The sequence below is a fragment of the Paenibacillus sp. FSL R5-0475 genome, from assembly GCF_038004585.1.
Taxonomy (GTDB): Bacteria; Bacillota; Bacilli; order Paenibacillales; family Paenibacillaceae; genus Paenibacillus_AQ.
In genome coordinates this window covers 2766376-2824046 of the sequence record NZ_JBBORK010000001.1, presented here as the reverse complement: position 1 = coordinate 2824046, position 57671 = coordinate 2766376, and the positions used below count along the sequence as shown (strand labels likewise).

45 protein-coding genes and 1 other annotated feature (2 of these 46 only partly in view) are annotated in these 57671 nt (G+C 42.3%); of the genes, 33 read left to right on the top strand and 12 right to left on the bottom strand.

The window, feature by feature from the left end; genetic code table 11:
- The 12 genes from MKX41_RS12630 to MKX41_RS12575 all read left to right on the top strand — a co-directional run.
- On the top strand, nucleotides 1-16 hold the 3' portion of the coding sequence (locus MKX41_RS12630; protein ID WP_019910496.1) for a stage V sporulation protein S. Its footprint begins 245 nt before the window's first position; the window shows 16 of its 261 coding nt (coding positions 246-261); its start codon lies off the left edge, out of view; it ends in the stop codon at nucleotides 14-16.
- A 148-nt stretch (nucleotides 17-164) separates the two neighbouring features.
- The gene (locus MKX41_RS12625; protein ID WP_340970849.1) at nucleotides 165-1130 is read left to right on the top strand and encodes a dipeptidase; all 966 of its coding nucleotides are present in this window, start codon (nucleotides 165-167) and stop codon (nucleotides 1128-1130) included.
- A 138-nt stretch (nucleotides 1131-1268) separates the two neighbouring features.
- Nucleotides 1269-1841, top strand: a complete 573-nt coding sequence (gene pduL / locus MKX41_RS12620) for a phosphate propanoyltransferase (RefSeq protein ID WP_042128797.1) — start codon at nucleotides 1269-1271, stop codon at nucleotides 1839-1841.
- A gap of 333 nt (nucleotides 1842-2174) precedes the next feature.
- Nucleotides 2175-3530, top strand: coding sequence for a DEAD/DEAH box helicase (locus MKX41_RS12615; RefSeq protein ID WP_076285444.1), 1356 nt, complete (start codon nucleotides 2175-2177; stop codon nucleotides 3528-3530).
- A gap of 608 nt (nucleotides 3531-4138) precedes the next feature.
- On the top strand, nucleotides 4139-4486 hold the full coding sequence (locus MKX41_RS12610; RefSeq protein ID WP_076299224.1) for a hypothetical protein: 348 nt from the start codon (nucleotides 4139-4141) through the stop codon (nucleotides 4484-4486).
- A gap of 152 nt (nucleotides 4487-4638) precedes the next feature.
- Nucleotides 4639-4914, top strand: a complete 276-nt coding sequence (locus MKX41_RS12605; protein ID WP_339242067.1) for a hypothetical protein — start codon at nucleotides 4639-4641, stop codon at nucleotides 4912-4914.
- Nucleotides 4915-5841: 927 nt separating this feature from the next.
- A complete protein-coding gene (locus MKX41_RS12600; RefSeq protein ID WP_042189378.1) occupies nucleotides 5842-6351 on the top strand; it encodes an endonuclease V in 510 nt (169 codons plus the stop codon).
- 19 nt (nucleotides 6352-6370) lie between these two features.
- Nucleotides 6371-7699 carry an SMI1/KNR4 family protein gene (locus MKX41_RS12595; protein WP_339796738.1) on the top strand — a complete coding sequence of 443 codons (1329 nt, stop codon included), beginning with the start codon at nucleotides 6371-6373 and terminating at the stop codon, nucleotides 7697-7699.
- A 732-nt stretch (nucleotides 7700-8431) separates the two neighbouring features.
- Complete coding sequence (locus MKX41_RS12590; protein WP_340970837.1) at nucleotides 8432-8989, top strand: hypothetical protein; 558 nt, start codon at nucleotides 8432-8434, stop codon at nucleotides 8987-8989.
- Between the two features lie 413 nt (nucleotides 8990-9402).
- On the top strand, nucleotides 9403-10041 hold the full coding sequence (locus MKX41_RS12585; RefSeq protein ID WP_340970833.1) for a hypothetical protein: 639 nt from the start codon (nucleotides 9403-9405) through the stop codon (nucleotides 10039-10041).
- A gap of 410 nt (nucleotides 10042-10451) precedes the next feature.
- Nucleotides 10452-11366, top strand: a complete 915-nt coding sequence (locus tag MKX41_RS12580; RefSeq protein ID WP_340970831.1) for a phosphotransferase — start codon at nucleotides 10452-10454, stop codon at nucleotides 11364-11366.
- Nucleotides 11367-11717: 351 nt separating this feature from the next.
- Complete coding sequence (locus tag MKX41_RS12575; RefSeq protein WP_340970828.1) at nucleotides 11718-12134, top strand: CDI toxin immunity protein; 417 nt, start codon at nucleotides 11718-11720, stop codon at nucleotides 12132-12134.
- Between the two features lie 417 nt (nucleotides 12135-12551).
- On the opposite strand, the gene dapA is transcribed toward MKX41_RS12575, so the two are convergent.
- The gene (dapA, locus tag MKX41_RS12570) at nucleotides 12552-13448 is read right to left on the bottom strand and encodes a 4-hydroxy-tetrahydrodipicolinate synthase (RefSeq protein ID WP_340970825.1); all 897 of its coding nucleotides are present in this window, start codon (nucleotides 13446-13448) and stop codon (nucleotides 12552-12554) included.
- A 121-nt stretch (nucleotides 13449-13569) separates the two neighbouring features.
- On the opposite strand from dapA, the gene MKX41_RS12565 reads away from it, so the two are divergent.
- Complete coding sequence (locus MKX41_RS12565) at nucleotides 13570-14445, top strand: LysR family transcriptional regulator (protein ID WP_042189369.1); 876 nt, start codon at nucleotides 13570-13572, stop codon at nucleotides 14443-14445.
- Here the strand turns inward: MKX41_RS12565 and MKX41_RS12560 are convergent.
- Entirely contained in the window at nucleotides 14428-14838 is a 411-nt protein-coding gene (locus tag MKX41_RS12560; protein ID WP_340970819.1) for a VOC family protein, read from the bottom strand. The genes MKX41_RS12565 and MKX41_RS12560 overlap by 18 nt on opposite strands.
- A 283-nt stretch (nucleotides 14839-15121) precedes the next feature.
- Here MKX41_RS12560 and htpG point away from each other — a divergent pair, with 283 nt between their 5' ends.
- Nucleotides 15122-17002: a molecular chaperone HtpG gene (gene htpG, locus MKX41_RS12555; protein WP_340970816.1), complete on the top strand. Its 1881-nt coding sequence runs from the start codon at nucleotides 15122-15124 to the stop codon at nucleotides 17000-17002.
- Nucleotides 17003-17063: 61 nt separating this feature from the next.
- On the opposite strand, the gene MKX41_RS12550 is transcribed toward htpG, so the two are convergent.
- Entirely contained in the window at nucleotides 17064-17528 is a 465-nt protein-coding gene (locus tag MKX41_RS12550) for a DUF4362 domain-containing protein (protein ID WP_076279623.1), read from the bottom strand.
- Between the two features lie 125 nt (nucleotides 17529-17653).
- Nucleotides 17654-17915 (top strand) — a binding site (T-box leader).
- Nucleotides 17916-17959: 44 nt separating this feature from the next.
- Here MKX41_RS12550 and metG point away from each other — a divergent pair.
- Entirely contained in the window at nucleotides 17960-19606 is a 1647-nt protein-coding gene (gene metG / locus MKX41_RS12545; RefSeq protein WP_340970812.1) for a methionine--tRNA ligase, read from the top strand.
- Nucleotides 19607-19856: 250 nt separating this feature from the next.
- On the opposite strand, the gene MKX41_RS12540 is transcribed toward metG, so the two are convergent.
- Nucleotides 19857-22304, bottom strand: a complete 2448-nt coding sequence (locus tag MKX41_RS12540; RefSeq protein ID WP_340970809.1) for a glycoside hydrolase family 38 N-terminal domain-containing protein — start codon at nucleotides 22302-22304, stop codon at nucleotides 19857-19859.
- A 28-nt stretch (nucleotides 22305-22332) separates the two neighbouring features.
- A complete protein-coding gene (locus MKX41_RS12535) occupies nucleotides 22333-24456 on the bottom strand; it encodes a DUF5054 domain-containing protein (protein WP_340970806.1) in 2124 nt (707 codons plus the stop codon).
- A gap of 155 nt (nucleotides 24457-24611) precedes the next feature.
- Between MKX41_RS12535 and MKX41_RS12530 the strand changes: the two genes are divergently transcribed.
- The 6 genes from MKX41_RS12530 (at nucleotide 24612) to MKX41_RS12505 (ending at nucleotide 29943) form a co-directional block, all read left to right on the top strand.
- Complete coding sequence (locus MKX41_RS12530) at nucleotides 24612-25496, top strand: AraC family transcriptional regulator (protein WP_076300565.1); 885 nt, start codon at nucleotides 24612-24614, stop codon at nucleotides 25494-25496.
- Nucleotides 25497-25586: 90 nt separating this feature from the next.
- On the top strand, nucleotides 25587-26261 hold the full coding sequence (locus tag MKX41_RS12525) for a GntR family transcriptional regulator (protein WP_076286268.1): 675 nt from the start codon (nucleotides 25587-25589) through the stop codon (nucleotides 26259-26261).
- 130 nt (nucleotides 26262-26391) lie between these two features.
- Complete coding sequence (locus tag MKX41_RS12520; protein WP_339796693.1) at nucleotides 26392-27468, top strand: mannonate dehydratase; 1077 nt, start codon at nucleotides 26392-26394, stop codon at nucleotides 27466-27468.
- A 33-nt stretch (nucleotides 27469-27501) separates the two neighbouring features.
- A complete protein-coding gene (locus MKX41_RS12515) occupies nucleotides 27502-28158 on the top strand; it encodes an RraA family protein (protein ID WP_179086738.1) in 657 nt (218 codons plus the stop codon).
- Nucleotide 28159: 1 nt separating this feature from the next.
- Nucleotides 28160-29155: a DUF4432 family protein gene (locus MKX41_RS12510; protein ID WP_340970803.1), complete on the top strand. Its 996-nt coding sequence runs from the start codon at nucleotides 28160-28162 to the stop codon at nucleotides 29153-29155.
- A gap of 17 nt (nucleotides 29156-29172) precedes the next feature.
- Nucleotides 29173-29943: a glucose 1-dehydrogenase gene (locus MKX41_RS12505; protein WP_076286264.1), complete on the top strand. Its 771-nt coding sequence runs from the start codon at nucleotides 29173-29175 to the stop codon at nucleotides 29941-29943.
- 322 nt (nucleotides 29944-30265) lie between these two features.
- On the opposite strand, the gene MKX41_RS12500 is transcribed toward MKX41_RS12505, so the two are convergent.
- The 6 genes from MKX41_RS12500 to MKX41_RS12475 all read right to left on the bottom strand — a co-directional run bounded on the left by MKX41_RS12500 (nucleotide 30266) and on the right by MKX41_RS12475 (nucleotide 37855).
- Nucleotides 30266-31726 (bottom strand): ABC transporter substrate-binding protein, encoded by a 1461-nt coding sequence (locus MKX41_RS12500; protein ID WP_340970801.1) that lies wholly within the window; start codon nucleotides 31724-31726, stop codon nucleotides 30266-30268.
- A 51-nt stretch (nucleotides 31727-31777) separates the two neighbouring features.
- Entirely contained in the window at nucleotides 31778-32530 is a 753-nt protein-coding gene (locus MKX41_RS12495; RefSeq protein ID WP_076286262.1) for a response regulator transcription factor, read from the bottom strand.
- Entirely contained in the window at nucleotides 32508-34259 is a 1752-nt protein-coding gene (locus MKX41_RS12490; RefSeq protein WP_340970797.1) for a sensor histidine kinase, read from the bottom strand. The genes MKX41_RS12495 and MKX41_RS12490 overlap by 23 nt, the downstream gene beginning before the upstream one ends.
- A gap of 138 nt (nucleotides 34260-34397) precedes the next feature.
- The gene (locus MKX41_RS12485) at nucleotides 34398-35897 is read right to left on the bottom strand and encodes an ABC transporter substrate-binding protein (protein WP_340970795.1); all 1500 of its coding nucleotides are present in this window, start codon (nucleotides 35895-35897) and stop codon (nucleotides 34398-34400) included.
- Nucleotides 35898-35966: 69 nt separating this feature from the next.
- Nucleotides 35967-36893, bottom strand: coding sequence for a carbohydrate ABC transporter permease (locus MKX41_RS12480; RefSeq protein WP_340970792.1), 927 nt, complete (start codon nucleotides 36891-36893; stop codon nucleotides 35967-35969).
- 11 nt (nucleotides 36894-36904) lie between these two features.
- The gene (locus MKX41_RS12475; protein ID WP_076286258.1) at nucleotides 36905-37855 is read right to left on the bottom strand and encodes an ABC transporter permease; all 951 of its coding nucleotides are present in this window, start codon (nucleotides 37853-37855) and stop codon (nucleotides 36905-36907) included.
- Nucleotides 37856-38358: 503 nt separating this feature from the next.
- Between MKX41_RS12475 and MKX41_RS12470 the strand changes: the two genes are divergently transcribed.
- The 3 genes from MKX41_RS12470 to MKX41_RS12460 are packed head-to-tail and all read left to right on the top strand — an operon-like array spanning nucleotide 38359 to nucleotide 41880.
- On the top strand, nucleotides 38359-39306 hold the full coding sequence (locus tag MKX41_RS12470; RefSeq protein ID WP_340974902.1) for an ABC transporter permease: 948 nt from the start codon (nucleotides 38359-38361) through the stop codon (nucleotides 39304-39306).
- A gap of 16 nt (nucleotides 39307-39322) precedes the next feature.
- A complete protein-coding gene (locus tag MKX41_RS12465; protein WP_076286257.1) occupies nucleotides 39323-40231 on the top strand; it encodes a carbohydrate ABC transporter permease in 909 nt (302 codons plus the stop codon).
- A gap of 35 nt (nucleotides 40232-40266) precedes the next feature.
- Entirely contained in the window at nucleotides 40267-41880 is a 1614-nt protein-coding gene (locus tag MKX41_RS12460) for an extracellular solute-binding protein (protein WP_076286256.1), read from the top strand.
- A gap of 93 nt (nucleotides 41881-41973) precedes the next feature.
- Here MKX41_RS12460 and MKX41_RS12455 read toward each other — a convergent pair whose 3' ends face one another.
- Nucleotides 41974-44235 carry a helix-turn-helix domain-containing protein gene (locus tag MKX41_RS12455; RefSeq protein WP_340970785.1) on the bottom strand — a complete coding sequence of 754 codons (2262 nt, stop codon included), beginning with the start codon at nucleotides 44233-44235 and terminating at the stop codon, nucleotides 41974-41976.
- A gap of 216 nt (nucleotides 44236-44451) precedes the next feature.
- Between MKX41_RS12455 and MKX41_RS12450 the strand changes: the two genes are divergently transcribed.
- The 9 genes from MKX41_RS12450 to MKX41_RS12410 all read left to right on the top strand — a co-directional run.
- Entirely contained in the window at nucleotides 44452-45840 is a 1389-nt protein-coding gene (locus MKX41_RS12450; RefSeq protein WP_340970783.1) for an alpha-L-fucosidase, read from the top strand.
- Between the two features lie 27 nt (nucleotides 45841-45867).
- On the top strand, nucleotides 45868-47154 hold the full coding sequence (locus tag MKX41_RS12445; RefSeq protein ID WP_340970781.1) for an alpha-L-fucosidase: 1287 nt from the start codon (nucleotides 45868-45870) through the stop codon (nucleotides 47152-47154).
- A 29-nt stretch (nucleotides 47155-47183) separates the two neighbouring features.
- The gene (locus MKX41_RS12440) at nucleotides 47184-48209 is read left to right on the top strand and encodes a carbohydrate-binding family 9-like protein (RefSeq protein WP_076300649.1); all 1026 of its coding nucleotides are present in this window, start codon (nucleotides 47184-47186) and stop codon (nucleotides 48207-48209) included.
- Nucleotides 48210-48215: 6 nt separating this feature from the next.
- Nucleotides 48216-50831, top strand: coding sequence for a transglutaminase domain-containing protein (locus MKX41_RS12435; RefSeq protein ID WP_340970780.1), 2616 nt, complete (start codon nucleotides 48216-48218; stop codon nucleotides 50829-50831).
- Between the two features lie 4 nt (nucleotides 50832-50835).
- Entirely contained in the window at nucleotides 50836-51873 is a 1038-nt protein-coding gene (locus MKX41_RS12430) for a glycoside hydrolase family 18 protein (protein WP_340970777.1), read from the top strand.
- A 179-nt stretch (nucleotides 51874-52052) separates the two neighbouring features.
- On the top strand, nucleotides 52053-53039 hold the full coding sequence (locus tag MKX41_RS12425) for a glycoside hydrolase family 130 protein (RefSeq protein WP_340970775.1): 987 nt from the start codon (nucleotides 52053-52055) through the stop codon (nucleotides 53037-53039).
- A gap of 50 nt (nucleotides 53040-53089) precedes the next feature.
- The gene (locus MKX41_RS12420) at nucleotides 53090-54409 is read left to right on the top strand and encodes a glycoside hydrolase family 125 protein (protein WP_076286250.1); all 1320 of its coding nucleotides are present in this window, start codon (nucleotides 53090-53092) and stop codon (nucleotides 54407-54409) included.
- A 19-nt stretch (nucleotides 54410-54428) separates the two neighbouring features.
- On the top strand, nucleotides 54429-57167 hold the full coding sequence (locus tag MKX41_RS12415; protein WP_340970773.1) for an alpha-mannosidase: 2739 nt from the start codon (nucleotides 54429-54431) through the stop codon (nucleotides 57165-57167).
- Nucleotides 57168-57191: 24 nt separating this feature from the next.
- Nucleotides 57192-57671, top strand: partial view of a glycoside hydrolase family 38 N-terminal domain-containing protein gene (locus tag MKX41_RS12410; RefSeq protein ID WP_339265537.1) — the beginning only. 1965 nt of this gene lie beyond the right edge of the window; only the first 480 of its 2445 coding nucleotides appear in the window; its start codon is at nucleotides 57192-57194; the stop codon falls past the right edge of the window.

Below are 57671 nucleotides of genomic sequence, written 5' to 3'. Positions count from 1 at the left end.
TGTTGAACCCAGATAATAGACCTATAGAATGATTGAACCTGTTTACTTTTGTAAACAGGTTTTTTGCTTTTGATTTATAGTCTGGCGTTTTTTTGCATAGTATCTGAAATAGGCATTTGGAAATGAAATGAACGGCTGGGACAGTGAGAAAGTGGGGTTGTAAAATGAGGGCTGATAAGTTTAAAGTAGCGGATTTCCATTGTGATGTGCTAAGCAAAATGCAAGCCTCCCCGGATATAAATTTTGACAATGATCCTCGATTAGATGTTACTGCGGAGCGGCTGGCTTCTGGCGGAGTGGAGTTGCAATGTTTTGCAATATATCTTTCAACTAACAGAGGAAAACCAAGCTTTGAACATGTTCTAGGGCAAATTGATCTCTTTAGGCAAAAGATAGTGAACACAGATGGGCTTCAGTGGTTACAGTGGAAGGAGCAAGTAGGGAATCGATTAGTAGGCGCACCTCCACAAGCAATGCTCTCTCTGGAGGGCGTAGACGGCTTAGAAGGGAACTTGTTCTATGCTCAGCTCTGTTTCGAACTTGGAGTACGGTTTCTTGGTGTGACTTGGAATTATGCGAACTGGGCAGCAGATGGTGTGCTAGAGAAGCGTAATGGTGGATTTACGGAAAAAGGGAGAAAGCTGATAGAATGGTGCAACGAAAGTGGAATGCTGCTTGATGTGTCGCATTTGTCGCAAGCGGGGTTCTGGGAGTTGGCCGATTTAAGCAATCGTCCGTTTATTGCCTCCCATTCGAATGCTGCAGCTATATGTGGGCATGCTAGAAATTTAAATGATGAACAGATTAAAGCATTGATTGCAATGGATGGAAGAATGGGCCTGACCTTTTATCCGTGGTTTGTACGTGATGATGGGAAGGCTCGCATGGATGATCTGCTAAAGCACATTGAACATGTATGTAGTCTCGGCGGAGAGAAGCATTTGATGTTTGGCTCGGATTTTGACGGCATTGATACTTGGGTAGAGAAGTTGGAACATCCGGGAAAATACCCTGATCTTATAGAGCAGCTTCTTCGTTATTATTCAGAGGATACTGTGAAAGGCTGGATGTATGAGAATGCGACCTCTTTTTTAAGCGCAAACTTACCCTCTCAGGTGTCTAAACCATGACAATCTTGTGCAAAAAACATAAATTGTCGAAAAAAGGGGCTTCGTTATGATGCAGCCCTTTTTATTTTTGGGTAAGAAGATGTATAATGGTTAATGGCTTGTACAGATACTAGAGAAAATACAAGGAGTGACTTTACAATGAGTAAGACTGTACCCGTAGGTGTGTCGGCTAGACATATTCACCTTACGCAAGAGCACGTGGAGGCTCTGTTTGGCCCAGGATATCAATTAACTGAGTTCAAACCACTTTCCCAACCAGGACAATTTGCAGCAAATGAACAAGTAGCAGTTATCGGTAGCAAAGGTAAATTTGACAAGGTAAGAATTTTGGGACCTGCTCGTCCGGCTTCCCAATTAGAAATTTCCCGTACTGACTCCTTCGCACTTGGCGTGAAAGCTCCAGTTCGCGAATCTGGAAATATTGAAGGAACACCTGGCATTACGCTCAAAGGACCTGCTGGTGAAGTTGAATTAGAACAAGGCGTTATCATCGCTGCTCGTCACATTCACTTCCACACTTCTGAAGCTGAAGCTTGGGGCATTGCGGATAAGCAATTGCTTAAAGTCCGTCTCGGTGGCGACCGCGGTCTCGTATTGGAGAACGTAATTGCTCGTGTATCCGACAGCTTCAAACTTGATATGCATATTGATACTGACGAAGCTAATGCTGCTGGTGCCAACAATGGCGACACTGCTGAAATCGTAGACTAGTCTTCATACGAATGATAAGAAGCGGGGGAGAAATCCTTCGCTTTTTTTGTTGTGTGTTGGGAAACGTTATTTGGCTGATACGCATACTTAAACATTTTTCGAACTGTATAGCAGCTATTTCGGTATTTTGATGTGTTTTGCTAAGGTATCGGACTGCATAGTTCTTATTAGCTATTAATTGTACTGGTATCCTGAAATGGATTTTTAATGAAAATTGGTGTGATGATAAAGAATATCTATTATTATGTGACTAATTGTGTTATGATTATTGTTTATGACGTGACAAATGGATTTAATGTTAAGAATATATGTATTAGAAATTAAGGAGACCCAATGACATTTAACGAACTGAATATTATGCCTGCGATTTTAAAGGCTTTAACCAAAGAAAACTATACATCACCTACACCTATACAGGAGCAATCGATCCCAGCTGTATTAGCAGGTAGAGATTTACTTGGATGTGCTCAAACGGGAACAGGAAAGACAGCTGCATTTTCTGTACCTATTATTCAATTATTAAGCGAACAAACAAGTCCCAATAAATCAAGCAATGTGCGACGCATTCGCTCGCTGATCTTAACACCGACAAGAGAACTTGCGATTCAAATTGCTGATAACATAAAAGCGTATAGCCAATACACAGATATCCGCTCTGCTGCCATCGTTGGCGGTGTATCACAGAAAGTACAAGAGCGTGCCCTGAATCAAGGTGCTGATATCTTAATTGCTACACCAGGAAGACTTATCGACCTGATCAATCAAAAACGTGTGGATTTACAGTATGTCCAAATTCTTGTCTTGGATGAGGCTGACCGCATGCTAGATATGGGTTTCATCCATGATGTGAAGCGAATTATCGCCAAAATGCCAACGAAGAAACAAACACTGTTCTTCTCGGCAACGATGCCTACTGAGATCTCCAAATTGATCAAAACCTTGCTTGTGAATCCAGTAAAAGTAGAAATCACACCCGTGTCATCTACTGCGGATAGAATCGATCAATCGATCTATTTATTAGAGAATGGAAATAAGCAGAATCAATTGAATCTTTTGTTACAGGATAAATCAATCATTTCTGCTCTGGTGTTTACTCGTACAAAACGTGGTGCGGACCGTGTTACACGCGATCTAGCGAAAGTGAACATTTCTGCACAAGCCATTCACGGCAATAAATCGCAGAATGATCGTCAGAATGCATTGCGGAATTTTAAAAGTGGTGCAACCCGCGTTCTTGTAGCTACGGATATCGCCGCGCGAGGAATTGATATTGATGAGCTGTCTCATGTAATCAACTTCAACTTGCCGAATATTCCAGAAACCTATGTGCACCGGATCGGTCGTACGGGTAGAGCTGGGTTAAGCGGAACGGCAATATCTTTTTGCGAATCTGAAGAGCTTCCGTTCCTTAGGGATATTGAAAAATTGATCGGAAAATCGATTCCAGAAGTGAAGGATCATCCGTATCCGATGTCTCGTAAAACGCAAATGAAGACAGAACGATCTTCGAAACCGTCAGGTTCGAGATCTGCATCTTCTAAACCATCGACTTCCAGACCATCAACAGCTAAACCAGCGGGGGCAAAACCAGCGGCATCAAAACCTGCCAAAGCAAAACCTAAGTCTAACCCTCCATTAAAGCCAAAGTCCGAGTGGTTCACTAAAGGAAGACAAACGAGCAGCAGATAAGTTACTTTGAACGCTGTACGTTTTTTATAGTAAGACCTCAAAACCGTCAGAGAAATCTGATGGTTTTTTTGTTAGTTGATGATAAGGGGAATTCAAGATGGGTATAGTTTTTGTAATATTAGGGTGGGGTGGAAGTTATGAAGAAGATATTTAAGGCACCTAATTCGATCGTATGCGAAGAAATCATTCCGAGTATTTTTAACTCATGGGACAAGGATGCTTGTTACTTCGAGTAAATAATGGGAGTGGAAAGTTAATAACTAAATTTGGGGTGGATAACTCTGGTGAGCGATTGATGAAGTTAAAGATTCACAAGAGGTAGGGAATGACCTTAGTACTGCATTTGAAAAGGTTAAACCTCTACTGAGTATTCTAGAAAATGGTTATTACCTGATGTCTTATATAGAAATGATACCAACTAACGGAGAAGGAGAGTTTTTTTGGAACTTATTTACTAAGAGGAGAACGTATAATGCGTCAGCTGATGTTTTTTACAAGTACCATTCAAGCACGGTGATTCCAAAATTCCTTTTAGCTTCTCAACGAATCGATTGTTTAAACATTGAAAGAGTTATGAATATAGGGAGCAAATTAAAAATGGGGAGATCATGACTGGGCTCGCATATTTTTATGAAGGTTTTATGAGTACATTAATTGACGGACATCATAGGTCCACTGCTGCATACATAGAAAATAAAACTTTAGAATATCTAACTATACTTAAAGTTTCGGGTTATGGAATTGATAGTCATGAGCCAAAACATTTTTATGTTAGTAGTATGGGATATGAGTTCAAATTGCTCAAAAATAATAAGAAAGTCTACAACAATTTAAAAAAGGATTTTTCTTCGAAAAAAGCTAAGCTTACAGCGGAAGAGATTCAGTTCATTATTGAAGACTGCGAGAAAATTAAATGTGAGAGAGAAGTGTCAAATGAAAATAGAGTTCTAGACTGAAAAATAAAGTGTTAGACTCGGCAAATAAAGTATTAGACTGACACTGCGTTATTAAGCTAACGGGCAGGTTAGTTCAATAGGACACGACATCAATTTGTTTAACCAGACATCTTCATTTAGAATAAAAGAAGAGATAGAAGGGAGTGTCGCAAATGGAATACCTATCAATTACGATATCACTTGTGTCCTTAGTTGTATGTTTAACTGTGTATAACAAAGTAAGTGCCATGGAAGCTCGTATCAAAACAATGCACGTAAACGTTGACCAAATTGCCAAGTCTGAAGGTCTGCCCCCACATCTTGTTCAAAATGAGGTTCTCCAGCTCGTACGTAACGGCAAGGAAGTAGCAGCTGTTAAAAAAGCGAGAGAAGTGCTTGGTTTGTCACTATTAGAAGCGAAGCAATATGTGGATGCCCTAAAGGAATAGCTGCAACAATGCGTCCATTCAAAAATAGCCCAAAAAAGACTATCGACAAGTCCATTCGATAGTCTTTTTTATGATATATTATCAAAAATTAAACAGGAGTAGTAATATTGCTGTCGATGGTACCTTTGCGGTAATGGCTTTAAGCTAATGGGCAGGTTAGTTAAAAGGGCGTTTTATTGAAATTAACCGAAGTAAAGGAATAGTGAAATGTTTACGATTCTTCTTGAACTAACGGGACACGTTAGTCTAGAGATCCTGGGAGCAGTTTGCCACCGCGGCAGCTGCTCCTTTCTTCGTTAAGTTAACGGAGGATAGTTTGTAAATGCTGATATAAGGATGTACATATTTGCTTGTGTAAGAATGTTCTAAAATGATTGGTATAATCCTTAAAAACAGCTGCTAAGCGCTTTTCTAGGATTATATGCGTACAAGTGAGCTTCTTGTACATAGTTTTCTGTGAATATTACATGTATAGAAGTGAATGGTTTGTGAAACAAAACCATTCCAACTCTATATATGCCAACAACTGAAGCGAGAGCGGAAGGCGTTAGTTAGAGCCAAAGATTCTTAATTCTTTGTTATTATTCAAGCGTTTTGTACAATCTTATCCAAGCGAAACTGTACATTTAGATTCAATCATTTACACCCTATCCTATTCTTTGGAGGAGGCCGGGGGCAGGATAAAATCCTGTTCCCCGTTGTCGGCGGCGAAATGGCACGTCAAAAATCCAGCCTGTCAAGGGTTTTAGGGTGGAGATTTTTTCTGTGCTGCGCCTGCGGCAGAATAAATACTACCCGCCCCTTGATAGGTTAGATTGGTGGAGTGGTGGTATTGGGATAATCTATAGATCATCCTGCACGCCAAAATGTGATATATTGGCTATAATCTATAGCTTAAAATGAGCTTAAAGGAAGGAATCGCTATCAATGATCATCGCTGTCGATGTGTATTATGAGGAAAATAAAGCGAAATCAGTGGGGGTTATTTTTCAATGTTGGGAAGATTCTAAACCACTCGAAGTCATCATGTCTTATACGGAAAACCCTCACAAATACGAAACGGGTTTTTTCTATAAACGAGAGCTCCCTTGCATACAGGAACTGTTGAAACTTACTGACATAAATCAAATACATACCATTGTTGTGGATGGCTATGTGTACTTAAACAATGAGAAAAAGCCCGGGCTCGGACATTATGTTTACACAAATTTTTCAGGGGAAATTCCAGTGATCGGTGTTGCAAAAAATGCCTTTCACGACAACGAAGCCTTTGTCAAAAAGCTTTACCGAGGCAACAGCTCCAAGCCTTTGTATATAACCTCTGTCGGCATGGAGCTAGCAGTCGCTGCCGAGCACATACAGAGTATGTACGGAGAATACCGATTTCCGCATCTGCTGAAATTGCTGGATAAGCAAACGAAGGAAGCCCGGCTATAATCAACAGGGGGGATTCAATATGTTGTTTTGGAAGAAAGAAACACAACTTGATCGAATAAAAAACAAACTCGAAAAGGCCATGCGCAAAGATACGGCTTTTTTGGTGTTTGGAGCATCTTCACATAAATACAAGGTTTATGAAGTGCTTACAGCAAAAGAGCTTGCGGACTGGCAAGCAAAGAATCAAGTCACACTTCCGGAGCCTTATGCCCAGTTTTTAACGAAAGTCGGAAATGGAGGTGCCGGGCCTTATTACGGGATTTATTCGATTGAAAAAGCAACTTCCTATACCGAAAGAAATGCATTCACTACAAAATGCGTTCTACACCCGAGAATGACAAAAGAAAAATGGAACCATCTGATCGAGCCACTGATCAGTGATGAAGACATCTCCGACCCGGAATACGACGCCGCCCGTGATAGGGTGATGGGCGGCATGTTGTGCATTGGCACACAAGGCTGTGAATACGATATGTATCTCGTACTTGAAGGGAAACACAGGGGGAAAATCATTTACACTGCAGTTTTTTATCCTGATCATCCCTTTTTCTTTGTCTATGAAGACAACTTTCTGGACTGGTATGAGCGCTGGCTGGACGAAATTATTCTGGATTATGATATCGCATGGTTTGGCAGTAGAATGCCGGGCGATGAAAATGCGTTGATACAGGTTTATCAAAACGCCCCAAACGAAGAAATCAAATCAAAAGCGCTTGATGGAATGTTCAAGTTTAAGAAAATCTCGCAGCCAACCATTGATTTTTTAAGGAGCGTTGCTGAGCAAAGACAAAATGATCGCACCACAGCCATTCAGCTAATCTGCAAAACCTCTTTTGATGCGGGAAGAGACTATCTTCTGGAGCTGTTGTATTCTGAAAGAAATGAAGATTTTTTACAAGCTTTAATGATTCTGAATTGGTACGGTAAATCTTTTGATTTAGCGGAATTTATAAAAGTGATATTGCAAAGTCTTGACAGGGTTCACGATTCGGAAACGTTACGTCATGTGGGGTATGTTTTGGAATCTTCCGGCGCGATTACACTTCAGAACTTTGCGTCCTTTTTGTGCCACACCGACTCGAATATTCAATCTGCCGCAATCTATGCCACACGCAATTGCAATGACAAATCGGAAAGTTGGGAAATCATTGAACAGATGTTAGTGGGTGGCGATAAGGAGGTTGTGAAAAACACTATTTTATTTTGGGGCGTTATCCCTCATGAGAAGTTATTGCGTCATTATAAGGTTGCATGGCCGGAATATAAAAGCAATATTAATTTCAGAGAAAAATTTACAGGTTGTTTGAAAAAATTAAATTTGCCAGATGATTATTTTGACAAAGAATAATTACTCATTATTCATACAATGCGGATGCATGACCATAAATCAAACTTTATCCTATAAATATTAGTGGGTCTAATATCTACAAGACCAACAACCAATTAGTTTTAGGCAGGTCACGGTTTACACCGTGGCCTTATTTTTCTGTCGAATGACAAGAATATAAGCCGATTAATTACCGCGTAAATCGTGGTTTTATTGTTTTATCGGTACATATTCTTGTCAATGTACAATGTCAAGAATATGTACCGATTGCCAAAGAGCTATTAAGTTTTCTCACGAAGGCTCATTTATTCGTGAAATTTGTCAGCTTGATAAGTGACGATAGATAACGCTCTACAGGAATGCTAACGGGAAACGATAGTTCAACCATGACAAGGCTGCCAGCACGATTGGCAGCCTTGCTGCGCTAACGGGCAGGATAGCTCAGTAATTTCGCGAATACTCAACATACGGAATTATTCACGAAGTTCGCGAATAAGACGTTGTCTGAAACCCCTGATTATATAAACACAGAAACAAGAACGCTAGTTTGCATTTCTGTTTTAGGATAGAATGAAAGTACACTAACGGGTACGTTAGTGGAATAGCGGTCGCTTCGGCAGCCGTTTTTTATTTATTCAACTAACGGGCAGCAGAGCGTAAGCATTTCGAAGAATACTTCATACATAAGAAAATTCACGAAGTTCGTAAATAGGGCGTTATATGAAACCGCGGTGCAAGGAAAGGATTGAAATCATGGATCCGATCAATGAAGAAATTATAGAATGGTTTCACTCAGTCTTGAGGAATAAACTTTCAACAAAGGAATTTGAACAGTGGCTTTATGACAAAGAAGAGATACTTGAAGAATCATTAGGTAAAGATGTCTATTTTAGATTGATTAATCTAAAATATAATTCTAAATATGTGATGGATGAATTAGAAGGGCAACTTACAAAAATTCTTAATTATAGGTCAGTTGAAGAGTTTAAGATCAGAGATCTATTAAATCGATTTGTTTATATTGAGGAGGAATTCATTAGTTCTTGTTCACACATTTACAGGGAGTATTGTAATGGATATTCCTTTTTTAGGATGATAGCCCTTAAATATATTGTATTTGATTACGATGATCAACTTGCAGACCCAGTTAAAAGGTCAGAGTTTTCCCCACAATATAAAGATGAATTGTTAAATGAAGGATTGAGATTGCTTAGTTTTTTTGATTCTAATGAAATAGAAATAATTAGTGAGAATGAGTACGTAGATAAGAGACATAAGGATCTGAAGATTGAAGAGCAATATTGGACGTAATTCAAGGCTTAAAAAAAGATGTTGTTATATTGCTTGAATCAATTGTTTTTTTGGCTATTGGCTTGTTTCTTACTGTAAATGTAGCAAGTAAAATTTATGAGAGTTTTGGAATTGAATTCTTTACTCAACTCTCAGCAGCCCCCTTTTAATGCTAGATTGATGACTTTCAAACTTCCAACAACATTGTACCATATATTGGGATTTTTATGTTATCGTGTCGTTAAGCTAACGAGGAACTAGAGTTCAATAATGAGGGCTGCCGAGAGGTAGCCCTTTGTTCAACTAACGGGCAGATTAGTGGAGTAAAGATATGGTAAAATAAATAACATGCCCCCTTGATGGTTAAGGAGACTGACTTGGAATATTCTTAAGTCAATCGATAGCAAATTATACAAGGATAAGGTGTGATGCGGATGACTGATTTTACAATGATTAAAAAGCTGTTTCATATTACGAAACGAAACGGGTTTAGTCATGACGAGATACAAACCATTAAAAATAATTTTGGTGAATTGCCCCAGGTGTTTATAGATTATTATTTGGAACTCGGTAAAGACGAGCGGCTGAACCATACGCAAGATAGTTTGATCAAGCCCGAGCAATTCCAATACTTCAAGCATAGCGAATATTTAATTTTTTATTGCGAGAATCAGCGTGCCTGTGTCTGGGGAATCCATAGGAACGATTTATCCAGGTCCAATCCCCCTGTCTATATGAGTTACGATGAAAAGGTATGGAAAATGGAATTTGAAACATTGACCGATTTTTTTCAGGCGATGGCCTATTTGCAAACCGTATTCGCTCTTGAATACGGCTGTGTATCGTTCTATTCCATTGAACAAACCGACTTGGATTTTATTCGTGAAAATTTTAAAAACAAAGGTATTTCCTTTCGGCATTGGATTGGCATCGAATTTTATGGGAATTACGATGACAGCATAATAACGGTGATGAATAATGACGATAGTTTTGATTTGATTTATGCTTCAAGCGACAAAGAACATTTTGATAAAATGGATCGGGTTCTCTCAAAACTAGGAGTAGTACTTTGAAATTTTCTGTTTCAAGAAGTCAACAAAATAGGGACTTCAGAATGTCATCAATAAGTTAAATAGCTTGGAATAGCCTTACAGAAGAAGTGCGAAAAATAGAGTTAAATCCAGTGGGGCAAGCATCTGTTGTACTGTTTGGAATTGAGGATGAACGAAATGCTAATTGGATAAAAAAATAATTGTTCAAATCAGATAAAAGATGAATTTGCTGCAGTTACCTTAAAAACTAAAGACGATGAAAGGCTTGGTCCAATTATTATATATATTGATGTCCTGAGAAAATAAAGTTGTAGACTGAGAAAAAAAGTATTAGACTAGCGGACGCTTCATTAAGCTAACGGGCAGTTATGAGTAACTTCCAGGGAATGTAAACGTCTAAATAAAGTAAGGAACGAGGAGGCAGACATTTCATGAGAGGTACGAATGTATGGGATGCGGAGTGGGAGGTTAACGAAGAGCAGGCGCGGACGCTGATCGGCAGACAATTCCCTCAGCTGTCATCGAAGCAAGTGAAACGATTGGGCTGGGGCTGGGACAATACGGTTTTTCTCATCGGTGACGAGTACGTGTTCCGGTTTCCAAGAAGAACGATTGCAGTTGGCTCGATTCGTATGGAAGGGAAGCTGCTGCCGAAGCTGGAGGCATATATGACCATCCCCTATCCGAAACCGTTGTTTTATGGCGAAGCAAGTGACGAATACCCGGCACCATTTCTTGGCTATGCCTACGTGCCAGGAGATTTCCCCATCGGTTTGACGGAAGAACGCCGGGCTTTATCGGCAGAGACGCTGGCGAAATTTTTGCGGAGATTGCATGAGTTTCCGGTGCAGGCGGCGCTGAACTGCGGAGTTCAGCAAGATCATCGAAGCTTGACGGACATAGCATCGCGCAAAGTGAAATTGGAGGGCTTTCTATTGAAGGTGGTTGAACACTTGTCGCCGGAGGAGTCCGGTGTGATCGAAGCGTATATTAGCAGGCTGCAAACGGACCATGTCGAGGCGGTGAATGCACTGCTACATGGCGATCTTCATTTCAAAAATATGCTTGTGAATGAGAACGGGATCGTTTCCGGCATCATTGATTGGGGCGATCTGAGCGTAGGCCATCCGGCTTGCGATTTGAGCGTTGCTTACAGCTTTTTACCACCTTACGCTCGCGGCGTGTTTTTCGAAACTTACGGAGGAGCGGACGAGGAAACGAAGCTGCTGGCGCGGCTGATCGCGGTATACATCCCCGTACTGATCTTGATGCAAGCGGTCGATGACGGGAATGAAGCGATTGCGGCAGAGGCGAAATCCAACATCATGCGAGCACTGTCGGATTAGGCTCATTATTTCGTTGCAGCTATGGGGCTAGGGCTATCGGCTCCATTTTGTCGTTTAAAGGCCGCGATAAGGTACGATTCGCCTTCTCTGATGCCGCTTTATGTTGAGGAACACGAAATTCAACAGAGTAAGTCGTTGCGCTAACTGGGAACGATAGTTGAATAATACAAATTGATTTGCAGGAGCTACGGTATCCTGCTTTTTTCATTGAACTAACGGGCAGTTTAGTTTAAGAATGTGGTACATTTTATAAATAGTCGGTTAGTAAAGGAGCATTATCCTGTGAATAGGGAAGAAAGAAAAAAGCGTTTAGAATATCTAGTTTAAGAAAGAAAGAAACATGAAGAAAAATTGGAAAAAGAGAAACGAATTTCAGAGATGTTAGAGCTGTTCCCAGAAAAGGACAAAGTGGATATATTAGATGAGAGCGAAAGTGATAAGATTGAAAGTAAAATGACAGATTGTTTTCCGATTGGATTTTGGGGAAGAATTGATTGGGAAAAGGTAAATAAAAAAATTATTCTTACTAAAGAAGACATATGGAATATCCCTACCGTCCTATCTAATCAATCTTTGGACACTTCAGTTCCTGTTTACCTTATTGTTGGGATATATAAATACCCATTGGTAAAGACCTCCTTATTTACAATACTAGAAAGCATTGAGGATATTATGGATATGGGACCAGACCAATGGATTTATAGTCCATCGTTAAGATATGTAATTGAATTTTGTCATGATGAGGTAATAACAATAGGCTGGATATGAGGTGCTTATTAAGCTAACGGGGAACGTTAGTTCAATAACAGCGTCAGTCTTAGACTTTATTTATCAAGTCTTGTTCTGCCGCTGCTTCTTTTAATGAATCAGTCTAAAACTAATTTTTTAAAAACTGAGTAATCTCCAATTCAAAACCCCCGTTAAATCAACAACTCCAGTCTAATACTTTATTTTCACCGAACAAGAAGATTTAAGTGAGATGTTCGGCAGGAAAAACTATCCTGATTATCTAGCCATCGCATTTGGAAATATGGCAGGAGATGTTTCTGAAGGGCGTATTAGTGAACTTATGATGAAGAGGGGTAAGAATAGATAATATCAGAACATTAGTTACAGAGAATTTAAATTTACAAAAAAATAGCCGCTAAGCAGTTCCTCACTGTATAACGGCTGTTATCTTTTCTCTTATGCAGTCGCTTCAATTGCATTGTCCTGAACATAAGAACTAAGCTCTTGCTGAAGCGCTGTGCTGATGGAAGTCATTGGGAGGCGAAGCGTATCCGAATTGATTAGGCCATTCTGGCTAAGCATCCATTTGATTGGAGCGGGGTTCGATTCCTTGAACAAGAGACGGATGATCGGCAGTAGTTGTTCAAAGTTTTCTTTTGCCAAGTCGAATTGACCCGATTTGAAGGCTTCGTATATACGGATACATTCTGCTGGATAAACGTTCGCAGTAGCAAGCATACCACCAGCTGCCCCGGAGTTAAGCATTTCATAAAAGAGTGAATCGTCGCCGCCAAGCACAGGTTTGCTACCTGTACGAACTAGCTCAGTAACCATTTTGGTGCTACCTGAGCAGTCTTTTAATCCGACAACATTATTCATTTCTAGGATTGTGCGTGCAGTGTCTAGGGTCATAGCAGTACCAGTACGACTTGGAATGTCATAAGCCATGATCGGAATACCTACTTCTGCTGCTTTGCGGAAATGGGCAATGATGCCCTCTTGCGATGGACGACTATAATAAGGGACGACTACTAGTGCGCAATCCGCACCAAGGTTAGCTGCGATCTCTGTGCGTGCTACCGTAGAAGCTGTGTCATTGGTTCCTGTACCGACTACTAAGGGGATAGATGTTGATTGTAAAAGCTCACGAGAAGTGTTTACTAGAAGCTGCATTTCATTTACGGTTACAGTTGGCGATTCACCGGTGGTTCCATTAACGACCAGACCTTGTATGCTGTTGTTAATAATGTTCTTTACATAACGCTGATACGAATCCAGATCGACTTCACCAGCAGCATTGAACGGGGTGACCACGGGGACATAAATTCCATAAATCTGTTGTTCTGTAAGCATAAATTATCGGCCTCCAAAATATTTTAATTCCTCTACATACACTTTACCATGGAATGTTGCATCGTCGTTAGCTATAATAAATGATGTGTATCATCAAAAATATTGATGTTAGGGTGAGGTTATGGATTTAACCTATTTACGAACATTCCGCGAGGTGGCTAAACGTCAGAGCTTTACACGGGCTGCTGAAGAGCTAGGTTACGCGCAGTCGAGTGTTACGATGCAAATACAGAAAATAGAGAAGGAATACGGAGTGCCATTGATAGAAAGGCATGGTCGACAGCTGCGTCTTACCCCGCCTGGAGAAGAGTTGTTGAAGCTATTCGTGGAGATTTTGGATCTGTATGATCGTTCTAAAGAAACCATCGCCCAGCAAATTGGAGGTACGCTAACGATTGGTACGATTGATTCATTAGCTGCTTTCTACTTGCCACCCTACTTACAGCAGTTGAGGACGAAATTTCCGAAACTTGATATCCATCTACAAACGATGCAGGAAGCTAACCTCTTGGCCAAAATAAAAGATGGGGAAGTAGACATCGGTTTGATGCTGGATCGTACCACTACGGATTCTTTACTTGATCGTACGATCATAAGAGATGAACCGCTCGTGTTGATAGCTCCCATTAACCATCCCCTTGCCCAGATGGATACAGTAACGTTACAGGATCTAAATAACTGCGAATTAATTGTTTCTGAAGAGAGCTGTATTTATCGGAGTCTGTTCGAGAATTTGTTAAAAGAGCACGGGATTATATTCCGCATTGGTTTTGAGCTTTCGAATCTAGAAGCGATCAAACGATGTGTTATGAATGGGTTAGGGATTGCATTATTACCTAAAATTGTTGCAGAGGAAGAAATTGAGCGGGGGAACTTGGCTGAGCTGCCATTCGCACATCAAGAAATTCATTTTGATCTGCAGCTTTTGATGCATCCTAAGAAGTGGAAGTCTCAGCCATTGCAATTTCTAACGCAAATGTTACTTGCAAATCATTAGTTTATTCCCATCAGGGTCTTTCACCACAAACCATTGTTGATCTTGAATTTCGGTTACTATCTCTACACCGAGCTCCTTCATATAGTTGAAAGAGGCTTGCAAATCATCGGTTATAAGCATAAGAGCAGGTGTTGTAATTGGAGGAGCCCCTTCAGACTCTAAACCTCCCCACATGGGCATGGTGTCCAGAATGATCCCAGTGCTTCCTTGCATAGTTAACGGGCATAAATGACCGTTCATAATCGGATGATTTGCTTCATGGAGTCCTAAGACTTGGCAATACCAGCTGCGGGCTTTTTCAATATCGTGTACGGGGATAAATACACTGCCAATCAAATTCTTAATGGGACTTGTTGCTGAAGAATTTACAATGGACTGCGTTTGTTTATTCATTCGAATTCCTCCTAGGTCTGATAATGATAACCATTTATTTGGAATTTATGCATCTAGTCTATTTAAAACATAGAATCAGCCTACGCGCAAGTGAATCATTAATGATCAATAAAATCTTAAATTTGTATACAAAAGATAGCATTCTTTAAAGAAAGTCGCTGTAAATATTGACATTCAAAATCAGTTTATGTTATATAAAAAGAAGAATTAGCACTCATCTAACAAGAGTGCTAATCACGAAATGTTGGACAAGATGTTATTTTGAAAGGAGATTTACTTATTCATGGCCAAAAAAGAGTTTAAAGCCGAATCGAAAAGATTGCTGGAAATGATGATTAACTCCATTTATACACAACGGGAAATTTTTCTGCGCGAGTTGATTTCCAATGCAAGTGATGCAATTGATAAGATCTATTACAAAGCATTAGCTGATGAAAGCCTGGTCTTCAATAAAGAAGATTATTATATTAAAGTGACCGCCGATAAGGCGAACAGAACCTTGACGATTTCCGATACAGGTATCGGGATGACACAAGAGGAGCTGGAGAATAACTTAGGTACAATCGCGAAGAGTGGATCTCTTGCTTTTAAGAAAGAGAACGAAGCTAAAGATGGCCACAACATCATCGGACAGTTTGGGGTGGGCTTCTACGCTGCGTTTATGGTGGCTGATGACGTTATAGTGATCAGTAAGGCATTAGGCAGTGACGAGGCCTTTAAATGGGAGTCTAAGGGCGCTGACGGCTATACCATCGAGACTGTCGAGAAGGATTCTGTCGGCACTGATGTGATTTTGAAGATTAAAGAGAATACGGAAGAAGATCAATATGATGAATATTTGGAAGAATACCGCCTGAAATCCATCATTAAAAAATACTCCGACTTCATCCGTTTCCCAATTAAAATGGACGTGAAGGAGCAAAAGCCAAAAGAAGGCACGGAGAACGAGTTCGAAGAAGTTATTCAAGAACAAACCGTGAACAGCATGGTGCCTATCTGGCGCAAGAACAAAAGCGAGCTGACTACAGAAGATTACGATAACTTCTATGCAGAGAAACGTTACGGCTTCGATAAGCCGCTTAAACATATTCATATCAGTGCCGATGGTGCTGTAGTGTATAATGCAATCCTGTTCATTCCAGAAAATACGCCGTTTGACTATTACACAAAGGAATATGAAAAAGGTCTTGAGCTCTATTCCAATGGTGTACTGATCATGAACAAATGTGCGGATCTGCTGCCTGATTACTTCAGCTTTGTAAAAGGTATGGTGGACTCAGAGGATCTTTCCTTGAATATTTCCAGAGAGATGCTCCAGCATGACCGTCAGCTGACTCTGATCGCTAAGAACATTAAGAACAAAGTGAAAAGCCAACTGCAAAGCCTGCTGAAGGATGAAAGAGAGAAATATGAGCAGTTCTATAATGCTTTTGGCAGACAGCTTAAGTTTGGTGTCTATAACGATTATGGGATGCACAAAGACACCCTTCAAGATTTGTTGATGTTCTACTCCTCTAAGGAGAAGAAGCTGGTTACGCTGGACGAATACGTCTCAAGAATGCCAGAAGATCAGAAATATATCTACTATGCTTCCGGAGAGTCGATCGACAGAATCGAGAAGCTCCCGCAAACCGAGCTTGTATCGGATAAAGGGTATGAAATTCTCTACTTCACTGATGATATTGATGAATTTGCGATCAAGATGATTCAGTCTTATAAGGAAAAAGAATTTAAATCCGTATCCAGCGGAGATCTGGGGATCGAAGCCGACGAAGCGGACAAGCCAACGGAAGCGGAAGAGAACGAAAACAAGGAGCTTTTTGAAGCGATGAAGGACATCCTGTCCGGCAAAGTGAAAAATGTTAAAGCTTCCAAACGTTTAAAGACTCATCCGGTATGTCTCTCTGCCGAAGGTGAACTGACAATCGAGATGGAAAAAATCCTGAAATCGATGCCGAATGGCCAAGAGGTGCAAGCGGATAAGGTACTCGAAATCAACATCCATCACGAAGTGTTCCAGTCCTTGAAGGCGGCAGCAGAGAACGACAAAGAAAAGCTCGGTTTATACACGAACCTGCTGTACAACCAAGCCCTGTTGATCGAAGGTCTACAGGTTAGTGATCCTGTTCAATTCACCAATGATATTTGCAAAATCATGAAATAATATGAAGTACAGAGACCATCCAATTGTATTATGATTGGGTGGTCTTTTTTATTTCAGTATTTCATTTTGTTGTGCGAAAAAGGTAGTAATCAATTTCAGAGGCATTATTTGTGCAACCGCTGATCGAATAGATAATTTCACCTTGTGTGCTTTTTTTACTCGTCACTTCGGAGCAGGTATCGGTTCTGACTCCTGTGTTGCTTCCACCGAATGCATCATTAGAAGTATCATAGCTGTAATTAATCACGTTACCGTCAAATTTTAAATCCTTAAATATGGGATCGCCTTCATCTGTGTAACTTGTAACGCGTATATTGTCTGCTTTTTTGCTGGAGAGATTAGTTATAAATTTCTCGAATTTATCGAGGTTGTACACTTTTTCAAAAGAAACAATATCCCCTCTACTGATGGCTTCTTTGGAAGTATAGGGTTCACTTTTGGGAACAGAATTAACTTTATTATCGGAACAACCCCATACTCCTGCTAGTAAAAGAACAGAGAGTGTAAGCAAATTTACTTTTTTCACTGAGGGACCTCCTTGTAACGTATTTATATAAAAGACGGAGATTAACTGGAAAAGTTACAGAGAGCTTGATGTTTCACATTGACAATAAACAACAAATTGAGTATTATTTTCTCTAACTTGAATATGTAAAAGCAAAGAAGAGAAAGAGTACCACGGCAATTCTTTCAACAGAGAGCTCCGGTCGCTGAAAAGGAGTAAAGAAAACCCTTGGGAATATGGTCTCAGAGCTGCGCATCGAAACCTTTTGGGTTGTAGGCTGCGCCGGAACCTGCATCCGTTAAAGTGCTAGGGTATAAACGTTTATTAACGTCGTACCTGAAGAGGTAAATGTCATGAGGCATTTATAAAATTAGGTGGTAACACGTGAGTAGAACTCTCGTCCTTTGTGGATGGGAGTTTTTTTGTTGTCTAAAAAAAGGAGGAGAAGGTTAATGAGTAATGTGTTTATTGGTGGTGCTTGGCCGTATGCGAATGGATCTTTACATCTTGGAAGATTATCAAGTGTGTTGCCTGGGGATGTGCTGGCACGCTATTTTCGCAGCAAGGGGGATAACGTTTTATATGTGTCAGGCAGCGATTGTCATGGCACACCTGTAGCGGTTCAGGCTGCTAATGAAGGGATCACACCTGAAGCTTTTGCCAGTCGATACCACGAAGAGTTTCTGCAGTGTTTTGAACAGCTGGGATTTAGTTATGATCTTTATACTCGAACGGATCAACAGCAGCATCATAAGGTTGTGCAAGAGTTGTTTGCGAAGCTACTAGAGAATGGTCATTTATATAGAAAAACCATTGCGCAATCTTACTGTGAGGTGGATCAGCGCTTTTTGCCAGACAGATACGTGGAAGGGACTTGTCCAGTATGTGGCCAGCGGGCGCGTGGAGATCAATGCGATTATTGTTCTACGATTCTAGACCCTGCCGATTTATTGGACAGAGTCTGTAAATTATGTGGGAATACACCGTCAGAACGACCGACAGAACATTTTTATCTTAGCTTATCTAAATTTCAATCTGAATTAACGGAATATGTAGAGGAAGCACAATTTTGGAGAGAAAACGCTATAAAACTGACCAAACGTTATTTAAAAGAAGAACTGCAGGACCGCGCGGTAACAAGAGACTTATCTTGGGGTGTAGATGTTCCTATAGCTGGATTTGAAGACAAGAAGATTTATGTTTGGATTGAGGCGGTAAGTGGTTATTTATCAGCCAGTAAGCAGTGGGCTGCACAGTCTGGGCGGAGCTGGGAGGATTTTTGGTCAGAGGAACAAGAGGACATCACCGCTTATTATGTCCATGGTAAAGATAATATTCCTTTTCACACTCTGATATGGCCAGCCGTCTTATTAGGAGCAAGAGAACTACATTTACCGGATCGGATTATATCCAGCGAATATTTAACCCTTGAAGGGCAGAAGTTCTCCACTAGCCGTAATTGGGCAGTCTGGGTACCTGATATTCTAGAGCGGTATCATCCTGACTCTATTCGTTATTTCTTAATTGCCAACGGGCCTGAGAAGCGGGATACGGATTTTTCCTGGAGAGAGTTTATTTATAGTCATAATGGTGAGCTGCTTGGAGCATTTGGTAACTTTGTGAATCGCTCATTGGCTTTTGTAGAGAAGTTTTATGAAGGGATCGTGCCAAGTGGAAAGTTAGATAAGGGCTGGAGCGACAACATTGACCTCTTGTATCTGGAGTCAGGACGCCTAATTGAAGCGGGAGATTTGAAGGATGCGCTCGAGTATATTTTCTTTTATGTACGTAAGGCAAATCAGTATTTTGATCGGCAAAAACCTTGGATTCAGGTAAAAGAAGATCAGGAGTCCTGTGGTTCTACAATATATACATGCGTGCAGATTATAGCTAATTTGGCGAATTTGCTGCATCCGTTTCTACCGTTTTCTTGTGAGAAGATCAGGGGATTCCTATCGCTTGAACTACCGAATTGGAAGCCCCGCTCGGTTCCCCCTTATCAACAGGTAACTGATTTGCAATTGTTGTTTGAACGAATTGATATAAGTCAAATTAAAGAAGAAGAGCAAAGATTAGAACAACAAAAAGTCAATAAATAGGAATGGTTAAGACAAGCTCCGGGCAGGATCCTTAACCCTTTAAAAACATCCCTGCTGATTAACCAATAAATTAAATCACAGCATAGCAAAAAGGACGCCTTTTTTTGTGGAATCATTTGTACCATCAAATGACTCTGTAACAGAAAGAGGCGACCTCATGTGAAAGTTTAAAATGCTTCCAAATCTTATTCAATCCGTACTTCTCGAGGAAGACTTTGTGATTCGTCTAACTGATAATATGATTATTCTCTTACTTACTTGTTCTCCATGCAAGGATACCCGCGTTCATACTCTTACAAGCCTCTAATGCTACTTCTGACGTATTAAGCTCATCCCCCCAAGCGATGTAGTAACGGAATTCATAGAATCCACCTAGTGTCGCCTTAAAGTTCGTTTCCCAATAATTATTCATGGGCCATGAATAGAGATGGGCTGGATCATGCGCGAGTCCAGGGTGTCCGCTCAATAGTCGATCCTCATAGTCTAAGGAGCCGAGTTGGATGAGAGGTGTATCTGGCATCGCAATGGCAACACCATGTGTGTCACGGACAAAAGCTACACCTTCATCGACACAATAGAAATCTGCTAAGGATCCAGGCAATTGATCAATTCGTGGACGTAAGGCTGCGCCTGTCTTTTCTATCCACAGCGCATCTTGCCCAGCAGCGGGAGCACTCCCAAACGGAAGTGAAATGTACACATTTTCTGGATCCCATACACTTTCCTTATGCATGCGTACAGCTACATCAGCACGTGCGCGATCACCGTATACGGTGACGAGTAAGGAATAGTGACTGCAACCATTCACGCGATAGGTCAATTGAACTTTTCCATAAAGGGCACCCTTTTCAATGATATTGACATAAACTAATGCTCCGACAGAGGTTATCGCATCAGCGCCTCTACGATTTCGTCCCATCTTACGACGTACATCATACATGCCAAATTCATTAGGTGCTTGTGTTACGTTGTAGACAGGGGAGAATGCATTGTGTTTCCGATCAGACCGTAGTAAATCTTGTTGACTGCTTTTGTCGAACCACTTCGTAATCCCTGCCCCAAGTTCCCATTCGATCCGAACGAAAGGTGACTCGATAAATTTAGGCGTCACATGTAGCTTCGGTGGAACCGGAGGAATAATATCCAGCATGCGATCGGATCCAACATAATCGGTTCGATATGCTGTTACGGGCGGATGCTCTTCGATTGCCTTAATCGTCAATTGTACCTTTTGATTAGGCTGCAAAGTTACTGGAATTGTAATGATGACCCCGCGGTGTCCCGTCACCATTTGAGCTTCGTAGACGGTTCCAGTCACTTCATCGATCACTTCAAAGCCATTTTTCAGCTCTGTAATGTACCAGCCCTCCATAATTAACTGGGCATAATCGGTTTGTATAAATTCACTTGGGTTATGCAATTCAAATTTCATAGGACGATCTGGTCCTAATAGTGCATCTCCTTGTGCCTCAAGGATATCGTATAATGCGGTATGGGCAAGTGAACTCGCATTTGCGGCATAAGCTTCTTTTCGACAGCCAAGCTCTTGTACGAACGGGTTCCAAGGTTCTGTCACAGAGGAATGGTATCCCCATGTATGTTCGGCGAATAAAGCCAACTCATATTCAATCGCTTCGAGCCGCTCTTGGTCAACAATCTCACGGGTAGGATCTAATTGCTTCACTTTCGTGTACACGCGTTGCGCCTCTCGGAAGATCTGAACATGCATCGGAGTAGTAGCTGAGCCATCTGTCCACCAATCCGGCCAATCTCCTCGAAAGGTCTCGATCTCATCCGGATGCTCGTTCGCATATGCTCTTAAATCTGTAAAGAAATCATCCAGTATCGCTGGTTGAATCAAGATCCGATCACCATGCAACGCATTCCAATGGTTTACAAAATCCATTAATGCGGCATTCGGTGAGCCATTATCTGTAGGGAGCCCAGATACCATGACAGGTACTAACGGGAAGGTATAGCCATCTTCAACTAATTGCTCTAAATATCGATCAAACCGCGCTTCAGCGACTTCCAAGGACACGCCTTTTCGCACGTCATGCTCATCACGAATCGTATAGGAACCTCCTATACCAGGAATCAAGCCGAGGTCATTTCCGAACATATAATGCTCGCCACTCCACGTTAGAATTCGATCACCTTTTGGTGTTTCCCACCAGAATGGAATTTGTTTCTTCCATAATGGAAACATAGAGTGATGTGTATGAATACAGGTTATTAAATTCTCGATACCAGCATCGGCCAAGACTTGACTATATCCCCAACCAAAGCCAGTGATGTCTGCAGTCATAGCAGAACGTACCGGGAATTGAATCGATTGACCATAGTCAGTAATCCGTTGAATCATGACGGAGAGCATCTCTTGATTTAATTGCTCGCCGAAATTGAGATAGGTTCCAGATAGACCGATATAGCCTTTTTGTACCGCTTGCGCGAATTCTTCTTTTTCTGTTGGTGTCGCTTTTAAGAGGAAGGATTCAACAGGCCAGAACGTTTCGCATACCCATTTGTAGCCCTTCCAATCCAGGCGAGCACCGCTTTCGATGTCACGTACAATTTGTAACGCTTGCCGAATGTAATTGACATGATACTGCCGGATTTTCTCTTGACGTTCTGTATAGCCAACATCCGTATGGGAATGTTGAATGACGTAAATTTTCCATGGTTTGTGGGTGTTCATTGTAAAGCTCCTCTTAGGTATTTTATGATTAAAGATGAGATTGGAATTTCAGCTTGAAGCGGAATAACGCATCTTCTTCGTACCAAGCCTGGAAATTTGTACCCCAGACATTGTTGTGTAAATTGACATGCATTCCTCCAGTAAGTGAAGCGAATGTATGATCAAATTGCACAAGCCGTGGTTCTCCAGGAGATACGAGCGCGGCATCTAATGTCGTGATATCCACTTGACCGTCCGCTGCCGCATAATACATGCCCTGATCTACCGCATGCAGATTGCGATTTCCCCCTTTAACAACGTCTAGTGGGGAAGTGAGTTGTCCGATTTTATCAAGCTTCCATTGATTTGGATTATTGACGATCGGATTGAAGCTCATCCATGCTGCTTCTGGGAGGCGATATGCATCCTTATGGAACCATTGAAGCTTACATTCTACGGTAGCAGTGTGCTTCTTAAATATATATTCGATGGTCAACTCTCGTGGAGCACCCATTCCTTCACTAGCTGCTCTAGGCATCTTTAACGTAGCAAGGACAACATCCTGTTCTTCTCCACATAATGCTTGCAAGGATAATAGTTTGGGTTTCGTCACGGTATGCATTATCCATTCTTTCGTCAGATCCATACCTGGTTTCCCGAAATCTCCGGTTGCCCATACATGCGTATTTTTCCATCGCACGTGATATTCACGGTACCAACGATCATAATCCGCTTGGGAGAAAGTCTCATATGAGAATAATCCGATCGGGTTGTTCGGCCCAGCCCACTCTCGATTACGTTGGTCTAGCAAACTGATAATAGAACCGTTATCCTCAAACACGACCTCAAAGTCTCCTAAAGTATAGGATTGATCCGTGTACAGGATTGTCGCATCCGCATTAGTAATCTGTGGACGAACCGGTCGTAATGCGGCTAGAGCAGCTCGTGCTTCGATCTGACGTTTTACGCCCAGAGTAGATACGGCATTTTCTAAATATTCCCGTTGCTCTTGCCAAGACTGCTCCATGAGACTATATGAGCGGGCACTAAGCTTCTCCACGGCTTCCACGCCGAACATCTCGATCATTTCAGCGCGTGAATTTTTTTCGTAAAAACGATATTCAAGTGGGTTTAAGTTCACATCAACCTTGTCTCGAGCTCGTGCTTGCTGAAAATCTTCCTTATCATAATGAATGTAATCTGCCAGATAACGCTTAATATCTACACCCCACGTATGCTCAGGAATCATAATTAATTCATCGCAGAAGTTGTGATATTCCTCGTCGGCTGCAGCAAGAGATCCTTCTAGTAGCCATTTACTCTTTAAGCGAAGTAGTTCACGATAACAAGCTAATTTGTAGGGATCAGTCGAAGATCCATGGATCCAGCTATCCCCAATCTCTTCTTCGACGATCGGTAACGTATCACGAATGGCCCATACCTTCTCCGCATATTGATCCAACGTGGATGCTCTGATATCCGCATGTGGATAGGCCTCACGAAGTTGAGTGAATTCCGCTTTAATTTGTTCAACGGTGGAAGGACCATGATTATCATGCGTATGAGCAAAGTATAAAACATCATTCAAGCCTTCTGTTTCGAAGGTTGTTCCATAATCTTTACTATATTGAACGACGATTTCAGAACCATCTGGATTTCTCCACAAAAACATCTCAGGAACATGAGGAACATGGCTTGATGGGTTTACACCTAAATGAAGATACTTCATACCCGCCTTGGCCATATGTGTAATCAGCGCACGTGTATGACCAGGGACATCCGTCATTTTGGCTGCAATGGTGTGGATACCAAAGCGTTGGTCAAGACGTGTGGCCATTTGAATACCGTAATCTAGAAGCTCGGCATCGTATAATTCGGTATAGGTCGTGAAAGGGAGGCCATGCCATCTTAAATAGCCTTTTGCAATAGCTTCCTCTACTTGCTGTTTCTCCTCGGTTGTTCCATGTTTGAGTAAGTGATGAATTAACCAAGAACCCGTTGTCCAAATAAAAGAACCTTGATCAGGATGTTCATCAAAGTACTGTGCTGTTGTGATTGCACTTGGGAAAAATAGTTTCATATAACGATCAGTAACATGTTTAGCGAGATCGGTATATCCGATATCTAAATGTGTCTTGAATACAACATGGATCTGTGGTGTGCTGTGTGGCACGTTTATCACTCCTTATTCGTGTTTACGCTTTCAGTTTAAAACAATTTATATCATTTGACTTTTCAATTTGTATCTAATAGGATCAGAAACATAAATGAGCAAATATACGATTCGGAGTAAGCTAATGTGATCAGAAGAGAGGCAGCGTGAATACGATGACAGACGCTATAAAGAGTGAACGCTGGGTATATTTAATCGATTGGGAAGAGGGTCCTGCAGCCCATGTTAAAGATCTGATCCTTCTGGGATACGACCATTTCAGTAGAGCCATGCCTTTGACAAATCACGTGCACGAAGATGCTTATGAGTTTGTATATATGGAGCAAGGAACCGCAGTGTGGGAAGTTAATGGTCAATTTCACCCAACGAGCGCACAGCATATCATTTATACACGACCTGGTGAACGTCACCGTGCTAGTTTTGATTATATTGGGCCATGTAGGATCTGGTGGATCATCGTTCGTGATCCGCTGCAGCATGGTCATTGGTTCGGACTGGATGATGCTGAACGCCAAGTATTTGCACAATGGATACATCGCTGTCCTCGTATTCAGTTGGTTAGCAAGGAAATCGTAGATTATTTCAAAAGGGTCCAACAGTTAATTAACCAGCAGGATACAGAGCTTGTGGAATTTCAGATTCGTCATGGAGTTCTGGAAATTCTACAACGCATTTTGCATAACACTCCACTCAAAGCGCAGTCGCATGATATGCACGCGTATACGCTGGAGCTTAAGACAAGACTGGAACAGAATCCATCTGAACGCTATACGATAGGACAGCTTGCGTCGGAGATTGGTTTAAGTGAGTCGCACTTTTACCGTATATTTCGTGAAATGAACGGACAATCACCAACAGCGTTTATGGATCGGATTCGAATGGACTGTGCTTGTCGTATGTTAGAGGAATCGAAGGTGAGCATAACGGATGTTGCTATGGAGCTTGGGTTTAAGACGAGCCAACATTTCGCGACGGTCTTCAAGAAATTAATTGGTGTAACGCCGAAGGCATGGCGCACACATTCGAAAGTCTGCAATTAAGTATTGAATTTTTGTAAGATGCATCTTATAATGAACTTAAATCTGATATCTGATATTTCAGTTTGAACTTGAATCTATTGGAGTTGTCCTATGAATGTAAAAATTGAACGACTAGATTTAAATGAGCAAGTGTACCAAATTTTGAAGAATCAAATCCTTACGCGGGAATATAAAGGTGGAGCACGACTGGATCTCAATGATTTAAGTGAGAAGATGGGGGTTAGTAAAACTCCTGTGAAGCTTGCGATCCATCGATTGGCGAATGATGGACTTATTGAAGTCGTATCACGGTCAGGTACCTATGTGAGTCAATTAACGAGTGGTCGAATCGCTGAAGTGATGGATGCTCGCATCATGATTGAGAAATGGTGCATAGAACACTTATCGCAGGAAGATCGTGAGCATCTTGTTACGAAATTAACAGAGTTTGTGGAGCGTGCAAGTACCCATCTGAATAGTCCCCAATTTTTGTATGAACAATTTCTAGAAGCAGATGTTCTGTTTCATAAAGCTATTGTGACGATGAGCCATAACCAGTTAATTCTAAATCAATATGAGCTTTTAAATAGCTTTCTGTATATTTCACGTATATTTCATTTCCAGAACTTCGATCGATCTAATGAAGGTTTGCTAGAGCACGAGCAGATTATTGAGGAAATAAAGCAAGATCGCCTGGAACAAGCGACTCATTTACTCGTGTCGCACTTGGAGAAGAGTAAGAAACACATGATGTTTCTAATAGAAGAGAATGGTGGGGCAATCTAAACTGACTGGTCTTTCCTGCACAAACGCTATTCGCTCTTAAAAGGACGACGTAGTCGTTTATGCTTGTTTAAACTGATATTTCAGATTTTAGATTGGGTGATCTAATCAAGCATGTAAAGGAGCAAAAGAAATGCGATTAGGTATTGGTTTATATCGTCATATGTTACATACAGATTATTATCGATTTGCGAAACAGGCAGGCTGTGAGGCGGTTGTTGTCCATCTCGTAAATTATTATGGAGATATTGATGATGAGGGACTTCCTTCAACAGATGGGCAACGAAATTATGGTGTAGCACGCTTAAATGACCCAATCTGGGAATATGAGAATCTTGTGAAATTAAAAGAAGAGCTCAATCAAGAAGGGCTTGAATTCGCAGCGATTGAAAATTTTAATCCATCGGATTGGTATGATGTGTTACTTGCTGGCCCAAAACGAGACGAACAAATTGAACAGATTAAGCAGATCATCCGGAATGTAGGTCGAGCAGGGATTCCTGTAATTGGATATAACTTCAGTATTGCTGGTGTGTGGGGACATATTCAAAAGCCATCTGCACGAGGAGGAGCGCTAACATCGACATTTCATCCTGACAGCAATGAGTTAAATCATCCAATCCCACTGGGTCAGGTATGGAATATGACGTATGACGCGAGTTTGTTAGATAAGGGATATCTCCCACCAACCTCGGAGCAAGAAATATGGGATCGTTTGGCCTATTTTCTAGAACGTGTTCTACCTGTTGCGGAAGAAGCTGGGGTTAAATTAGCATTACATCCAGATGATCCGCCGATGCCGCAAATCCGTCAGCATGCTCGATTAGTGAATGAGCCTGATAAATATCAGAAAATGATAGACCTTGTTCCTAGCCAAAGTAATTCGATTGAGTTCTGTATGGGCTCTATTCAAGAAATGGTGAGTGGAGATGTGTATGAAGCGATTGATCAATATGCTTCACAGGATAAAATTTCATATGTTCATTTTCGTAATGTTAAAGGGAAGGTGCCTCATTACACAGAGGTTTTTATCGATGAAGGTGATATTGATATGTTGAAAGCATTACGTGTATTGAAGAAGCATCAGTTTACAGGTGTACTTATACCCGACCATACGCCACTAATGACTTGTGATGCGCCTTGGCATGCGGGGATGGCGTATGCGTTAGGTTATATGCGTGCCATTATGCGTCAAGTTGAACAAGAATAAGAGCATAAATATTATAGTAAAGGGATGAATCTTATGAAAAATCAAGCCTATTTAGATCAATTGCAAGAAAAACTATATTCTGCCGTCATATCTGATATTTTGGATAGTCTAGAGCTACGTAATCAGGCATTACCACAGCATATTCGTCCCCTAGACCCGGATATGGTCGTATGCGGTTACGCCAAAACAGTCCAAGTAGCAGACGTCTATCGAAAACCGGCTCAAGCCTATAAAAAGCAAATTGAAGTGCTAGATGGTATGCAGCCTGGTGAAGTTTTTGTTGGTGATGTCGGGGGTTCCGAGCGCTCTGCCTTCTTCGGTGAGTTAATGTCCGCAGCTACGAAGGTGGCTGGAGGTAGAGGTGCTGTTATTGATGGCCTGTGCCGTGATGTAAAGAAAATCAAACAACTAGGCTTCCCTGTGTTTGTAAAAGGGACGCGTCCAACCGATTCTTATGCCCGCAATGAGGTGATTGATTTTGATGTACCGATCAAAATTGGTGACGTACAGATACAGCCAGGTGATCTTATTTTCGGAGATATAGATGGTATTGTTGTCGTTCCGAAGGATGTCGAGGATGAAGTCATTGCAAAAGCATTCGAGAAGGTGAACGGAGAGAATATGGTTCGTGAGCATATTTTGAAGGGGATGAAAGTATCCGAGGTATTTGAGAAGTTCGGGATCCTGTAATATGGACATTCGAACCATTTCAAACCCTGGTCACATGGACGTGTTACAGGTCGTGGGAGACGGATTAATCGTAGAGTTTCTGCCAGAGAAAGGTGGAGATATCTATAAAATTTGTATTGATCGTACGAATATATTATGGGAAAGCCCTTGGGGAATCTCCAAGCTAGGGAATCGCATCGATTTCTGTCATACGTCCAAGGAGCGCTGGTTACAAAGCTACCCGGGGGGCTGGCAAATTTTATTCCCCAATGCAGGGGATGATAGCTATAACTATGGAGTTATGCATAATTTTCACGGCGAGGCTTGTCAGGTACCCTGGACATATAAGCTCGGAGAAGTAACGGATACAAAGGTTCAGATTATATTCTCCACACTACTATATAAATCACCTTTTGCGATGGAGCGAATTGTAACGATAGACGAAGTAGAGCAGTGCATTGAGTTGAAGGAATCCGTTACGAATCAGGGGCAGCAAGCTTTGTATGCCGAATGGGGACAGCATATCGCGTTCGGTGCGCCATTCATTGGACCTGGAACACGGCTTGAAGCACCTGCGAGATCGGTCGAATCGTATGAGCGGGATTCGGAATTATCTCGTTTGAAAAAAGGTGTATTTTCATGGCCGATCGAAGATATGGGTTGTGATCTAGGACATGTCCCTTCAGGAAAGGCTACAGATTTTGCGATTCTAAAAGAACTGACGATGGGATGCTATACGATTATAAATGATAAAATGGATTTACGTGTTCGTGTAGAATGGGATGTAGACACGATGCCAAACCTGTGGTTGTGGCAAGAATTTAATGGTCTTCAAGACTATCCATTCTACGGGGCCTGTTATGTCATGGGTGTAGAACCAAATTCGGCTTCACATGAAGCGGGTTTACAGGAATCGATCCAACGTGGTGAAGCCATTGTGATCAAGGCGCAGCAGACAAAGTCATTTGCATTGAAATTATCATGGAGTAGCTCGATGAATGGAAGTCATACGACGTAGTGTAAGGAGATGTTCCTATGTTTGACGATTTACAGGGAAAGGTATTTATTGTCACAGGTGCAGCGCAAGGCATTGGTAGAGGGATCGCGCTTCGCTTGGGCAAAGAAAAATGTAAAGTCGTTATCAATTTTACGAGTGATCAAAGTAAAGCTTTAGCCGAGGAAGCGATTGCGCTCATTGAAGCCTCAGGCGGGCAAGCTGTTGCGTGCCAAGGTGATGTAGGACAAGTGGATACCGCCAATAAATTAGTTGATGTGGCGGTAGGTCATTTCGGAACATTACATGGAATTGTTAATAATGCAGGGGTACAGTCTCAATATCCATCGGAGCAATTACCTATAGATGAGTGGAATCGGATCATGGATGTGAATCTGCGCGGAACATTCCTAGGGTGCCAAGAAACGATTAAATATCTCCTGAAGAAAGATATGCAGGGAAGTATTGTGAATGTATCGAGCGTGCATCAACAGATTCCTAAGCCTCAATATGTACATTATGCTTCGTCCAAAGGTGGGTTAAAGCTACTAACGGAATCATTAGCACGTGAATATGCCGATCGAGGAATTCGGATTAATGCCGTTGCTCCTGGAGCGATTGATACGCCTATGAACGGTAAATTACTCAGTGATCCGCAGATTACTGAACAAATATTGAACAAAATTCCTTCACGTCAAATTGGAACACCGGAACAAATTGCTGCACCTGTAGCTTGGTTACTGTCTCAAGAAGCAAGCTATGTGACGGGAGTTACGATATTTGCTGATGGTGGAATGGTCCTGTATCCGTAGAATATTTGATGAATATGGATGTGAAAAAGAGGCTGTCCCAAAAGCCATAGAAATGGCTACTTGGGACAGCTTTGATTTTATCTAGGATTAACGTCATTTTTCAAAGGAGTAATTTTTATTTAATTTAATCCTCCAACCTTTTCTTTAACATCTGTTCATCGTCTTTAACATAATTGCACTGTTCACACTTTTTAATCGCAGCGTTATTCCTTCTACCAGTCAGAACCTTCATACTATTGATTTTTCCACTTATCTCTGCTACGGCAACCAATTCGTTAGTCTAGAAAGTTCTTCAGCATCGTTTAAAGATGCTAACCTCACCTTACTTGGAATGATGCTTCTGCCAAGTATTTAACTGCGCTTGAATGGCTTTGCGTACGTCGTCGATACCTGCTTCGTGCAACTCTTGATTGAATTTGGGCAGAAAGGTATCTACATCGACGCTGCCGGTCATGAGAATCGGATAATATTTATTCCAGACGATTTCGATCTCATCGACTTGCTCAGATAGCGAGGAAAGGTCTGGATTAAAGCCGAGTACTTTAGATTCCACCACTTTAGCATTGTACGCTCTGTATTGTTCCCATTTATCTAGCGGATCAGGATATTTTCCACCAAGTGTTTTTAAGATAAACCAATTGCCTTGTGTATACTGTATCCCAGTATAATTTGGTGAAACGAGGACAACCTGGCCCACTTTGTTTAAATTGTAATGGACTCCTTCGATCCCATAGTTGAATAAATTACGTAATTCGGGATCGGTATTTAATAAATTTAGAAATTTAATACTTTCCTCCGGATGCTTCGTATTTGCATTTACAGTCATCATGCCACCAAGAACGGATTCTGTCGTTGCCACTTCTTGTGTTACCGGATGAGCGACCACTTGATAGCCCAGATCCTTACTCCAAACACTCTCGGATAGCGGGCCTCCGCTTGCGGATTTCCAGAAAACTTTCAACCCGCGTTGAAGTGAACTTGGTTCACGCAGCGCAGCATCTTTATTAATGAAACCAAGTTGATAGTATCGTCGAACGGTCTTTAAAATTTGTTTGGCTTCATCCGTTTCGAAAATATTGACGATCGAAGCATTTGATTGTGTCGATTGAATCATTAATGGAATTTTATAGTTCGTTATATATTCATATCCATACATCTTAAAAAAATTATGAGCATCCCGGTTAAATTCCATGGGTAAGTAATCGGGCTCATTTATTTGAATCATACGTAACAGTGGCTCTAGCGATTCTAGCGTGTTGTATTTCGTAATATCAATGTGATATTTCTTTACAAGATCAGCGGGATACATCCAATGCTCAACTACGGCTAATTCTTTATTCGTCGGTATGCCGTAAATGCTGCCATCAGGTAAACGGACACCTTTCCAGAAGATTGGATCAATTGCATTATACATGTCCTTGCCTTGGTTCATTAAATAGTCATTCAGCTTCAACCACTTTCCCTGTTTTGCATACGTAGAGTAATCCGGCGCAAAGGCAATATCAAAGGGGGTATCAGATGAAATAATTGTATTTAATCGGCTATCGTATTCTTGCCAGCCAATTTTGTTATAGGTGATCGTAATGCCGATTTTACGCAAAAGGACTTCATTTATTTTGTCATTCACCTTACGTAGATCATTGTCCGGCTCGCCGATCGTATAATAAATAAGGTTAACGGGCGTTTCATTATTAGATATTGGAGCCTCTGTATGTTTGGTGCAACCGATTAATTGAATGATTAGTAATAGAAAAAGGCCAAAGATAAACCAACGTTTATACATGACATGCATCTCCTTGACTCGTTCTTGGTAGCAAATCGTTGTCTAACTTTTTTAGCGCAGATCGGAAGGAGATTTTCCGTAATAGCTATGGAAATGTGTGTAGAAATAATTCATATTATTATATCCGACTGAACATGCGATCCAATGGATTTTCTCATTCGTGGTCTGGATAAGCTCTTTAGCACGTTGCATGCGATACAGCATTAAATATTCGGAAAGCTTCATATTCGTTTCTTTAATGAACAATTGCCCGAGATAGGTGCTATTCATTTGAAAACGATCGGCGACAGATTTTAAGGTAATATTCTGATTGAAATCTTCTCTGACCATGAGCAAAATACGATTTACTAGCTTCGATAACGAATCGTAAGGAACACCCATGACTGGATCCAAGTGGGCAGTGCTCGTCTGTGGATCCCCAATGCTACCATGAAGATCGTCAACAATTATTTTCTCGATAACTTGCTGGAGCTTTTCTTTCTCTAATGGCTTTAATAAATAATCTTTGACCCCACATCGGATAGCCTGTTGAGCGTAGCTAAAATCACTATACCCGCTCATAATTATATATTTCGTAGGAAGTTGAACTTCATTGAGTTGTCGAATGGCATCATAACCAAGATTTTTACCAATACATACATCAAAAATAGCGATATCAGGAATTAATTGTACGGCTCTGGATACAGCAGCATCCGTCGAAACACAGGTTTCGACATAATCAAATCCATAGTGCTTCCAATCTAGAATTCGTTTCATGCCTTCTAAAATTTGTGGCTCGTCATCAACGATTAAAAGTTTGTACATCTCTAGTCACCTCTTTAGAAATCTGTACAGAAATCCTTACGCCTGCTTCATCATTGTTCTCAATGTGCATTGAAAAACCTTCATCATAGTAAAAGTTCAATCTTGCATAAACATTATATAAACCAATACTTTTGGTCGATATTTCATGTTTACTAGACAGTATTCGTCGTATATCGGCTAAGCGTTCTTCCTCAATCCACACCCCGTTATCAATAAATTCCAATCTGTAGTAATGCTCATCTTCGCTACCCTTGACGACAAATAAATTAAATTCTTTCTCTTTGTCAAAGCCATGAATGAAAAAGTTCTCCGCCAAAGGCTGCATCCAAAATTTAATGGTGGGTACATCGAGTAACGAATCTTCCATATCAATTTGGTAATAAAAGTGGTCAGGATACTTGAATTCCATAATTTTTAAATATTTTTGCAGTAGCTCTAGTTCGCTTCCAATCGAGATAATGTTCTCTTTTTTTACCATTTCACGATAAAGGGCACCTAAGGTAGCAATCGCGTCGGCTGTATGGGCATCATGATTGACTAATGCGGTAGAGCGAATGACCTCCAAGGTGTTATATAGAAAATGAGGATTAATTTGATGCTGTAGCGCTTTCATTTCAGCTTCCTGCTGTTTCAATTTCAGTAAATATTCATTGCGAATATGTTTATCTAACTGGTGAATCATGTCATCCACTTCACGTGCAATCATACCATATTCATTTCGACGATAGCGTGCAGGTTTATTTGGAGTAAAGTTCGCTGTCTTAACGCGTTTTATAGACTGAATAATACGGTGCAGGAATCGTGCATCATCTCGAAGGTTATAGACAACAAGTAATAGAACACAAATCATGGCCGTTAGAATAACTAGAAATAATAAAATGAGCGTAGACGCATGCTGCTGTACCAATACCCTTAATTCGATGGTGCTAACAAACTTATAATTAAATTTGGTGGATGGAAAAGTGACATAGAAAATGGGAGACATCCAGTTTTTTAGTATTACACCATGCGTATTTTTATTGGCAATGGCCTGCTGAATGATCTGCTCAGACATTGTATTGTCGTTGCCAATCAGATACACTTCTCCTGAATCATTAATAGCTGCTGCATGACCAAGTTGATAATTATTAACGATGCTGAAAATTTGTTCGCTGCTTATTTGAAAGCGAATTTCGGCGGAACCCTCCGCAAGCTGAAGCAATTTTTTGCGATATACAAATCCCCGTTGAATGTTCTCTGCAAACATAAGATCATCATTGGATAGACCAAACTGGAAGCGGGGAATGCCATTACTATTAAAGTCTATAACATTGCCTTGCTTCACTGTATGAACACTAATTTGTGTAATATCTCCTTGCGCCCAATTGTACAGATAAGTTTTCACATCTTCAGGAAAAGAGATAAGCGGTCGTAGATTGAATGTACTGTTCTTTAATCGTTTAGTAAGATAATCATCAATGGTTGGACTTAGAAAATAACTAGCATCGTTCATCAAGTCTTGATTTGAATAAATACGCTGCATATAAGCTTCAATACGATCTGCGTCATTCTGTAAGTTGTTCTCTGTCCGAGAAAAGGCATTTGCCGCCTCGATGCGAGCATTACCAACGGATTGATTGATGACGATGGCACTGGTCAGTGCCCCTAACGTTAGTCCGATTAACAAAATGAATATCACATAGGACCAAAATTTACTACGATAAATTTTAATGCGTAGAAACGTATTCATGTGGCACCTCAATACATGTAGGTTGTAATTGAATATAGTACAAAAGGACCTATATAATCAAATACAAATTGCTTATTCTACAACAAAAGCACATGGTATAGTTGTCAAACTATACCATGTGTCGTATTAGTGTATGGTTTATTTGAAATAATTATCGATTTCTTCCTGTGCTTTTTGAATAATTTTATCCATTCCCGCTTTTTTCAATTCGGCTAACATTTTTGGTACAATCTTCTCTGGGTCAGAAGCACCTGTTAGCAATTCGTATTTATATTTATCAAATGTAGACTGTGCGTTCGCAACTTCTGTCTGAATTTCGCTGATATCGAGTGCGAAGCCTAGAACAGTGGATGCTACAGCTTGTTCGTTTAATTTCTTCACTTGGTCCCATTGATCTTCAGGTGCGCCTTTGGTTATAGCCATATTGAAGAAGGTACCTTGTGAGTAAGCAGCGAGTGGCCATGTATCCGATGTGCGCTCGATAACGTTATCTTTACCATCTACATACTTGAAATCAACGTCTTCTTCACCAAATGCTAGCATATTACGGAGCTTTGAATCTGTGTTTACTAATTGCAGATATTTCAAAGCTTCTTTTTTGTACTTGGAATTCGCAGAGATTGCGTTTAAGGAGCCTTGAATTGTACTTGTCGTATAAAGCGGACCAAATGTTTTGTTCATAACAAATTTTTCTACGCCCGCATTGATTTGCATCGCGATCTCTGCTCCTGGGAAGGCTTGTTGCGTACCAAATGGGTTATATTTTTCTTTTTCTGTTTTGGTTGGAGCATCTGGATTGATAATTCCATCTTGATACCATTTATGAAGCAATTTCAAATTTGCCATGACATCAGGCTGTTCGAAAACGGAGATCACCTTGCGAGAAGGATCATCTACTTTTACACCTACAGGGAAGAATCCTAACGTTAAATCATCATAGTTATTGAACATACCCGAGAAGGCTTCACTTTGAATAAGTCGAAGTGGGTAGAAGCTCTTGCCTTCACCAGCTTTTATATCATGAAGTGGCTTGTCTAAATCTTGCATAGATGTAATGTTCTGGTAATCGATATTGTATTTCTGTACGAGCTTGTCATCATAGCTCCAATATTGAGAAACAGAAGAATCTTTATAAGTTGGAACTGCATAGTATTTCCCGCCAATTTTTGTGCCATCCCATACTTCGGACGGAATTAATTTGTACAGGTCTGGGGCTTCGCTTTGGACTAAATCCGTGATGTCCGTAAGAGCTCCCATCGAGACTTGTTTACTGTACTTCGTGTTATTCGTGAACATCATGTCGAACGGCTCACCTGTGTTCACAATGGTGTTCATCTTCGTATCCCATTCGCCCCAGCTGGCCACACGAAGATCGACTTTTACCCCGATTTTCTCCGCAGTATATTCATTCATCTTGTCAATTGCTTTACTAAAGTTCGCAGGAAGTGGCGTATTACCGATCTGCCACCATACCAGGGTCGGAATATCCTTTTTACCTGCTGTTTCTGTTGATGTAGAGTTGTTTGATGGTTCATTCGTCGATGAAGCCGAGTTGTTGGAACTACCGCATGCTGCTAAGGCGGATCCCATTAATGTCAGAATACAGAGTGTTGAGGCAATCTTGAAGATTTTCTTCACTTTAACTCCCCCTATGGATTGGTTGTTTGCTATATCATAAACCAGTATAAATTTGGCTTACTTCGTAATTTAGCCTTTGACTGCGCCGACTGTCAGACCAGAAATGAAATATCTCTGGAAGAATGGATATGCACAAGCAACAGGCAAGATGATGAGGATGGCGACCGCCATACGCGCGGACTCTTTAGGCATTTTCGCGATGAGCTCTGCAGAACTAACGCCCATACTTGAAGCATTTCTGGCAAGTGCATCGGCATTGGTCATTAGATTGTTAAGCAACGCCTGTAACGAGTAGAGATTCGGGTTATCAATATACAACATGGATTGGAACCAGTCGTTCCAATAGTTGAAGCATAGGAACAATCCTATCGTTGCGAGAACAGGTAGCGATATAGGCAATATGATCGAGAAGAAGATCCTAATTTGATTAGCACCATCAATTTCTGCCGATTCAATTACACCATCTGGAATCGTGCTTGTGAAAAAGGTTTTACAAATAATGACGTTAAAGGATGAGACTGCAAGCGGTAAGATCAGAGCCCAGAAACTATCCTTCAGCCCTAGTAAGTTTGCATTGATGAAATAACTGGATACGAGACCACCATTGAAAACCATCGGAATGAATACGATCCAAGTCAGAAAGCTTTTTAACTTGTATGACGGGCGTGAAATAACATAACCCATCGATGTTGTAAGAAGGACGCCAAGTACAGTACCTACTACAGTGACAAGGGTCGAGGTGCCTAGAGCACGTAGAATCATCGTTCCTTGCTTAGCAATAAAACTGTAAGCTTCAAAAGAAAAATCGGCTGGAAAGATACTGTAGCCAACGTCTCGGATATAAGATTCATTGGTTAATGAAATCGATAATACGACGATAACGGGCACAACACAGGCAAGTGCGATGACCAGAAAAATGGAGTTAAATAGGATGTTAATTCCTTTACTTGTTCGATTAAACTTATCAAGCCCGGATTCATAGGTTTTTGTTGCCATGTTCTTACCTCCTAAATCATTGCGCTATCTGGATCAATCTTCTTCACAATCCAGTTGGCGGACAGAATCGTAATACATCCCAAAACGGATTGAACAAATGCAGCAGCAGATGCCATACCGATCGTTGCGCTTTTCAGTTGCTTATAGACGAGGACATCAACGGTCGTGGCCACATTATATAAGGAGTTAGAATCACGCGTGACCTGGAAGAAGAGACCGAAGTCGGTATAGAATATCCGTCCGACCGACAGGATGAACATCATCACGATCACCAGTTTGAGTAAAGGTAGTGTGATGAAGCGAGTCTGTTGCCAAATTGAGGCTCCATCAATGACAGCGGCTTCATAATACGAACTATCGATCGCTGTAATGGTAGCGAGATAGATAATCATGCCATAGCCGATACCTTTCCATATATTTAATAGAACGAGAATGTAAGGCCAATACTCAGGCTGCATGTACCAATTCACGGGATCATGTCCGATGTTACCGAGAAATTGATTCAGGATCCCTTTGTCAAAGCTGAAGAATGCCCAACCGACTGCAGAGATGACGACCCAAGAGAGGAAATAAGGGAGGAACATCATCGTTTGATACACTTTGCTGGCTTTGCGATTATGGAGTAATCCAATCATGATCGCGAACAACACTGGGAGTACGATGCCCGTAATAATAAAAATGATGTTATACCCAATCGTATTGCGGATAATAATCCAGGCATCATTGGATTTAAATAAAAATTCGAAGTTTTTAAAACCGACCCAAGGACTATTTACTACATTGCTAATAAAGCCCCCAGAAATTTTGAACTGCTTGAAAGCGATGATAATGCCGAACATGGGTAAGTAACAGAACAGAATGTACCAAATCGTTGTGGGAATGGCTAATAGTGTTAATTCAAAATCTTGTTTCCTCCAAGTAAAGCGCTTTCTACGCTTCAGTTGTTCAGGTTTTGCGCTCATCTCGTTCACTCCTTCATGTAAGTCATTTGTAAATTCACACGCTCTTGAAACCGCTTTACGCAAGTTCATTGTATAAGAGCAATGCGATTATCATCCAGATAACAAACATGATTTATTAGTCAACAAACGTTAGATTATGTGTGAATTGAGTTGTACTACGCAAAAAAAACACATGTTGTGGAGATTTACATACATTGCCCTGTGTGCAGGTGAGCATGGTAATACAACGAAATGATCAACGAGAAAGCACAAGAATGACATACTGTTATGATGCCCACATAGCGTTGTGACGCGGTTATTCCCGCACTACAACACGTAATTTTTGACAAGCGAGAATGACATATTTACGATTGGGTCAATTGTTTATATTGTAAATGTAAGCGCTAACAACAATGCGATAGATAACAATGCAACAGATAATGATGCTCACTCGATGATCTGAGTGTTCTCATCATTACCTACAAGGAGGGGATGTCGCGATGCATGAAACGGAAAGCGTACACATGCGAACTGTGAATTCAGAACCGAAAGAAAAGCGTAAGGGCGGAAACGAGACATGGAAGAAGATTTGGCAGAATTGGGAGCTTTACATTTTTATCGCACCCGCATTCTTTTACTTCCTCATTTTTAGCTATGGACCGATGTATGGGATTCAGATTGCTTTTAAGAACTATATTCCATCAAAAGGCTATTTTGGCAGTGAATGGGTAGGCTTTGATCATTTCATTCGATTTTTTAACTCGTACTATTTCTGGGATTTGCTGTGGAACACGCTCAGTATTAGCTTGTATGAATTAGCCATTGGATTCCCAATCCCAATTATTCTGGCGCTTGCGTTTAACGAAGTGAAGGATGGCTTCTTCAAGCGACTTGTTCAGACCGTTACGTATGCACCTCATTTCATTTCTGTCGTTGTTATGGCGGGGATGATTATTACCTTCTTGTCTCCATCGAACGGAATGATTATTCATGCCATTGAAAGCTTAGGCTTTAGTGCACCGCAGTTTCTGACAAGCCCTGGTTGGTTTAAGACGATGTATGTATTCTCAGGCGTGTGGCAGAGTGCGGGGTGGGGGACGATTATTTATTTGGCGGCACTCTCGGGAGTAGACCCAGGCTTGCATGAAGCGGCAATTATTGACGGAGCCTCTCGCTTCCAGCGTGTTCGCCACATCAATATTCCAACGCTTATACCGACCATGACCATTCTATTAATTCTAAATATGGGTGGCTTGTTAAGTGTAGGTTTTGAGAAAATATTACTTCTGCAAAATTCATTGAATATGTCAAGCTCTGACGTGATTTCAACCTTTGTCTATCGATCTGGTCTTGTCGATGCGCAATATAGCTTCTCAACAGCTGTTGGTTTATTTAACTCCATTGTGAATTGCATCCTGCTTATTACGGTGAATCAAATTGTCCGCCGTACGAGCGAGAACAGTCTATGGTAGAAGGAGGTTGGAATTTATGGTATCAGGTATAAAGCTATCTAAGCGAGATCGAATATTTCTAATTTGCACCTATACGTATGTGACAATTGCATTGTTGTTAGTCGCATATCCCATCTTATATATTATTAGCGCATCTATCAGTGATCCGAAGATGGTTGCTTCAGGTGAAATGTGGCTTCTTCCAAAAGGTATTACCTTTAAGGGGTATGAAATTGTATTTCAGAACTCGAAGATTTGGACGGGGTATGGAAATACGATTTTGTATACATTGCTAGGCACAACGATTAACTTGGTCGTTACGATGCCAGCGGCATATGCACTCAGTCGTAAGGACTTTGTAGGCCGTGGGTTTTTCATGGGTATGTTCATGGTAACGATGTTCATTGGAGGGGGTCTCGTCCCTACATACATGTTGGTAAAAGGGCTAGGCATGGTCAACACGATGTGGGCACTAGTACTTCCTGGCGCAGCGTCAATCTGGAATATTATTGTCTCTCGTACCTTCTTCGCGAACTCCATTCCAGCTGAGCTTCAAGATGCGGCTCAAATCGATGGCGCGACGAATATTCGCTTATTCCTGCGGATTGTTCTCCCGTTATCGATGCCAATTATCGCAGTTATGGCCTTATTCTACGGGGTAGGGCATTGGAACAGCTATTTCGGCGCCATGATCTACCTGAATGATGATGCGAAGTATCCGTTGCAGCTTGTGCTTCGTCAGATTCTCGTGCTTCAGGAAATGCAATCTCAAGTAGGTGGCATTATCGATGCGACAGCTGCAGCAGCCCAGAACAACAAGGCAGAAATTGCTTCACTTGTGAAGTATGGGGTCATTATCGTATCTACGCTTCCGATTATTGTTGTCTATCCATTCTTACAGCGTTATTTCGTGCAAGGTGTCATGATTGGCTCTGTTAAGGGTTGATCTTAAGATACAAATAACAAAGGGGAGGTTTTTGTATGACGATTTATCGTAAAGCTGGACTCATGTTGTTAGTTCTTTCCATGTCAATGTCTATTCTTACTGCATGTGGATCAAGTAGCGATAAGGGGACAGCAAGCACAGAAGGCTCAGACACAGCCACAGAGGTTCATAAGACGGGCTTTCCTATCGTGGATAAACCGATTGAGCTATCCATTATGGCACCGGATATAGGACGTCAGGATTGGAACAAGATGCCTGTTATTCAGGAATACGAGAAGATGACGAATATTAAGTTAAAGATTCAAAACGCCCCACAAGACAGCTTTGAGACGAAAAAGAATTTGGTATTTGCAAGCGGTACGCTTCCCGATATTTTCTATGCGGCGGATCTAAAAGGATCGGATCAAGTTACCTACGGAAGTCAAGGATTGTTGCTGCCTTTAGAAAAATACATTGATGAGGGCTACGCACCTAATTTAAAAAAAATTCTCGATGCAAATCCGGATATTCGCAAATCAATGACAACACCAGATGGACATATCTATGCACTACGCAATATTCAGCCATCTGCGGTATGGTATCGTGGACCGATGTGGTATAACGGGAAGTTCTTGAAGAAGTTCGGCATGGAAAACAAATTACCGCAGACAACAGAAGAGCTATACAACTATTTGAAGAAGGTTAAAGAGGAAGATGCGAACGGAAACGGTAAAGACGATGAGGTTCCTCTATCCTCTGTGAAATTAGATGATTTACGGATGTTCTTCCTCGGATTCTGGGGGATGTATAACGAGGATATCTACGTAGATAAGGAGAACAAAGTACACTTTCCACAAGCTGAACCAGCCTACAAAGAATATTTAACCTTCTTGAATCGCTTATGGAACGAGGATTTGCTGGATCATGAAACATTCTCTCAAACCGATGAGCAGAAGAAAGCAAAAGGGAAAAACAATCAAGTGGCCTTATTCTCCGATTATTTCCCATACTTCACGCTTGGTGGTGAACCGAGTGAAGATAACCCGATGATGCAGCCTGTATCTAGTGATATTGCTGGAACACCTGTATACGGCAAGCATCCTGGTATTAACACCATTGGCGGTTTCGCGATTTCAAATACGAACCCGAACCCGGAAGCAAGTATGCGCTGGATTGATTACCAATTTAGCGAAGAAGGGTATTCCTTCTGGGCGTATGGACCTGAAGGTACGTTATTTAAATACAAAGATAAAGCAACAGGCGAGAAAGAATGGCTGCCAGTTCCAGATGGTACGGATCGTGAAGAATACCGCGGTACAATCACGCCAAACTACGGGATTAATACACCAGGTTCCTATGAGAACAGCTATGTTTTAGGTCTTCGTACTAGCTTTGATGACTGGATTGATAAAGAAACAGCTACAAAGCTTACACCTATTGCAAAGACTCCCTTCCCATCGGTATTCCTGACGGTAGACCAACAGACGGAAATCAAAACACTCCGTTCCGATTTGGATAAATACGTGAAGGAAATGGAAGCGAAATTCGTTACAGGCGCAGAGCCATTATCCAATTGGGACAAATATATCGCTCAAATGAAAAAAATGGGGTATGAGAAGCTCGAATCAACGTATCAACAAGCATACGATACATGGGCTGCTAGCGAATAATTTGTGAAGCTTATACATTCTCATATTTTGAAAAACTTCCCGGTCATCCTAGGCATGACCGGGAAGTTATGATGAACCCTAAGCGAGGAAGGATTATACGGTATCGTAAGGCTCAGTATTGGGATGATTACTATTCATCTGTCGATACTGGCCCGGGGTATAACCGGTTTCCTTTTTGAATTTTCGAATAAAGTTTGGTGTGTCGAGGTAGCCGACGCGCTGGATAATATCTTTTAACGAATCACTTGTTATTACGAGCTGTTCCTTGACCTTATCTAATCGTTTTTGCCAAATATATTGGACGAAGTTGATGCCGACCTTATCCTTGAATGAACGACTGAGATGGGAAGGTGAAATCGTAAACGCAGCAGAAACAGATTCAAGGCTAAGTGAATGATCAACATAGTGCTGGTCGATAAAAGCAACGATATGATCCATGAGTGAATGTTCTTCTTTTTTATGCGTCTGCTCTACCTGTGTACAAATCTGAGTGGCTAAACGGTAGAAATTCTGCTCTATAAGATGGACGGGACCATTCATGAAATGGGGGGAAGCAGACTGCATCATGTTATCCATCTTTAGCTCAACTGCAGTTTTGAGCATGGTATTCAGCAGGTCGAACAATACGCATCGCATCAGCAGGATAGATCGTTGTTTATTATCAAGCCCATAGATGGCTGTGTGAATAATTTGTTTGGCGACTTCGTAGTTGCCCTGCTTCAAGCTTTGTGCAAGCTTTAATAGCTCGTTACTAGGGAGTAACACCGTTTGATCATGGGCACTGGATAGCTTTTCAAAATACACGGTGGTTCCATGCTCGGTCGATTTACGCAATTCGAAGGCGGAGCAAGCCTCAACAAAGGATTGATTAAGCTGCTGAGGGCTCTCATAACATTTGCCTACACCGATCATCGGGTGGATATCCATTATGCCTAACGTATATTCACGGATCGCATCCACGATGTGAACGATTTGTGCAGCGAGTGCCTCATCATCTTCGAGCTGTAAGCTCACAATGAGTGCGAGCTGATCCAATTGCGGGAGCTCTACACCGTATACTTGTGTAGCAAGCGCTGGAAATTCAATAAACGCAAGCTTGCGATGTACTTCTTGTCGCGCCTGAAGATGCTGCTGTTCTAAGTCATCCCAGCCCATCATCATGACAAAATGATGACTTTGGTCGAAGTGCAGATGAAAGGTATCGAATATTCCATGCGTCATCATTTGTGCATGTCCATGCTTTAATAGCATGGAGAGAACATGGTTGCGTGCATAGGGCTCTTGGAGATCAACCTTGGAGCTATACTGCTGTAATGTTGTTCGTATATACTCGAGCTCATTTCCGGAGGCCGGTGTATCTGTTTTTTTGTTCGTGAAGCGAACGAGCTCAGCAATCGGAAGATATTGCATCCGAGCGAATAATAGAGCGATGGCCGTTCCTACAATGGCGATCACAATGAATAAAATAATGATGAAGCTCCGAACATTAAGTACGCTACTGAAAAATTGATTACTCGCCATTAAAGTCACATATGACCAGCCATTGACATCCGATGTGACGGAAATAACCGAATGATCTTCGTTGTTTATCGATAGATTATGTATGCCGGGTGGAAGCTCTGATAACCGTTGGATATCCTGTTGGCTAGCTGTATCTCCATGGCCACTATAGGATAAAACACGTCCATGATTATCAAAAATATACGTTAATCCTCGATAGTTACCGAGAACGGAATCGATCAGATATGCCAACTCTTTCTCTTTAATGAGGTACATGACAGAAGCATATGGATCTGAGGTGTTGGGAATGATCGGCAGGATATAGGTTAATACAGATTGCTCGAGTGGTGAATTTTGATTCAGCATGTTCGTAAGTCGAATAGATGGAAATTTGGACGAGTTTAAAGTAGTCACAAGTTCATCATTCTTCCAGCTTCCAAACTGATAGGAGCTACGAAATACATCCAGGCTATACATGCCATGGTTAGAATAAATATTAGGGTCATGATGATAGTACAGAAATATATCCTCCACAATGGAATTGGAAGACTTGTAGCTATCTAGTGCCGCTATGGCATCACGACTTTCATAAGGATCCAGTATGCGATAATGAGCGAGACGAGCGTCGTATGACATCCGTGACGCCATATCTCTTAAATCATTCATGCGTCCATCCACCACCGTTTTAATTTGGGTGAGCTGATTAAAGTGAGCATTTTCAATCTCCTTTTGTAAATTATCGGTAGCATTTCGGTAAATGAAAACGATTACAAATATAAGCGGAATAAGAAGGATAAGTAGATACGAACCGGTGAATTTCAGAAACAATTTCGATTTGAAATAGTTATAGTTCAAAGTGTTTTCCCCCTTTTTATGGCGTATACATGGAGATGTTCCTATCAAGCTATGAATACAGCAAGATATAGATCGGCGCTTGAATACTTATTTATATTCCATAATAGGATGTTTATAGCGGATATTTATTATTATGTCAAATGTTTTTTTGAAAATATATCATACTAAATCAATAGAATCGCAGCCTCAGAAGAGCTGCATGGAGGTCGTGCAAAAATGAGTGACGCTAATGTTGTCGAAGAGCAAATTGTTGTTGAAGGAGTTCACAATTACAGCACAGAGGAGGAGTACGTTAAGCCGGAGGATTCGCAGCTATTAGATCAGCTGGAGTGGTTCAAGGATCAGAAGCTGGGCTTGATGATGCATTGGGGACCTTATTCGCAGCTTGGACTTGTTGAATCGTGGGCGCTTAGTGATAAGGATGGAGATTGGTCACGAGATGATATTGATTGGGGAGTTGATTCGGCGGAATTGAAGCGGCAATACTTCGGGCTGAATAAAACCTTTAATCCGCTCCGTTTCGAACCTGAGAAGTGGGCAGAGGTTGCGGCAGAGGGTGGCTTTAAATATTTGAACTTTACGACGAAGCATCATGATGGCTTCTGTATGTGGGACACGCAGACAACAGACTATCGCATTACGGGCAAGGATTGTCCTTTCCATGCACATAAGTACGCGGATATTTGTAAGAACGTATTTGATGCTTTTCGGGCCAAGGGACTTGGGATCTCCGCCTACTTCTCCAAAGCCGATTGGCACACACCAACATACTGGGCCCCAGGTATGGAGACGGGGACGTTCATGAATCGAGGTCCTTCGTATCCAACACAAGATTATCCATGGCTATGGGAGCAATTCGTACAGTTCACACATGATCAGATCATGGAATTGATGACGAAATATGGCCGGATTGAAATGCTCTGGTTGGATGCGGGGTGGGTATGTCCACAGAATAAGAATAATCCACAGGATATTCGGTTGGGTGAAGTGGTGGAGAAGGCACGTCAGCAGCAGCCATGGCTGCTAAGTGCAGACCGTACCGTTGGCGGCCCGTATGAGAATGTCGTTACACCTGAACAAACGTTGCCCGAGCATCCCCTGCTTATTCCATGGGAGAGCTGTATTACGATGGGGACAGCGTTCTCTTATCGGTACGAGGATCACTACAAGACGACACGTCAATTAATCCATTTGCTCGTTGAAGTTGTAGCTAAAGGCGGAAACCTGGCACTTAATGTCGCTCCACAACCAGATGGCCGCTTGTCACCAACAGCGTTGGATCGGATGAAAGGAATGGGCGCTTGGCTCAAAGTCCATGGTGAGGCGATTTATGGAACACGCATATGTGCGCCATACTCTGCTGGAAATACACATTTCACGAAAAAAGGCGATATCACCTATGCCATTCATTTGTACCCGAAAGAGCAGGAAACGGTGAGCAAAGTAATTTGTATTCCACTCGAGCAGGCTGTAACGCAAATGGATCTTGTTGGCGGACAAGAAAATCTAACATTCGAACGAACAACAACGGGATTGATCGTTCATTTACCAGAGAGCGAGCTTACGAGAGTTGCCCCAATTGCACATGTATTTCGCATAAAATAACGAGTTGAACTATGGGAGGAAGAGCAGATGCAACAATGGTTTACGGACGCAAAGCTAGGAATTTTCATTCACTATGGGATTTATGCGGTGCAAGGTGTAGCGGAATCATGGTCGTTTTATAACGGGAAAATGTCACATGAGGAGTATATGAAGCAGTTGGATGGTTTTACAGCGTCCAAATTCGATGCGAAGCATTGGGCAGATATCATTGCGAGGTCAGGTGCAAAATATTCTGTGCTTACAACCAAGCATCATGATGGTGTTGCGTTGTTCGATACGCAGTACAGTGATTTGAGCGTCATGAAGGCGACACCAGCCAAGCGGGATATTGTAAAAGAATGGTCCAATGCGATCCGTGAACGTGGTCTGCATGTAGGCATGTATTATTCCTTAATTGACTGGTCTCATCCCGATTATCCTTCCGTATTCGAGAGTGGTATCGTACCGGCTGATTTGAGTCAGGTGAATCGTTTCTCAAGTCCGGTAGATGGCATACAGGATGAAGAGACATGGCAGAAATTCCTCGCGTTTAACAATAATCAGCTACGTGAAATCATGACGAATTACGGTACTGTCGATTTATTATGGTTCGATGGTGACTGGGAGCGTAGTGCAGAACAGTGGGGGCTGCCAGCATTCAAGCAATATTTGAGATCCTTGTCTCCGAATGTGATTATCAACTCACGCTTGCAAGGGCATGGCGATTATAAGACACCAGAGCAAGGCATTCCCATTACTCGCCCAGAAGGCGCTTGGGAATTCTGTACGACCATTAATACATCTTGGGGCTATGTCCACGATGATCATAAATATAAATCCTTGAACCAAATTATCCGCATGTTCTGCGATTGCATCAGTATGGGCGGAAATATGTTGCTGGATATTGGACCGATGGAGGATGGCACCATTGATCCAAGACAGGAGGACATTCTTCTGGGACTAGGTGACTGGATTCGTGCACACGAGGAGGCAATCTACGGTACGCAGGATGGAATTATGACACGCTATTATCTGGGTGGGAGTACCTTATCCGCGGACAAGAAGACCTTATATTTATTCGTCTACGATGCGCCGAAGGAGAATATCTGTCTCAAGGGACTATGCAATCCGATCAAGAAAATTACGGTACTACACTCGGGCAAAGAGCTGACTCACGAAATTCATGGTGGTGTACCCTGGTTCGATATTCCGGGAACGACTTGGATTCATATGACGCCAGCGGACACGCATGAGCAGGTAAGCGTGCTTAAGCTGGAATTTGATGAAGAGGTTAGGATGTACGGTGGAGCTGGCACTGTTGTTACGCATAACTAAATGCCGAAGGGAGGGAGAGGTCAACGATGATGAACCGAAGTGGAGTACCAGAACCGCAAGTTGTGACATATGCGCCTAAGCATTATTTATGCAAAAGAGCGACGGAGTCGCTTGTCTTAGATGGGAAGCTGGATAAGCCCTTTTGGCAGCATGCAACATGGACGGATGATTTCGTAGATATTGAAGGGGACCAACGTCCGCTACCCGCGAAGCAGACACGTGTAAAGATGCTATGGGATGATGAGTATTTTTACTTTGGTGCAGAGCTGATGGAGGATCAGATCTGGGGCACGCTGACTGAACGTGATTCCGTTATTTTCTATGATAATGATTTTGAGATCTTTATCGATCCAACAGGGGATTCACATCAATATTACGAGTTTGAGATTAACGCTTTGAACACGGTGTGGGACTTACTGCTTGTGAAACCATATCGTGACGGGGGACCTCCAATTAATGGATGGGATATCCAAGGTCTGAAAACAGCTATTCATATCGAGGGGGAGTTAAATAACCCGCATGCTGATCATCGGAAATGGACGATTGAAGTTGCCATGCCATGGCGTAGTTTGAAAGAATGTGCTGCGAATAGACAACCACCTGTTGCAGGTGAATTCTGGCGTGTTAATTTCTCTCGTGTTGAATGGCGGACTGAGGTTGTGGACGATCAGTACCGCAAGGTTATGAACCCGGATACTGGAAAGCCTTATCCGGAAGACAACTGGGTATGGTCACCTCAGGGGATTATCAATATGCATTATCCAGAGCTATGGGGTTATGTGATGTTCGTAGGTGTTGATGGCCCGCAGTCATTCGACATGCCTACGGATGAACTGGTGAAATGGCAGCTCCGTAAGCTGTATTATCGTGAACGTAATTATTTTGAAGCACATGGACACTATGCAGCAACGTTCGAGCTGCTGCGAGGTGAAGATGATTGGAGCATTGAGCCTCACATGGAGATAACGAGTAAATCATTCCATATCTCAGCTCTAACAACCGATGGAACCGCTCGCCTATATATTCGCGAAGACGGCTTACTGTGGAAGGAGTAATCATTCATGACCATGTTGACCCCTACCTCAGTATTTTCATTGTCGCAGGAAGCCTTAGCGTTCATTGAGCAGAAGTTTCAGGCCAAGAAGCAGCTCGCCAAATCACGTGAGCAGCAGCTATTCCATGTATTCGAGCACGAGCTAACGGCAGAAGAAGCTTGGGCATTAAAGCTACTCTTCGCGTATATGCCAGCCAATGACTTGGCGGATTATAACGGGGAGCTTTTCTTCAATCATGTAAGATCGATGCAGCAGATTCGCCGCGATATGCCATGGCAAGTACCTGATCATTTATTTTTACATTTCGTGCTACCGTATCGAGTGAATACTGAGAACATTGAAGAGCATCGCCATATTATTCATGAACAGTTAGCGGAACGAACACGTAATCTTCCCATGAAGGAAGCGATTCTAGAGGCCAATTACTGGTGCCACGAAGTGGCGACGTACATTGGGAGCGATCTGCGGACGATTTCACCATTAACGATGATGCGAAATGCACGCGGTCGTTGTGGGGAAGAATCTACGCTAGCTGTAGCAGCGCTTCGTAGTATCGGGATCCCTGCACGTCAAGTGTATACCCCGCGTTGGGCGCATTGTGACGATAACCACGCATGGGTAGAGGCATGGGCTGATGGTGAATGGTATTTCATTGGGGCTTGTGAGCCGGAAGCGCGTCATAATCAAGGATGGTTTGGCCCACCAGCGCGCCGAGCCATGCTCATTAACACACGTATTTTCGCGAATTATGAAGGACCCGAAGATATTACACTCGCAGATGAATGGTTTACTGAAATTAATGTACTAGAAAATTATGCGCCTACGAAGACAATTACGGTACATGTCCAAGATGCATGCGGACAGCCCGTGCACGCTGCAGAGGTGCAATTCCAGTTATATAACATGGCGGAATTTTACCCAATTGCCAGCATTCCGTCTAATGCACAGGGGGAAGCTTCGTTCAAGACAGGTCTTGGTGACCTCATCATTCGTGCAGCGAAGGACGGCATTTGGGGAGAAATGAAAATATCCATGGCTGATTGTGAGCACATTGAGCTTGTATTGAATCAAGAGGATCAGCCACTTGTAGGAACGATCGTTGACTATGATATGGTTCCACCACCAGCGCGTGAAGGCGAGGTCATGGAGGACTTGTCCGAGGCACGGATAGAGCGACACAATAAGCGTTTGGAGGAAGGAATCGCGATTCGTGCACATTATGAAGCGACGTTCTTGAATGAAGAAGCTGCGAGGAAGCTCGGAGAATCGCTTGATCTATCAGCGGATCGAGTATGGAACGTACTTCAGACAGCACGTGGCAATAGTGCTGAGATCGCAGCTTATCTAAGTAAAGCAACACCTCTATATGGAGAATGGGCATTACGATTATTGGAGTGTGTTCATGACAAGGATCTCATCGATACATTCCTTCCAACCCTTATAGATCATGTGGCTGGTGCGCTTGCTGTACGTGGTGAGCTCACGGAGGACGTCTTCATTCCCTACATTTTGTGTCCTCGCGTTCATTACGAGATGATTACACCGTATCGTACATTTTTCCAACAAGCCTTCACTTCAGAAGAAGTGGAATTGTTCCGTGAGGACCCAACGAAGCTTGTTCAATTCATCGATGAAGCGTGGGATATATGGAATGATCTACCGAATTTGCAAGGGAAGGGTACTGCTGTTGGAACTTTCGAACTGCGTGTAGGAGATCGTAGCTCTCTCGATATTATGTTCGTATCTATATGTCGTAGCCTAGGCATTCCAGCGCGACTGCATCCCATTGAGGCTAAGCCGCAATTTATGGTGAATGGTCATTTTGTGGATGCCCCATTTACGAAAGGTATAGTTGGAAATGAGGCAGCAGTAGCGAACGGAACACTAATTATTCTTCGTGATCAGGATGCAGCGTCAGACCAGCCAGCGGCTGCATACTATGAGAATTTTACGATCGCTCGTCTGGAGAACGGTTTTTATAAAACGTTAAGCTACCCGCACGGCGCCAATAACCTGTATGATACGCCCCTTGAGATGGAGCAGGGAGCATATCGTCTGACGACGGGGATTCGCTTGAAGGATGGAACCGTGCTGACCAAGCTCACCTATTTTGAAATGACAGAAGTCGAAGAGACGAAGCTGGTTATGAAGTATCGTCAAGCTACGCAGGACATTCCCGTGTATGGCAAGGTAGATCGATTCGAGAAGCTAGCTACATGGGATGGATCGGAGCAGATCTTCGCTGAGTTTCTGGGCAGTCAAGGCGCCTATGTCGCATGGCTGGAACCGGAACGGGAGCCTTCGAAGCATCTGCTTCGCGAGCTGTCGGAGTTGAAGCATGAGTTCGATATGATAGATGCTCCTATCATTCTTGTGGTGGGTGACAAGCAATGGACAACTTCATTTCAACCAGCCGATTATCCGAATCTTCCAGCAAGGACATTATTTGTACGTGATTCAACGTATCATCTATTACCTGAATTGTTTACAGTGGCCCAATCGAGTGAAGCGGGCTTCCCACATCTGATGATTCTAGATCGTGATGATCAGATTCGTTATATGTCTTCGGGATATAAGATTGCAGCCAGTAAGGAAGCGATGCAAATTTTATCGAGGATGTGAAAGGATGGATCAACAAATGATTGTAGCAGGCTACGTGAGTGATTCCAAATTACCTGAGCTAACGCGCGACCACGTGATGAAGCTGACGCATATGAACGTTGCATTCGGTTATGTGTTGGATGATCAGATTACAACGGCACATTTGCAATATACGAACCAGTTGCACGAGATTAAAGCGATGAATCCGAACGTACAGCTGCTGCTCTCTGTTGGCGGATGGGGAAATGGGGGCTTCTCCGAGGCGGCATCTACCGAAGAAGGACGTCAGAAATTCGCAGCTTCGGCTGTACGAGTAGTAACAGAACTTCCATTCGATGGTGTCGATCTGGACTGGGAATATCCCTGCTACAGTGAAGCCAATATTGCCTCGTCACCGGATGATAAACGTCATTTTACGCTGCTGTTGAAGACCATTCGAGAAGCGTTAGTTATGAAAGGTGCAGCTGAGGGCAGGCATTACTTGCTTACGATCGCTGCAGGAGCAGATCAATATTATATCGATGGTACAGAGATGGATCAAGTACAACAATATTTAGATTTTGTTCAATTGATGACCTACGATATGCGTGGAGGATTCCAGATTCTAACGGGACATCACACCAATCTGTACAATTCAACGGGAGATTTGTTCCGAATTAGTACAGAAGCATCCGTCAATATGTTCTTGCAGGCAGGTGTACCCCGAGAGAAAATCGTCATTGGCGTAGCATTCTATTCCCGGATGTGGAAGCAGGTGCCGAACAGGAATGATGGATTTCTACAAATGGCGGGTACAACAGGAGGTTATGGTCCGGAATATACAGAACTTCTAGCCTATTATATCGACAAGAATGGGTTCACACGTCATTGGGATGATGAGGCCAAAGCGCCACATTTATTTAATGGAGATACGTTTATTTCCTATGATGACGTGGAATCGATCACACATAAATGTGAATATGTCCAACGTGAAAAGCTTGCGGGTGCGATGTTCTGGGAGTACAGCTGCGACAAGACACATACACTGCTGGATGCGATGTATGCAGGCCTATCGAGAGACTGAAATGATGCGCCCCATTCAATTAGTTAACAAACATGATTTCCTAGTCAACAAACGTTAGATTACGAATAAATAGACTTTTAATGCGCTTTATTATCATTTACAGTATGGGGGAAAGGTTGGACTCAATCGTTGAGGACAGGCCGTAGACTACATTCAAAGACGTGGGAGGAGTTTAGGAAATGAGCAAAATTATTGGTGAGGCACTACCAAATATGCCGTGGCAGGATAAGCCGAGTGGCTATAATGCCCCAGTGTGGCGGTATACTCAAAATCCGATTATTCAGCGTGATGCACAGGTGAACTCGAACAGTATTTTTAATTCTGCGGTGATTCCGTTCGAGGGTGGATTTGCAGGGGTGTTCCGCTGTGACTCTAGATCCGTAAGTATGGATATATTCGCTGGCTTTAGTCAGGACGGGCTACATTGGGAAATTAATGAGCAACCGCTCCAATTCGAAGGTGACGAATATATAACGAAGCGGGAATATCGCTACGATCCGCGCGTGTGCAAAATCGAGGATAAATATTATATTTCATGGTGTAACGGGTATCATGGACCAACGATTGGTCTTGCTTATACGTATGATTTCAAAACATTTCATCAATTGGAAAACGCTTTCTTGCCATATAACCGTAATGGAGTGCTCTTCCCACGCTTAATAAATGGCAAGTATGCCATGATAAGCCGTCCAAGTGATACAGGCCATACGCCATTTGGAGATATTTTCTTTAGTGAGAGTCCAGATCTAACGTATTGGGGTAAACATCGTTATGTGATGGGGACGATTAATTCAGATGCATCCGCATGGCAATCGAAGAAAATTGGTCCAGGGCCAGTTCCGATTGAAACCGATCGTGGTTGGTTGTTGATCTATCATGGTGTCATTAATACATGTAACGGGTTCGTATATCGTATGGGCGCGGCATTATTAGATCTACACGAACCATGGAAGGTGCTCGCACGATCACGGAATTACATTCTTGGACCAGAAACATTGTATGAGTGTGTAGGAGATGTACCGAATGTCACTTTCCCTTGTGCCGCATTGTCAGATAGCGAGACAGGTCGCATTGCCATTTACTATGGTTGTGCCGATACCGTAACAGGCGTGGCATTTACAACAGTGGATGAGCTGCTGGACTATATGGATAAGTATCCGCTGTAACGACATCATCAGATGCAATGACAGAATTTCAATTGTAGAGGAGCTTATCAATGGAACAGTTTAGATTACCCAAAATTACGATGCCATCCTTAAACTTGCCACAATCGATTCAAGAAGTTCTACAAGAAGCAGAAGAGAAGCTTGCGCATCGACCGAAGCTACTTCAGCTATTTAAGAACTGCTTCCCGAATACCTTGGAAACGACGACGAAATTAAAAGAGGATGGAACGACTTTTGTCATCACAGGAGATATTCCAGCCTGTTGGTTACGGGATTCGGTAGAGCAGGTCATTCATTATGTACCGTTTGCCAAAGAGGACGAAGATCTTCAACGCATTCTTAAAGGCTTAGTAAAGCGTCATATACAGTACATCCATATTGATCCTTACGCGAATGCATTTAATGAATCTGCGAATGATTGGCATTGGAATACTACGGATATAACAGATATGTCCCCTTGGGTATGGGAGCGTAAATTTGAAATTGACTCCTTATGTTTCTCGATGCGGCTTGCTTATGCGCTATGGAAGGAAACAGGGATTACAGATATATTCGATGCTGGGTTCAAATCGGCTATGCGTATCATGTATAACTTGTTCATCACAGAACAGCGTCACTTTGAAGAATCGCCATATCGCTTCACTCGAAATAACGGTATTCCTGAGGATTCCTTACGAAATAAAGGTCTTGGAATGCCTGTCAACTATACAGGAATGGTGTGGTCAGGCTTCCGCTCAAGCGATGATGTATGCGAATTCCACTACAACATTCCAGGAAATATGTTCGCGGTGGTTACACTTCGCCAAATGCAGGAATTTGCGGAGTGGGTATTCCGTGATATGGAATTTTTGCAAGAGTTGAAGGATTTAGAAGCAGATATCGATCATGGGATCAAAACATACGGTATTTATCGTCATCCGCAATTCGGACCGATTTATGCCTTCGAGACGGATGGTTATGGTAACCACTGTCTCATGGATGATGCGGGAACGCCGGGATTGATTTCGATTCCTTACTTGGGCTACTGCACAACGGAGGATGAAATCTATCAGAACACGAGAAGATTTGTGTTATCCAAGGAAAACCCTTATTACTTTGAAGGTAAAGTAGCAAAAGGTATTGGTAGTCCACATACACCGGCAGGATATGTCTGGCATTTGTCATTATCTATGCAAGGGCTCACAGCAACGACAGCGGAAGAGAAGCTAGCGATGATCGAGTTACTGGAGAAGACGGATGCGGATACAGGCTATATGCATGAAGGCTTCCATTCCGACGATCCAACGATTTTCACAAGAAAATGGTTTGCTTGGTCGAATAGCTTGTTCTCTCAACTCGTGTACAAGGCGATGCAGGAAGGTATCTTGTAGTGAAAGGGGGAGCAATGGCATGACGAAGAAAAGAACGGCACATATCGTTTCCCATTCGCACTGGGATCGTGAATGGTATTTACCCTATGAGAAGCATCATGTTCGTCTCGTTCAATTGGTAGATAGTTTGCTAGATCGGTTGGACGAGGAGTCAGAATTTCGTAGCTTTTTCATGGATGGGCAGACGATCATTCTCGAGGATTATCTTCAAGTTAGACCGGATCAGAAGGAGCGGCTGTTGCGTCATATTCAAAATGGTCGAATCCTTATTGGTCCATGGTATATATTGCAGGATGCGTTCCTCACCAGTAGTGAAGCCAATGTAAGAAATATGCAGATCGGTCATCAAGATGCACTGAAGTATGGGGAAGTATCCAAAATTGGATACTTTCCTGATACCTTCGGGTTGTGTGGACAGACACCACAGCTGATGCAGCAGTCAGGTATTCAGAACGCCTTCTTCGGTCGTGGTGTGAAGCCGACGGGCTTCAACAATGAGGTATCGGATGGAGATTATGAATCGTCTTACTCCGAATTGATCTGGGAAGGCCCAGATGGCTCCAAGGTACTCGGTATTCTATTTGCGAATTGGTACTCGAATGGAAATGAAGTCCCAGTAGATCCGGTAGAAGCCAAGGCATATTGGGATCGAAAGCTAGCGGATGCGGAGAAATATGCATCGACGAGCGAGCTACTGTATATGAACGGCTGTGATCATCAGCCAGCTCAGCTGGACTTGCCGGAAGCCATTCGGACAGCACGCGAGCTCTATCCCGATACGGAGTTTATTCACTCCAATTTTAACGATTATTTGAATGCACTGCATCGTTCACTAGATTGTGAATTATCAACCGTCCAAGGGGAGCTTAGAAGTCAGCGAACAGATGGATGGGGAACATTAGTGAATACGGCTTCCTCCCGTATATATTTGAAGCAAATGAATCAGCAGGGTCAGACTTTGCTTGAGAAAGTTGCTGAGCCGTTATCTGCTTATGCTCATCAGTTGGGACATGCGTATCCACATCACTTATTCACTTATGCATGGAAGACGCTCATGCAGAATCATCCGCATGATAGTATTTGTGGCTGTAGTGTGGATGAGGTACATCGTGAGATGGTAACGCGATTCGACAAGAGCCGTCACGTTACAGAATCTATTGTACAGAACAGTATGGAGACGATCGCAAATCATGTGGATACATCATGCTTCGCCGAATACGGGGATCACGCATGTCCATTCATTGTGTTTAATACGACAGGCCATGACCGCAGTGGGGTAGTTACGGTGGAGCTGGATATTGCTCGTATCTATTTCCGGGAAGGCGAAACGATCGAGAAGATGCGTAATCAGATGACATCGCACGAGATTCATCCTCATCGCGTGATTGATCATGGTGGGCGTCAGCTAGAATATCAGCTAACCGATCTGGGGCTCCACTTCGGTTATGACTTGCCTGATGATAAATTTCGTCAGCCGTATTTCTCACGACGTGTTCGATTAGAGCTTCATGTCGAAGCAGTTCCTGCAAATGGTCATCAAGTTTATGCCTGGATGAAGGATGTAGTAGAGAGACCACATTCTGAAATAAAGGAAAGCTCGCTACTTCATGAACGGACGCTAGAGAATGAGTTTATTGCTGCACGGATTGAAGATAATGGCTCGATCACATTAACGGATAAGGCAAATGGTAAAGTATATCGCGGTCTCGGTATTTATGAGAATAGCGGCGATATCGGAAATGAATACATGTATTGTCAGCCGAAGAATACGAACGTATTGACGACAGAAGCGCTTATAGCTGATATTTCTATCGTATCCGATCAGCCATACGCATGTACGGTACAAATCGTTCATGATTGGGACATTCCAGTAAGTGCGGATGAATTGCTCGCAGCAGAGCAGCAAGGCATCGTGTGGTTCCCGAGTCGTCAGGCTGGACGTTCAGCCGAAACCGTGAAGCTCCATATAACAACGACTGTAACGCTTGAGAAATATAGTAAGGGACTTCAAGTGAAGAGCTCCTTCAATAATCAAGCGAAGGATCATCGCATCAGAATGCTGTTCCCAACGGATCTCGTCAGCGATGTGCATCAGGCGGATTCGATGTTTGAGATCGCAACACGAAGCACAGAACCTTCGAGTGAGTGGACGAACCCAGACAATAGTCAACATCAGCAAGCGTTCGTTAGTGTGAAGGACGACGTGACGGGCTTAACCATCGCTAATAAAGGGTTAAATGAATACGAAGTGTTACGTGATGGACGGAATACGATTGCCGTTACATTGCTACGCTGCACAGGTGAGCTTGGAGATTGGGGCGTCTTCTACACACCAGAAGCACAATGTCTAGGTCCTGCTCAGGCGGAGCTCATGATTATTCCACATGGTTCTGCGGTAGCTGAAGAAGCGTATGCGCTTGCCTATCAATATCAAATACCATGGATGACTGTATCGACAGATATTCATAATGGTAGTCTTCAGCCGAAACATCAATGGTTGCAGGCGAGTGGAAATGACATGCAGCTCTCTTCCGTGAAGGTAGCTGAAGCAACGGGTGATCTTGCGATTCGTTGGTTCAACATGACCACTTCACCAACGACTTTAGCCTTCGAACCTCGTATGAACTATAGTCAGGCGTATAAAAGTAATATACTCGAATCACATGAGGAAGCGCTTACGGCCGATTCAAACGCTGTCATCCAGCTTGAAGTAAAGGCGGCCGAGATCGTAACTGTTGTTCTTAATAAATCGATATGAGCATCAAGTAGAGGAGAATAAAAGATGACTAACACAAAACCTTGGAAAATTTATGCAATTCATCATTCCCATACCGATATCGGCTACACAGAGCGTCAGGAGAAGATCCAACAATATCATGTAGACTTTATCCGGCAGGTGCTTCACATTTTGCGTGAAATTCAATCCGGTCGTCGACCTGAATGGGAGGGGTTTAAGTGGGTATGTGAAACGTTTTGGCCTATCGAAACCTTCCTGAGTCGGGCAACGGAGCAAGAAAAGGAAGAGTTCGTAGCCGGAGTTAAGCGTGGTGATATCGGCTTGTCCGGTACGTACTTGAATATGACGGAATTAATCGGCAAAGATTTGTTCACATCGATGATTGCCCGTGTACGAGATTTTGGATATTCCATTGAAGCTCCAATTACATCAGCGATGACTGCAGACATTAACGGCTTCAGCTGGGGGTATGGTCAGGCATTGTTAGATGCCGGTATTCATAATTTATCTACCTGCATTCATACC

What these genes read in the sequence shown, in the direction of transcription:
- MKX41_RS12625 (WP_340970849.1), top strand. Translation starts at nt 165, where the DNA reads ATGAGGGCTGATAAGTTTAAAGTAGCGGATTTCCATTGTGATGTGCTA.
- pduL (WP_042128797.1), top strand. Translation starts at nt 1,269, where the DNA reads ATGAGTAAGACTGTACCCGTAGGTGTGTCGGCTAGACATATTCACCTT.
- MKX41_RS12615 (WP_076285444.1), top strand. Translation starts at nt 2,175, where the DNA reads ATGACATTTAACGAACTGAATATTATGCCTGCGATTTTAAAGGCTTTA.
- MKX41_RS12610 (WP_076299224.1), top strand. Translation starts at nt 4,139, where the DNA reads ATGACTGGGCTCGCATATTTTTATGAAGGTTTTATGAGTACATTAATT.
- MKX41_RS12605 (WP_339242067.1), top strand. Translation starts at nt 4,639, where the DNA reads ATGGAATACCTATCAATTACGATATCACTTGTGTCCTTAGTTGTATGT.
- MKX41_RS12600 (WP_042189378.1), top strand. Translation starts at nt 5,842, where the DNA reads ATGATCATCGCTGTCGATGTGTATTATGAGGAAAATAAAGCGAAATCA.
- MKX41_RS12595 (WP_339796738.1), top strand. Translation starts at nt 6,371, where the DNA reads ATGTTGTTTTGGAAGAAAGAAACACAACTTGATCGAATAAAAAACAAA.
- MKX41_RS12590 (WP_340970837.1), top strand. Translation starts at nt 8,432, where the DNA reads ATGGATCCGATCAATGAAGAAATTATAGAATGGTTTCACTCAGTCTTG.
- MKX41_RS12585 (WP_340970833.1), top strand. Translation starts at nt 9,403, where the DNA reads ATGACTGATTTTACAATGATTAAAAAGCTGTTTCATATTACGAAACGA.
- MKX41_RS12580 (WP_340970831.1), top strand. Translation starts at nt 10,452, where the DNA reads ATGAGAGGTACGAATGTATGGGATGCGGAGTGGGAGGTTAACGAAGAG.
- dapA (WP_340970825.1), bottom strand. Translation starts at nt 13,448, where the DNA reads ATGCTTACAGAACAACAGATTTATGGAATTTATGTCCCCGTGGTCACC.
- MKX41_RS12565 (WP_042189369.1), top strand. Translation starts at nt 13,570, where the DNA reads ATGGATTTAACCTATTTACGAACATTCCGCGAGGTGGCTAAACGTCAG.
- MKX41_RS12560 (WP_340970819.1), bottom strand. Translation starts at nt 14,838, where the DNA reads ATGAATAAACAAACGCAGTCCATTGTAAATTCTTCAGCAACAAGTCCC.
- htpG (WP_340970816.1), top strand. Translation starts at nt 15,122, where the DNA reads ATGGCCAAAAAAGAGTTTAAAGCCGAATCGAAAAGATTGCTGGAAATG.
- metG (WP_340970812.1), top strand. Translation starts at nt 17,960, where the DNA reads ATGAGTAATGTGTTTATTGGTGGTGCTTGGCCGTATGCGAATGGATCT.
- MKX41_RS12540 (WP_340970809.1), bottom strand. Translation starts at nt 22,304, where the DNA reads ATGAACACCCACAAACCATGGAAAATTTACGTCATTCAACATTCCCAT.
- MKX41_RS12530 (WP_076300565.1), top strand. Translation starts at nt 24,612, where the DNA reads ATGACAGACGCTATAAAGAGTGAACGCTGGGTATATTTAATCGATTGG.
- MKX41_RS12525 (WP_076286268.1), top strand. Translation starts at nt 25,587, where the DNA reads ATGAATGTAAAAATTGAACGACTAGATTTAAATGAGCAAGTGTACCAA.
- MKX41_RS12520 (WP_339796693.1), top strand. Translation starts at nt 26,392, where the DNA reads ATGCGATTAGGTATTGGTTTATATCGTCATATGTTACATACAGATTAT.
- MKX41_RS12515 (WP_179086738.1), top strand. Translation starts at nt 27,502, where the DNA reads ATGAAAAATCAAGCCTATTTAGATCAATTGCAAGAAAAACTATATTCT.
- MKX41_RS12510 (WP_340970803.1), top strand. Translation starts at nt 28,160, where the DNA reads ATGGACATTCGAACCATTTCAAACCCTGGTCACATGGACGTGTTACAG.
- MKX41_RS12505 (WP_076286264.1), top strand. Translation starts at nt 29,173, where the DNA reads ATGTTTGACGATTTACAGGGAAAGGTATTTATTGTCACAGGTGCAGCG.
- MKX41_RS12500 (WP_340970801.1), bottom strand. Translation starts at nt 31,726, where the DNA reads ATGTATAAACGTTGGTTTATCTTTGGCCTTTTTCTATTACTAATCATT.
- MKX41_RS12495 (WP_076286262.1), bottom strand. Translation starts at nt 32,530, where the DNA reads ATGTACAAACTTTTAATCGTTGATGACGAGCCACAAATTTTAGAAGGC.
- MKX41_RS12490 (WP_340970797.1), bottom strand. Translation starts at nt 34,259, where the DNA reads ATGAATACGTTTCTACGCATTAAAATTTATCGTAGTAAATTTTGGTCC.
- MKX41_RS12480 (WP_340970792.1), bottom strand. Translation starts at nt 36,893, where the DNA reads ATGGCAACAAAAACCTATGAATCCGGGCTTGATAAGTTTAATCGAACA.
- MKX41_RS12475 (WP_076286258.1), bottom strand. Translation starts at nt 37,855, where the DNA reads ATGAGCGCAAAACCTGAACAACTGAAGCGTAGAAAGCGCTTTACTTGG.
- MKX41_RS12470 (WP_340974902.1), top strand. Translation starts at nt 38,359, where the DNA reads ATGCGAACTGTGAATTCAGAACCGAAAGAAAAGCGTAAGGGCGGAAAC.
- MKX41_RS12465 (WP_076286257.1), top strand. Translation starts at nt 39,323, where the DNA reads ATGGTATCAGGTATAAAGCTATCTAAGCGAGATCGAATATTTCTAATT.
- MKX41_RS12460 (WP_076286256.1), top strand. Translation starts at nt 40,267, where the DNA reads ATGACGATTTATCGTAAAGCTGGACTCATGTTGTTAGTTCTTTCCATG.
- MKX41_RS12450 (WP_340970783.1), top strand. Translation starts at nt 44,452, where the DNA reads ATGAGTGACGCTAATGTTGTCGAAGAGCAAATTGTTGTTGAAGGAGTT.
- MKX41_RS12445 (WP_340970781.1), top strand. Translation starts at nt 45,868, where the DNA reads ATGCAACAATGGTTTACGGACGCAAAGCTAGGAATTTTCATTCACTAT.
- MKX41_RS12440 (WP_076300649.1), top strand. Translation starts at nt 47,184, where the DNA reads ATGAACCGAAGTGGAGTACCAGAACCGCAAGTTGTGACATATGCGCCT.
- MKX41_RS12435 (WP_340970780.1), top strand. Translation starts at nt 48,216, where the DNA reads ATGACCATGTTGACCCCTACCTCAGTATTTTCATTGTCGCAGGAAGCC.
- MKX41_RS12430 (WP_340970777.1), top strand. Translation starts at nt 50,836, where the DNA reads ATGGATCAACAAATGATTGTAGCAGGCTACGTGAGTGATTCCAAATTA.
- MKX41_RS12425 (WP_340970775.1), top strand. Translation starts at nt 52,053, where the DNA reads ATGAGCAAAATTATTGGTGAGGCACTACCAAATATGCCGTGGCAGGAT.
- MKX41_RS12420 (WP_076286250.1), top strand. Translation starts at nt 53,090, where the DNA reads ATGGAACAGTTTAGATTACCCAAAATTACGATGCCATCCTTAAACTTG.
- MKX41_RS12415 (WP_340970773.1), top strand. Translation starts at nt 54,429, where the DNA reads ATGACGAAGAAAAGAACGGCACATATCGTTTCCCATTCGCACTGGGAT.